This is a genomic window from Pseudomonas sp. PsB (assembly GCF_043658375.1).
Taxonomy (GTDB): domain Bacteria; phylum Pseudomonadota; class Gammaproteobacteria; order Pseudomonadales; family Pseudomonadaceae; genus Aquipseudomonas; species Aquipseudomonas putida_Z.
Genome location: NZ_JBIGLU010000001.1, coordinates 846,433 through 901,943 on the forward strand (window position 1 = coordinate 846,433; position 55,511 = coordinate 901,943).

A 55,511-nucleotide genomic window follows, 5' to 3' on the forward strand; every position below is an offset into this window, starting at 1 on the left:
AGCAGTTCGCTCACGCTACCACGCACCCGCTCCAGCAACCCTTCGATAGCCCCCTCGAACAGCGCTCGTGACAGGTCCACGCCCAGCTCGCGCTCGATGCGGCCGAGGTCGACGTGGCGGCTCTGCTGCTCGGTCAGCTCGATCTTGCTGGCCTCCACTTCCATCGCCAACCAGTGGCCGGCACGCTCTTCGATCAGCTTGAACAGGCGGTCGATGCCCAACGTGTCCTCGATGTCATAGCGCATGCTGCCCAGCGCCAGCTGCGACTTCTGCGAGTACAGAGCGTTGATGGTGTGCCAGGTGGCGAGGTTGAGGTGATAGCTGGTCGGCATCAGCGCGCCGCTCTTCATGCGGCTGCCGTAGCCGAACAGCGGCATCACGCCCTGCAGGCTCAGCTGCTTGTCGAAGTCGGTACCGCCAATGTGCACACCGCCGGTGGCGAGGATGTCGCTCTGGCGCTCGGCCACCAGGTGGCGCTCGGGCGACAGGCGGATCAGGGTGAAGTCCGAGGTACCACCGCCAATGTCGACGATCAGCACCAGCTCTTCGCGGCTGATGCTCGACTCGTAGTCGAAGGCCGCGGCAATCGGCTCGTACTGGAACGACACATCCTTGAAGCCGATCTTGCGCGCCACTTCGGCCAGGGTGTCCTCGGCCTCCTGGTCGGCGGCCGGGTCTTCGTCGACGAAGAACACGGGGCGGCCCAGCACCACCTGCTCGAACTCGCGCCCGGCAGCGGCCTCGGCGCGTTTTTTCAGCTCGCCGATGAACATGCCCAGCAGGTCCTTGAACGGCAGGGCGCTGCCCAGCACGCTGGTGTCGTGCTTGATCAGCTTGGAGCCCAGCAGGCTTTTCAGCGAACGCATCAGGCGGCCTTCGTAGCCTTCCAGGTACTCGTGCAGTGCCAGGCGGCCATATACCGGGCGACGCTCCTCGATGTTGAAGAACACCACCGAGGGCAAGGTGATCTTGCCGTCTTCCAGGGCAATCAGCGACTCGACGCCGGGGCGGTGCCAGCCGACCGTGGAGTTGGAGGTGCCAAAGTCGATGCCCAGGGCGCGGGCCGGGGATACGTCAGACATGGGGAATGAGCTTCCGGAGGCAAAACGGCCGCGCAGTGTATGCCAGTTGGCTACAGAATCAAGACCGGTCGTCTGCCATGGAGCAAACCCAAGGCGGTCTTGAAAGGCTATGCTTGACCCCTATCTTCTTTTGCAACAAGCACATTCACATTGGTGATCCATAGATGGACTTCAAAGACTATTACAAGATACTCGGCGTAGAGCCCACGGCGGACGACAAGGCGATCAAGGCCGCGTACCGCAAGCTGGCACGCAAGTATCACCCCGATGTCAGCAAGGAGCGCGACGCCGAGGAAAAATTCAAGGAGGCCAACGAGGCCTACGAAGTGCTGGGCGACGCGCAGAAACGTGCCGAATTCGACGAAATCCGCAAGTACGGCGGCCAGCATGGCCGGCCGTTCCAGGCACCACCGGGCTGGGAAAGCCGCGGCGGTGGCGGTGGTTTCGAAGGCGGTGATTTTTCCGACTTTTTCAGCTCGATCTTTGGTGGCCGGGGCGGCAACCCGTTCGGTGGTGCCCGGCAGCAGCAACGCAGCGCCGGCAGGCGGGGGCAGGACGTGGAGCTAGAACTGGCGGTATTCCTTGAAGAGACCCTGAGCAAGGAGTCCAAGCAGATCAGCTTCCAGGTGCCGCAGACCAATGCCATGGGCCAGCGCACCGGCTTCACTACCAAGACCCTGAACGTGAAGATCCCGGCAGGGGTGACCGACGGCGAGCGCATCCGCCTCAAGGGCCAGGGCGCGCCGGGCAGTGGTGGCGGGGCCAATGGCGACCTGTTCCTGACCATTCGCATGGCACCGCACCCGCTGTTCGATGTCGAAGGTCATGACCTGATCATCACCGTGCCGCTGGCACCGTGGGAGGCAGCACTGGGCGCCAAGGTGGCCGTGCCGACCCTGGACGGCAAGATCAACCTCACCATCCGCCCCGACAGCCAGAGCGGCCAGCGCCTGCGCGTACCGGGCAAGGGCCTGGCCAACAAGAGTGGCGAGCGCGGCAACCTTTACGCGCAACTGAAAGTGGTCATGCCGCCAGCATCCGACGAGTCTGCCCGCGAATTGTGGACCAAGCTTTCCGAGAAGGCTGCGTTCAACCCGAGGACACAATGGAGTAAGTGATCATGAGCAGCACCCTGATCGTTCAACTGGACATGCGTACCTTGTGTCAGGAGGCCGATATCACGGCTGACTGCGTGATCGAAATCGTCGAGCACGGCATTGTCGAACCTTCCGGGCGAACGCCGGAGGACTGGTTGTTCGACGATCAGGCGCCGTTGTTGGCCAAACGTGCGGCGAAGCTGCATCAGGAGCTGGAACTGGAGTGGGAAGGGGTGGCGCTGGCGCTGGAACTGCTGCAGGAAGTGCAGCAGTTGCGCAGCGAGAACAACATGCTGAGGCAGCGGTTGGGCAGGTTTACCCAGATGTAGGCCGTTGCGGCTAACCCCTGTAGGAGCGGCCTTGTGTCGCGATGGGCTGCGCAGCAGCCCCGGCAATCTTGAGATGAAGCAAAGCTCTGGGGCTGCTGCGCAGCCCATCGCGACACAAGGCCGCTCCTACAGGGATCGTGTGAGGCCTGGTTTCTCAGCTTGGTTCTGCCCCCGGGTTCAGCACCAGCTGCATGAAGGTCAAGTCCAGCCACCGGCCAAACTTCACCCCCACCTGCGGCATCTGCCCGGTCACCACGAAGCCCAGCCGCTCGTGCAGGCGCACCGACGCTGCATTGCCGCTCTCGATGGCCGCCACCATCACATGCTTGCCACACGCGCGCGCACGCTCGACCAGCGCCGCCATCAGTACCGGACCCAGCCCCTTGCCACGCTGGTCGCCGCGGATATACACCGAATGCTCAACGGTAAGGCGAAAGCCCTCGAACGGCCGCCAGTCGCCAAACGACGCATAGCCCAGCACCCCGCTCTCATCCACCGCCACCAGGATCGGGTAACCCTGCTGCGCACGTGCGGCAAACCAGGCCAGGCGGTTGGCCAGGTCCACCGGGGTTTCGTTCCAGATCGCCGTGGTGTTGCGCACCGCGTCGTTGTAGATGTCGAGGATGCCTGGCACGTCGGTAGGCAGGGCGTCGCGGATTTCATGACTCATGACAGCGTCTCGCAGGGTAGTTGCTTGCAGATTAAATGGTTACCAGCCCGCGCACACCTTCGGCCTGCATGTTTTCACCGCGCCCCCGCTGGATGATCTCGCCACGGGCCATCACCAGGTACTGGTCGGCCAGCTCCTCGGCGAAGTCGTAGAACTGCTCCACCAGCAGGATTGCCATGTCGCCACGCTCGGCGAGGCGGCGGATGACTGCGCCGATCTCCTTGATCACCGAAGGCTGGATACCCTCGGTGGGCTCGTCGAGGATCAGCAGGCGCGGACGGCTGGCCAGGGCGCGGCCGATCGCCAGCTGTTGCTGCTGGCCGCCGGACAGGTCACCGCCACGGCGTTGTTTCATCTGTTCCAGCACGGGGAACAGTTCGTAGATGAAGGGCGGTACCTCCCGAGCTTCACGGGCGGGGAAGCGCGAAAGGCCCATCAGCAGGTTTTCTTCGACAGTGAGGCGCGGGAAGATCTCGCGGCCTTGGGGCACGTAGGCGATGCCGGCGTGGACCCGTTGCTGGGGCTTGAGGCTGGTGATCGGCCTGCCTTCCCATTCGATGCTGCCGTCGCGCGCCGGAACCAGGCCCATCAGACAGCGCAGCAGGGTGGTCTTGCCCACGCCGTTGCGGCCCAGCAGGCAGGTGACTTCGCCGACCTTGGCTTCGAAGGACAGGCCCCGGAGGATATGGCTGCCGCCGTAGTACTGGTGCAGGGTGTCGATTTTCAGCATGTGTGGTTCCTGGGAAATCTGCTTTGCCTGTGCCGGCCCTTTCGCGGGTAAACCCGCTCCCACAAGGACCGCGCAGCTCTTCAGGCCTGTGCCGTACCTGTGGGAGCGGGTTTACCCGCGAAGAGGCCGGCACAGGTATCCATATCTAGCGGCCCAGATACACCTCGACCACCCGCTCATCCGCCTGCACCTGCTCCAGCGACCCTTCCGCCAGCACGCTGCCCTGGTGCAGCACGGTCACATGGTCGGCAATGCTGCCGACAAACCCCATGTCATGCTCCACCACCATCAGCGAATGCTTGCCAGCCAACCCCTTGAACAGCTCGGCGGTGAACTCGGTCTCGGCATCGGTCATGCCTGCCACCGGCTCGTCCAGCAACAGCAGTTGCGGCTCCTGCACCAGCAACATGCCGATCTCCAGAAACTGCTTCTGCCCATGCGACAGCAAGCCCGCCTGGCGCTGGGCCAGCGGCAGCAGGCGCAAGGTGCCCAGCACCTCCTCGATGCGCTGGCGCTGCTCACCACCCAAGCGCGCAGCCAGGCTGGCCCATACCGACTTGTCGGTCTTCAGCGCCAGTTCCAGGTTTTCGAACACCGTCAGCGCCTCGAACACCGTTGGCTTCTGGAACTTGCGGCCTATGCCGGCCTGGGCGATCTGGTATTCGCTCATGCGAGTCAGGTCGAGGGTGTCACCGAAATAGGCCGTACCGCTGTCGGGCCGGGTCTTGCCGGTGATCACATCCATCATCGTGGTCTTGCCGGCCCCGTTGGGGCCGATGATGCAGCGCAGCTCGCCCACGCCGATGTACAGGTTCAGCGCGTTCAGCGCCTTGAAGCCATCGAAGCTGACGCTGATGTCTTCCAGGCTCAGCACCGTGCCATGGCGGGTATCAAGGCCGGCCTTGCGGCTGTGGCCCAGGCCGATGGCGTCGCGGCCGGCGCCGAGGTTGTCGAACACCGGTTCGAGCATGAATTCCGGGTGGACCGGGGGCACGACTCTCATGGCTGGCTCCTTTTCTTCAACAGGCCGACCACGCCCTTAGGCAGGTACAGGGTGACGAGGATGAACAACGCGCCGAGGAAGAACAGCCAGAACTCCGGGAAGGCCACGGTGAACCAGCTTTTCATGCCATTGACCAGGCCGGCGCCGAGCAGCGGGCCGATCAAGGTGCCGCGCCCGCCCAGGGCCACCCACACGGCGGCTTCGATGGAGTTGGTCGGCGACATCTCGCTGGGGTTGATGATGCCCACCTGCGGTACGTACAGCGCACCGGCCAGGCCGCACAGTACGGCGCTTAACACCCACACCAGCAGCTTGAAACCGCGTGGGTCGTAGCCACAGAACATCAGGCGGTTTTCGGCGTCGCGCACGGCGGTGAGCAGGCGGCCGAACTTGCTGCGGGTGAGGCGCCAGCACAGGTACAGGCTGGCCAGCAGCAGGCCGACGGTGAGCAGGAACAGCACCGCGCGGGTGCCTTGGGCGGCGATGTCGAAGCCAAGGATGGTGCGGAAGCTGGTAAAGCCGTTGTTGCCGCCAAAGCCGGTTTCGTTGCGGAAGAACAGCAACATGCCGGCGAAGGTCAGCGCCTGGGTCATGATCGAGAAGTACACGCCCTTGATCCGCGAGCGGAAGGCGAACCAGCCGAACACCAGCGCCAGCAGCCCGGGCGCCAGCACCACCAGGCACAGGGCCCAGGCGAAATGCTGGGTACCGGCCCAGTACCAGGGCAGCTCGCTCCACGACAGGAAGGTCATGAACCCCGGCAGGCCGTCACCGGCGGCCTGGCGCATCAGGTACATGCCCATGGCGTAGCCACCGAGGGCGAAGAACAGCCCGTGGCCCAGCGACAGCAGCCCGGCGTAGCCCCAGACCAGGTCCAGGGCCAGGGCGACGATGGCGTAGCAGAGGATCTTGCCGACCAGGGTCAGGGTGTAGGCCGACACTTGCAGGGCATGGTCCGCCGGCAGCAGCGACAGCAGCGGCAGGGCCACCAGCAGCAGGACGACGACGGCGCCGATGGCCAGGGTCAGGCGTGGCCCGGCCTTTTGCGTAGCGGTGACAAGCAGTGGCTGGTTCATCAGTCGATTACCCGTCCCTTGAGGGCGAACAGGCCTTGCGGGCGCTTCTGGATGAACAGAATGATCAACGCAAGGATGAGGATCTTGCCGAGCACGGCGCCGATCTGCGGCTCCAGCAGCTTGTTGGCGATGCCAAGGCCGAAGGCTGCCCACAGGCTGCCGGCCAACTGGCCGACGCCGCCGAGCACCACCACCAGGAACGAGTCGATGATGTAGCTCTGGCCCAGGTCCGGGCCGACGTTGCCGACCTGGCTCAGGGCCACGCCGCCGAGCCCGGCGATGCCCGAGCCGAGGCCGAAGGCGAGCATGTCTACGCGCCCGGTGGACACGCCGCAGCAGGCGGCCATGTTGCGGTTCTGGGTGACCGCGCGCACGTTCAGGCCCAGCCGTGTGCGGTTGAGCAGCAGCCAGGTGAGCAGTACCACGGCCAGGGCGAAGCCGATGATCACCAGGCGGTTGTATGGCAGCACCAGGTTGGGCAGTAGCTGGATGCCCCCCGACAGCCAGGCCGGGTTGCTGACTTCGACGTTCTGCGCGCCGAACAGCAGGCGGATGGCCTGGATCAGGATCAGGCTGATGCCCCAGGTCGCCAGCAGGGTTTCCAGTGGGCGGCCATACAGGTGGCGGATTACCGTGCGCTCCAGCGCCATGCCGACCCCGGCACTGATGGCGAACGCCACCGGCAGGGCGATCAGCGGGTAGAACTCGATGGCGCCGGGGGCATAGCGCTGCAGCAGTACCTGGACCATGTAGGTGCTGTAGGCGCCGAGCATCAGCATTTCACCGTGGGCCATGTTGATCACCCCGAGCAGGCCGAAGGTGATGGCCAGGCCAAGGGCTGCCAGCAGCAGGATCGAGCCCAGCGACAGGCCGCTGAAGGCCTGGCCGAGCAGTTCGCCCACCAGCAGCTTGCGCTGCACCTGGGCCAGGCTGGTTTCGGCGGCGGTGCGCACGCCCGGGTCGGTTTCCGCGTTGGGTTGCAGCAAGGCTTCGAGGCGGGTGCGGGCCAGCGGGTCACCGGTTTCGCCGAGCAGGCGAACGGCGGCCAGGCGTACTGCCGGTTCGCTGGCGCCCAGTTGCAGGTTGGCCAGGGCCAGGCCGAGGGCGGCGTGCACGGCGGCATCTGGTTCGCTGGCGAAGCGCCGGTCGATGAAGGCCATTTGCGCCGGTTGCGCGCTTTTCTGTAGTTGTTGGGCAGCGGCCAGGCGGATGTCGCTGTTGTCGCTGAGCAACTGGTGGCTGGCCAGGGCATTGTCGATCAGGCCGCGCAGGCGGTTGTTCAGGCGCACCTTGCGCGTGTCGTCGGCGGCGATGCGGCCTTGGCGCAGGTTGTCCAACAGGGCCAGGCGTGCGGTATCGGGCTGTGCGGCCCAGCCTTCGAGCAGGCGGGCTTGCTCGGCGGGCTTGGCAGCGAGGAAGAATTCGCCCTCGCTGGCCTGGGTTACCAGGGGCAGCAGAAGCAGAAGGGTGAGCAGGAATCTGAGCATGCGAGTAATCCTGAAAATCGGCGTTGGATTCTTCGCGGGTGAACCCGCTCCCACAGGGATCGCAAAAGTCTCAGACCTTGCACCGTACCTGTGGGAGCGGGTTTACCCGCGAATGGGCCGCGCAGCGGCCCCATGCACTCAGTTACCTTTCACGGCGTAATCAGGGCGCTTGTCGTTGCCGGGAATGAACGGGCTCCATGGCTGCGCCCGTAGCGGTTGCTCGGTTTCCCACACCACGCTGAACTGCCCGTCATCCTGGATCTCGCCGATCATCACCGGCTTGTGCAGGTGGTGGTTGGTCTTGTCCATGGTCAGGGTGAAACCGGACGGCGCCTCGAAGCTTTGCCCGGCCAGTGCCTCGCGCACCTTGTCGACATCGGTGGACTTGGCTTTCTCCACCGCCTGCGCCCACATGTGGATGCCCACGTAGGTGGCCTCCATCGGGTCGTTGGTCACCGCCTTGTCGGCGCCTGGCAGGCCCTTGGCCTTGGCGTAGGCCTTCCAGTCGGCGACGAATTTCTGGTTGACCGGGTTATCCACCGACTCGAAGTAGTTCCATGCCGCCAGATGGCCCACCAGCGGCTTGGTGTCGATGCCGCGCAGTTCTTCTTCGCCCACCGAGAACGCCACCACCGGCACGTCGGTGGCCTTCAGGCCCTGGTTGGCCAGCTCCTTGTAGAACGGCACGTTGGAGTCGCCGTTGACCGTGGAGATGACCGCGGTCTTGCCACCGGCGGAGAACTTCTTGATGTTGGCGACGATGGTCTGGTAATCGCTGTGGCCGAACGGCGTGTACACCTCTTCGATGTCCTTGTCGGCCACGCCCTTGCTGTGCAGGAAGGCACGCAGGATCTTGTTGGTGGTGCGCGGGTAGACGTAGTCGGTGCCCAGCAGGAAGAAGCGCTTGGCGCTGCCGCCGTCTTCGCTCATCAGGTACTCCACGGCCGGGATGGCCTGCTGGTTGGGCGCGGCGCCGGTGTAGAACACGTTTGGCGACATCTCTTCACCTTCGTACTGCACCGGGTAGAACAGCAGGCCGTTGAGCTCTTCGAACACCGGCAGCACCGACTTGCGCGATACCGAGGTCCAGCAGCCGAACACCACTGCCACCTTGTCCTGTGTCAGCAGCTGTCGGCTCTTTTCGGCGAACAGCGGCCAGTTGGAGGCCGGGTCGACCACCACCGGTTCGAGCAGCTTGCCGTTCACGCCGCCCTTGGCGTTGATCTGCTCGATGGTCATCAGCGCCATGTCCTTGAGCGAAGTCTCGGAAATGGCCATGGTCCCCGACAGCGAATGCAGGATGCCGACCTTGATGGTTTCGGCGGCCTGGATGCTCCAGCTCAGGCCCATTGCGGCAATCGATGCGCTAAGGGTGAAGGCCTTGATCAGACTGCGTCGCTTCATGTGCTCTCTCCGCTGAGTTTTTATGTGTTGGGCAAGCGGGGAGGGTTGTTGCAAGGGGTGTGCCTAACGGCGGAAGGTGCGCAATAGAGGGGGTGTGCGAGGTGTTGGGGCGTTGGTTGGATCCAGGTTGGTGCCTGATGGATTTGTGTGCACAGGATTGGGGCTGCAAAGCAGCCCCCAAGGCCATCAGCCGTTACGCACTGCCGTGCGCGGATGGCGCTTGCTGCGCACACCTTGATAGGTCACCGCCAGCAGCACGAACCAGATCGGCGTCACCAGCAACGCCGCGCGGGTATCGTTTTCCAGGCTCAGCAACACCAGGATGAAGGCAAAGAACACCAGGCACACGTAGCACATGAAGCGCCCGCCCGGCATCTTGTACTTCGAGGCCTGGTGCAGCGCCGCGCGGTGCTTGCGATACTTCAGGTACGACAGCAGGATCAGTGTCCAGACGAACATGAACAGTACCGCCGAAACGGTGGTGACCAAGGTGAATGCCTCGACCACGTTCGGTACCAGGTAGATCAGCACTGCGCCCAGCAGCAGGCAGGTGCAGGAGAAGTACAGGCCGTTGGCTGGTACCGAGCGGCTCGACAGCTTCTCGAAGGCCTTGGGTGCGTCACCCTCCTGGCTCAGGCCGTAGAGCATGCGGCTGGTGGAGAACACGCCGCTGTTGGCCGACGAGGCCGCCGAGGTCAGCACCACGAAGTTGATGATGCTCGCCGCCGCCGGCAGGCCGGCCAGCACGAACAGCTCCACGAACGGGCTCTTGCCTGGCACCACGTCGCGCCATGGGGTCACGGCCATGATCGCGATCAGCGCCAGCACGTAGAACACGATGATCCGTACCGGGATCGAGTTGATCGCCCGTGGCAGGGTGCGCTCCGGGTTCTTCGCTTCGGCGGCGGTGGTGCCTACCAGCTCGATGCCGACGAAGGCGAACACGGCGATCTGGAAGCCGGCGAAGAAGCCCATCAGGCCATTGGGGAACATGCCACCGTCATTCCACAGGTTGGCCAGTTGCGCGGTGCGCCCGCTGGGCGAGGTGAAGCCGGTGATGACCATGTACAGGCCGGTGACGACCAGGCCGATGATGGCGACGATCTTGATCAGGGCGAACCAGAATTCCATTTCACCGAACATCTTCACCGTCACCAGGTTCAGCGACAGCAGCAGCCCTACGCAGGTCAGCGCCGGTATCCACTGCGGCAGTTCGGGAAACCAGAACTGCGTATAGGCCGCGATCGCGACCACGTCGGCGATGCCAGTGACTACCCAGCAGAACCAGTAGGTCCAGCCGGTGAAGTAGCCCGCCCAGGGGCCGAGCAGGTCGGCGGAGAAATCGATGAACGACTTGTAGTTGAGGTTCGACAGCAGCAGTTCGCCCATGGCGCGCATGACGAAGAACAGCATGAAGCCGATGATCATGTAGACGAAGATGATCGACGGCCCGGCCAGGCTGATGGTCTTGCCCGAGCCCATGAACAGGCCGGTACCGATCGCGCCACCGATGGCGATCAGCTGGATGTGGCGGTTGGTCAGGTTGCGCTGCAGATGCTGTTCATCTGGCGCTGTGGGTGAGGTTTGCGTCATAGGCTGCATTCCGTTGGACAGTCGGTCGTCTTGTCAGAGGTAGCCGGCTAGGCTAACACGCGCGTTCCAGTTCGGGGCGCGACAGATCGACTCGACTTTTGGGGAGCAGTGTTATGCCTGTGCTGGCCTCTTCGCGGGTTTACCCGCGAAAGGGCCGGCACAGACGAAGCAAGGCTCAGGCGCTGGCCAGCACCCGACCGCGCCTCACCACCAGGCTATCCACCAGCCACATCACCACCATCGACACCCCCACCAGCGGGAACATCAACCCCAGCACCAGCATCACCCCTACCGCTACCTTCCAGCGCGGCAGGTCATGGCGCAGCGGCGGCACACCCAGCCCGCCGGCCGGCCTGCGCTTCCACCACATCACCAGCCCGCTCACCGAGCCCAGCAAGATCATCAGGCACACCAGCAGTATGATGATCTGGTTGAACGCCCCGAACATCTTGCCTTCATGCAGCATCACACCCAGCTCGGTGGCACGGGCGACCGGGCTGTAGTCCTGCCAGCGCACATCGGCCAGCACCTTGCCGGTGTACTGGTCGACATGCAGGGTGGCGTCGTTGCGCGGGTCGTCGGCGAATACGGCGATGGTGAACACGCCATCGGCCGTGGTCGGCGCGGTGATGCTGTAACCCGGTTCGACCTGGCGCGCGGTAGCGATATCTTCGACCTGCTGCAGGCTAATCTGTGGCGCTGCCGGCGCGCTCGACATCATGTGATGCCCGGCATGTTCGGCGTGTGCACCGGACTGCGGCATCGGCGTGTTTTCCATCGCCCAGGGCACGGTCTGGCGGTGCGCGCTGTTGAGTTCACCCGCCTGCTGGTCCGACTTGGGCACGTCATTCCACATGGCCGCCGGAAAGCGGTTCCACAAGTCGGCGTACTGCTTGCCCCACAGGCCGGTCCAGGTCATGCCGCTGACCAGCATCAGCAGCAACAAGGCCGAGCCCCAGAAGCCGGTCACCGCATGCAGGTCGCGCCAGATCAGTCGGCCGCGTGCCGACAGCCGTGGCCACAGCACGCCAGCACCATTGCGCCCGCGTGGCCACCACAAGTACAGGCCCGATACCACCAGCACGATGCCCCAGCCCGCGGCCAGTTCTACCAGGCGGTCACCGACCGTGCCGACCATCAGTTCGCCATGCAGGGCGCGGGCGATGGCCTGCAGGTTCTGCTTGCCATCCTGTTCGCCTAGGACTTTGCCGCTATAGGGGTCGACGAACACGTTCAGTTCGCGCCCGGCGTCATGTACCACGAATTGCGCGCTGCGTTCGGCGTCCAGCGGCGGCAGGTATTGGCCAACGTGGCCCTTGGGGTAGGCCTTGCGCACTTCGGCCAGCATTGTGTCCGCGCCCTGTCGTTGGTGGCCGGCTTCGACCACCATCAGCTCGCGGTACAGCAGCGGGTCGAGCTGCGGCTTGAACAGGTAGATGATCCCGGTGATTGCCAGCAGGATCATGAACGGGGCCACGAACAGCCCCGCATAGAAGTGCCAACGCCAGGCCAGGTTGTAGAAGTTGATGCGTGTTCCTCTCATGGGAACCTCCTGTTTGACCAGCAGATGGGCGCGACCTGCGCCGCGCCCGTTGTTGTTGTCAGAAGCTGAAGTCGACCTTGGTCCAGAAGGTCCTGCCTGGCTCGTTGACCGGCTGTGGATCGGTAGCCGGGTAGCCGAACCCGGCGTTCCCGGCCAGGTTCAAGTGCTCGGCGTAGGTCTTGTCGAACAGGTTGTCGACCCCCGCGCTGAGCTTGAGGTGGTTGCTTACCTTGTAGGCGCCATTGAGCGAGAACACGCCGAAGCCGGCGCTCTTGTCGTAGTCCTTGCCGACCACGTTGCCCTGGTTCTCGGCGATGCGGTTCTGCGCCGCCACCAGCCGCCACAGTGCGCCGACGCTCCACACATCGCGGCTGTAGGTCAGGCCCAGGCGGCTTTCCAGGGGCGGCATTTGCGGTAGTGCTGTTCCGTCACTGCTGTTCTTGCCCCAGGCGTAGGCCAGCGTTGCGTCGGCCTTCCAGTTTTCCGTCAGCTGGTAGGCCGCGCCCAGTTCGCCGCCCATGATGCGGGCGTCGATATTGCGCGCCCGGGAGCTCATCCCCTGGTAGTCGAACAGGATGTAGTCGCGGATCTGCCCCACGTAGCCGGAAGCCCAGGCTTCCATGCGCTCGTCGCGGTACTGGACACCGAAGTCGAGCTGGGTGGTTTTCTCCGGCTTGATGCTGTCGAAGGCATTGACCGAGCCGGTGGGGCCGCCCGCCGAGAACAGCTCCCAGTAGTCGGGGAAGCGTTGCGCATGGCCGAGGCCGATGTAGGTGGTGGCTGGCAGCGCCGCCAGGTCGTGCTCGTAGCGTACGAAGCCGCTGGGCAGGGTGTCGGCGCGGGTGTTGCCGTTGGTGGCGCTGGTCGCGCGGAAGTCGCGGGCCGAGGCACGGTCCAGGCGGGCACCGCTGATCAACCGGTCCTCGCCGCTGACGTACCAGGTCAGCTCGCCGAAGGCACCGTAGTTGTGGAAGTCGGCGTCCTTGGTCCAGGCCTTGCCCTTGTGCGCGTCCACACCCATGCCACCGCGCTTGCGATGTTCGTTGGTCTGCGCGTCGATGCCGCCGATCAGTTGAACATCAGCCCAGCGCCAGGTGGCCTTGATGCGTGCGCCCATGGTGCGGCGGTCGACGTTGCTGACCATCGGCATGCCCATCATGCCGCTGCCCGAAGGCGTGCGCAGGCTGTAGTTGTCCATCACGTGGTCGGCGTAGTTGTAGTAGACCTGCGCCTCGACCTTGTCGAGCACCTCGCTGAGGTTGGACTTTTCGAAACGCAGGCCCAGGCTTTCGCGCTTGAACTGCGAGCCGTCCATGCCACGCCCGGCATAGCGGGCCTCGCCATCGCCCTTGCCGGCGGTGAGTTCCAGCAGGGTGTCCTGGTCGGGGGTCCAGCCGAGAGCGACATCGCCGTTCCACTTGTCCCAGCGTGACGGCACGGTGTTGTCACCGCCGTCGTGGTAGTCGTCCGAGCGCGACTGGTTGCCGACGAAGCGGACGTAGGCCTGGTCGTTGCCGGCGGCAGTGTCCAGCACCTTGTCGAAGCGGCCGTTGGAGCCGGCCAGCAGGCTGGCATTGACCCGGCTGCCGAGGGTGCTGAACTTCTCCGGCTCGCGCTCGAAGAGGATGGTGCCCGCCGAGCCGCCCGGGCCCCAGATCACGCTTTGCGGGCCCTTGATGACGGTTAGGCGGTCGTAGGTTTCCGGCGAAATGTACGATGTGGGGGCGTCCATGCGGTTGGGGCAGGCGCCCAGCATCAGGCCGCCATTGGTGAGGATGTTCAGGCGCGAGCCGAACATGCCGCGCAGTACCGGGTCGCCGTTGGTGCCGCCGGCGCGGATGGCCGAGAAGCCGGGGATGGTCTTCAGGTAGTCGGCGCCATCGCTGGCCGGCACCGGCTGGCGCGGGTCTTTCGGGTTGGTGACCACGGTCAGCGGCGAGCTCGGGGCCACGGCGGTGATCACCGTCGGGCTCAGCTCGGGGGCGTCGTGTGCATGGCCTTCATGGCCTGGGTCGGCGGCCAGGGCCACGGGTGCGAGCAGCGAGCCGCACACGGCGGCGATGGTCCCACGCAGGGACAAGGCAAAAACAGGGGTGCAGCCGGACATAATGATTCCAGTCGATCAGTCATGAGTCAGCGCGAAGCCTCCTGGCTCCGTGCGCAAAAAATGTGGGTTCAGACGTTGACCGAGGAAGGAGGGGCGCGGCTGCGCGCGCCGGGGAATACAGCCTGCCGGGCATGGCCCTGGCGCGTGGGTGCGAACAGGTGGGTGGTGGGTACGACGCTGCCGGCACTGAGCGGGCTGAGGGCCTGGGGCAGGGCCGGGCAGTTGAACAACAGGCTGCAGTAACCGCACTTTTCCCACATCACATGCAGCTGGCCATCGCCAGCCTGGCCGTGATGGGTGTCGCCGCCATGCTGATGGGCGGTGGCCATCGGCATGTCCATCGGCATGCTCATGCCGGCGTGGTGGTCCATCGGCATCGACTGGGAAATCAGCGGGCCGATGAAGATCATCCACATGGCGAACAGGCTCAGCCATCCGCCACCGGCGCGCCTGCGGTCAGGGCGGGTGGTACGGCTGATGCTGTTGCGCGGCAGGCTCATGACGAGTGCCTTTCAGTGGGTGATCAGTGCGTGTGTTCGTGGGCTTGCGGCTGGTCCGTCGGCGCCTGCTTCTGCACGGCCACATCGACGGTGATATCGCCGGCCTTTTCGAAGTGCAGGGTCAACGGGAAGCGCTTGCCGTCGCTGAGCAGGCTGCGGTCCTTGGGCTGCATCAGCATCACATGGTAGGCGCTGGGGGCGAAGGTCAGGTCCTTGCCTGCGGGCACCACCACGCTGGGCACCTGCTGCATCTTCATTGCACCGCTGGCGCTCATGGCATGCTCGTGCAGTTGTGCGTCATCGCTGATGGGGCTGTCGACGCTGAGCAGGCGGTCGTCGGCCTGGCCGTTGTTGTGCACCACGAAATACGCCGCGACGTTGGGGGCGTTGGGGGGCAGCTGCAGTGACCAGGGGTGGGCGATGTGCAGGTCACCCACGCTGTATTCGTGGGCATTGGCAAAGGCGCCGGGCAGCAGCAGGGCGGCCATGACGAGGGCGTGCTTGAGCATGGTGAATCTCCGTTTCTGTTCAGGTTCAGGCAGACAGCGTGAAGAACTCAGGCCAGCGGAGAGGCACGGGGATTGAGCGCCGGCCAGAGTTGGCGCGGCGTGGCGTGGTAGACGGCGGGTGGCGGCAGCAGGCCGGCGAGCAGTATCGGCGGGTTGTGCAGCTGCGGCGGGTAGCCGGGCAGGGCCAGCAGTGGCGCGGCACCGGAGCAGCACCAGCAATTCATCATGCTGGCGCTGTCGTCGCTTTGCGGGCCGAGGTCGATCTTGGCCAGGGCCTGGACGTCGACCTTGGCCTTGTTGGCCATGCTGGAACAGAAGGCCCCCCACAGCAGCTGCTCGGCCGGGCCATTGGGCGCGGCGGAAGACAGCGGCATGGCCAGCAGGTTGAACAGCACTGCAAGGCAGGCTATCCAGGCGATGTGCCGACGTGGGGGCATGGAGAGATCCGGTCAGGAATCGTGGTGGGTATTGTAAGGCGGAGTATAGGTAAAAATGGCGGGGTGCGGTGAAGTGACGCAGGCATGCTGTTGAAGCGGTGTCGCCTGCTTCGCGGGCACGCCCGCTCCCACAGGATTATCACCGGCCCAGGGGCAGCGGGTAACCTGTAGGAGCGGCCTTGTGTCGCGATGGGGCGCAAAGCGCCCCCAGCATTATCAAGCCTTGTTGCGGCCCATCAGCCCACGCACGGTCTCCTGCAGGTCCGCCGGCAGCACCACCACCTTGGCATTGCTGCTGCCCGCCAGGTTCTCCATCGCCCCCACATAGCGCTCGCCCAGCAGGTACATCGCCGGCACGGTCTCGTTGCCGACCGCGTCCTTGACCAGCGTAATCGCCCGCGCCGAGGCCTCGGCCAGGCTGATCTGCGCTTCGGCATCCAGCCTGGCAGCCTGCAAGCGTGCTTCTGCTTCCAGGATCGCTGCCTGCTTGGCCCCTTCGGCACGGGTCACGTCGGCCTTGCGCTCACGCTCTGCTGCCGCCTGGCGCTCCATGGCCAGTTGCATGTTCTCCGAGGGCTTGATGTCCTGGATTTCCACCGAGCGTACAGTCACGCCCCAGTCTTCGGTCTGCTCGGACATCGCCTCGCGCAGGCGCGCCTTGATCTGCTCGCGGCTGGACAGCGCCTCGTCCAGGTCCATGGCGCCGACGATGGCGCGCAGGGAGGTCATGGTCAGGCTGGTGACGGCGAACGAGAAGTCCTGCACGCCATAAGAGGCCTTCTGCGGGTCGACCACCTTGGCGAAGCACAGGGCGTTGGCGACGATCACCGCGTTGTCCCGGGTGATGATTTCCTGCTGCTGCACATCGAGGATGATGTCCTTGGTCGGCAGGCGGTAGGCGACCACGTCCATGTACGGGATGACGATGTTCAGGCCGGGCTTGAGGGTGCTTTGGTAGCGGCCCAGGCGCTCGACGACCCATTCCTCGCCCTGGGGCACGATGCGCACCCCCTTGAACACGGTGATCAGGACGAACAGGGCAATGGCGACGACGACGATGAGGCTGGTCATGATGCGAAATTCCTTTTAGTGCGGATTCAGGCCCGGATGACCCGGGCGGTGTTCCCTTCGATGGCGGTCAGGCGTACCCGCTCGCCGGCCGCGATCTCGCTGTTGGCGACGCAGGTCCATTCCTCGTTGCCGAGGATAGGCTTCTGGAAGCGCACACGGCCTTTCTGGAACTCCGATACACCAGCAGTCAGCAGCCCCACTTCACCGATCACGCTTTCGGCGGTCCAGCGCACGTCTGGTTGCTTGCGCCGGAACAGCTTGAACCACAGTGCCGTGGTGACTGACGACATCAGCACCCACAGCAGCACCTGCATGTCCAGTTGCAGGCTGGGGGCGGCCAGCGAAATGAGCGACACCAGCACGGCGCCGATGCCGAACCAGAGGATGAAGAACGTCGGCAGGACCAGTTCGAGCAGGATCAGCGCGATGCCGAAGACCAGCCAGATCCACCATTGCATTTCCATATGGGTAGCGCCTTCCGGGAGGGAGTGCCGAGTTTAAGGTAGCAGTGCGGCACATGGCCACTTCATGGTTTGCAAGAAAAGTCCGAAATGGCTGTAGGAGCAACTGTCTTGTGCAAATACATGAAAGTTGCCGCGTCCCCTGTGGGAGCGGGTTCACCCGCGAACACCGGCGAAGCCGGTGCCATGCACCGCGTTGATTTCTTCGCGGGTAAACCCGCTCCCGTAGGGATCTGCGGTGCGCTTACGGTATTTGTTATCCGCGCAGGTCGAGCGCCGCAGCCAGGTCGGCTGGCGAATCGAATGCCCGGTTCACATCCGGCAAAGCCGGTCGCTTCAGGATCAGCACAGGTATCCCCAGCTCCCGCGCCACCTCCAGCTTCGGTTCGGTCGCTACGCTGCCACTGTTCTTGCTGATCAGCACATCGATCTTGCGGCGCTGGAACAACGCCCGCTCCTCCTCGATATGGAACGGCCCGCGCGCGCCAATCACTTCGCAGCGATCGTTGCCAGGGCACGTTTCCAACGCACGCAAGGTCCAGAACTGCTCCAGCGGTATCTCGTCCAGATGTTGCAGCGGCTCACGCCCCAGCGTGAACAATGGCCTGCGAAACGGCTTGAGTGCCTCGATCAACCCCGCCCAGTCCTCGACCTCGCGCCAGTCGTCCCCCGCTTGTGTCTGCCAGGCCGGGCGGCGCAAGGCCCAGCACGGAATACCGGCCAAGCGTGCGGCGTTGGCCGCGTTGCGGCTGATCTGCGCGGCATAGGGATGGGTAGCATCGATCAGCAACGTGATGCCTGCATCGTGCAGGTAGTTCGCCAGCCCTTCGGCACCGCCAAAGCCGCCGACCCGAACCTGGCATTGCAGGTCCTGCGGCACCCGGCCGATGCCCGCCAGGCTGTAGACATGCTGCGGGCCCAGGCGGCGAGCGATGGCCAGGGCTTCGGTGACGCCGCCCAGCAGCAGGATGCGCCCGTTCATTGCACACCCGCCCGGCCGACGATGCCACCCTGGCGATCGATGGCGAACACCTCCACCTGCACCTGCGCCGGCACCACGCTGCGGGCGAAGGCCAGGGCGTGGGCGCACACCGCGTCACCCAAGGGAATGCCGGCTGCATGGGCCAGTGCCAGGGCCTGTTGGCTGGTGTTGGCAGTAATGATCGATGCCTGCAGCGCAGCGTCGGCGCCGATGTCCGCCGCCCAGCCGGCCAGTTGCGGCAGGTCGATGCTGGAATGACGGCTGTGCAGGTCCATGTGCCCGGCAGCCAGCTTGCTGATCTTGCCGAAACCGCCGCACAGGGTCAGGCGTGGCACCGGTACTTTGCGCAGGTGCTTGAGCACCGCACCGACGAAGTCGCCCATTTCGATCAGGGCTATTTCTGGCAGGCCATAGACGCGGCGCATGGTGTCTTCGCTGGCGTTGCCAGTGCATGCAGCGATATGCGTGTAGCCGTTGGTGTGGGCGACGTCGATGCCCTGGTGGATCGAGGCAATGTAGGCCGCGCAGGAAAACGGCCGCACGATGCCGCTGGTGCCGAGGATCGACAGACCGCCGAGGATGCCCAGCCGCGGGTTCATGGTCTTCAGGGCCAGTTGCTCGCCACCCTGCACATTGACCGTTACCTCGAAGCCACCGGGATAGCTGCATTCGTCCGCCAGGCGTTGCAGGTGTTCGCTGATCATGCGCCGTGGCACCGGGTTGATGGCCGGCTCACCCACCGCCAGCACCAGCCCCGGGCGGGTCACGGTGCCGACGCCGGTGCCGGCGACAAAACGGATGCCAGGTTCGGCCAGCAGGCGAACCTGGCTATAGAGCAGGGCGCCGTGGGTCACGTCCGGGTCGTCGCCGGCGTCCTTGAGCGTGCCCGCTTCGGCACCTTGGCTGGTGAGGCGGCAGAACTCCAGGCGCATCTGCACCACCTTGCCCTTGGGCAGGGTGATGCTGACGGCGTCGTTGCTCTCGCCACCGAGCAGCAAGCGTGCTGCCGCCAGGCTGGTGGCGGTGGCGCAGCTGCCGGTGGTCAGGCCGCTGCGCAGGGGGGCGGGCTGTTCGCGGGTTTCTTCACGCATTGGCGGGTTTCACCACGTCCAGCAAGGTGATCGGCAGCGCCTGGCGCCAAGTGTCGAACGCGCCCAATGGCTGGGCATGGGCGACATGGACGCGGGTCAGCTCGCCGCCGTGGCGTTCACGGAAATGCGCCAGGGCCAGTTCGCTTTGCAAGGTCACCGCATTGGCTACCAGCCGGCCGCCGGGGCGCAGGTTTGCCCAGCACAGGTCGAGCACACCTTCGCGGGTGACGCCGCCACCGATGAAGATCGCATCCGGTTGCTCCAGGCCCTCCAGCGCCGCCGGTGCCTTGCCGCGGACCAGGTGCAGACCGGGTACACCCAACGCATCGCGGTTGTGTTCGATGAAGCCCTGGCGGCCTTCGTCGGCCTCGATGGCCAAGGCGCGGCAGGCCGGGTGGGCGCGCATCCATTCGATGCCGATCGAGCCGCAGCCGGCGCCCACGTCCCACAGCAGTTCGCCGGGCTGTGGTGCCAGGCGGGCCAGGGTAATGGCGCGGACGTCGCGCTTGGTCAGCTGGCCGTCATGCCGGAAGGCGCTGTCCGGCAGCCCGGCCAGCCGGTGCAGGCGCGGCGCCTCGGGCGTGGCCAGGCACTCGATGGCTACCAGGTTGAGCGCGGCGACGTCGCTGTGCGGCCAGCCCTGGGCGGTGCCGGCCAACTCACGTTCGTCCACGCCACCCAAGTGTTCGAAGACTCGCAGGCGGCTTGGCCCGAAGCCCCGCTCGCGCAGCTGCGTGGCAATTGCTGCCGGGCTGTCGCCGTCGTTGCTCAGCACCAGCAGGCGCACACCGCTGTGCAGATGGGCATTGAGCGCTGCCAGGGGCCGAGCGACCAGCGATACCACCTGCACGTCCTGCAGTGGCCAGCCCAGGCGGGCGGCGGCCAGGGCGCAGGAGGAGGGCATCGACAGCACGCGTATTTCAGCGGCGGGCAGTTGGCGCGCCAGGCTGGCACCGACGCCGTAGAACATCGGGTCGCCGCTGGCCAGCACGCATACTGGCTCACCGCGCAGAGCCAGGACCGGGGCCAGCGAGAACGGGCTTGGCCAGCCCAGCCGTTCGCCGACCACGCAGCGTGGCAGCAAGGCCAGCTGGCGCGGGCTGCCGAAGATCCGCGCAGCGCCCAGCAGCGCGCGCCGGGCCTGCTTGCCCAGGCCGCTGAAGCCGTCTTCGCCGATACCTACAACTGTCAGCCAGGGTGCCATGGATACCTCTTCAAGATCCTGGGGCTGCTGTGCAGCCCATCGCGACACAAGGCCGCTCCCACAGGGAGTGGTGATCCCTGTAGGAGCGGCCTTGTGTCGCGATGGGGTGCGCAGCGCCCCCAAAATTTCTGCTCAAACTCGAATGATGCTCGACCACCGGCTTTTCATGCCGCCGGACAAAGCAGGCATAATACCGCGCCTTCTACACTCAAGCGCATTTTCACAGATTGCCGGACGCCCCTTTGACCCAGGCCCATGCCTCCCATGTATCGCCCCGTCCCTCGGCCTGCCCGGGGTTGTGGCGCATCGTCAGTGCCCGTGATGGCGGCATCTGCCGCATCAAGCTGCCGGGCGGCCTGCTGCTGGCCGACCAGGCCGACGCAGTGGCGGCGGCTGCCGAGCGTTTCGCCGGTGGCGTGATCGAGGCCACCAACCGCGGCAACCTGCAGATTCGCGGCATCGGCAGCGAGCATCGCGGCCTGGTCGAGACACTGCTCGCTGCCGGCCTGGGCCCACGTGATGCCGCCGGTGACGATGTGCGCAACCTGATGCTCAGCCCGCTGGCCGGGCATGACCCGGCGATGCTGCTGGACGCTCGGCCGCTGGCCGGGCAGATCCTCGACCTGCTGGAAGGCACTCCGCGTTTTCACCAGTTGTCGGCCAAGTTCGCCGTGCAGCTGGATGCCGGCGAAAACCTGGCCATGCTCGAACACCCCCATGACCTGTGGCTGTCGGCCCTGCGCCTGGGGCAGCAGACCTGGCTGGCGTTTGGCCTGGCGGGTTGCCCGGCAGACGGCCAGGTGCTCGGTGCGGTCCCGGCGGACCAAGGCCTGGCACTGGTGCGTGCGGTGCTGGAGCGCTTCCTCGACCTGGCCACCCCGGCACAGTCGCGCATGCGCCAGTTGCTCGAGGTGTGTTCGGCAACCGATTTCATCGACGGACTCGGCCTGGCCATCCGCCGCGACGCCGCCGTGCTCGCATGGCGGCGTGAACCGCGCAGCGTCTCGTGGCTGGGCGTCCTGCCCCAGGCGCAGAGCGTCGCCTTGGGCGTTGCCCCGCCGCAGGGGCGCCTGACCCCGGCCATGCTGCGTGGCGCTGCGCGCGTTGCCCGTGAACATGGCGATGGCAGCCTGCGCCTGAGCCCCTGGCAAAGCCTGGTGCTGACCAACCTGCAAGCGCAACACATTGACCACGCCCAGGCCGGGTTGTCCGCACTGGGCCTGCTATGCCATGACCATGAGCCACTGGCCCGCATAAGCGCCTGTACCGGCGCCAGTGGCTGTGCCAAGGCCCTGGGCGAGACCAAGGCCGACGCCGTCACCCTGGCTGCACTGCTCGGCCCTGGCGTGCCCGGCAGCGTGCACTTGTCCGGTTGCCCCCGATCCTGTGCCGTGGCCCATGTTGCCCCGGCCACCCTGCTGGCCCGTGCGCCGGGCCGTTACGACCTGTACCTGCGTGATGCGCGCTTGCCGGGCTTCGGCGCCCTGCGCGCCACCGACCTTACCTTGAATGAAGCAGGCGCCATGCTCGACCTGCCGACGGAGCACCTTGATGATTGACTACATCCGCGATGGTCAGGAGATCTATCGCAATTCCTTCCGGATCATCCGCGAGGAAGCCCGACTCGAGCGGATCCCCGCAGACCTCGAAAAGCTCGCCGTGCGCGTGATCCACGCCTGTGGCATGGTCGACGCCATCGATGGCCTGCAGTTCTCCGAAGGTGCCGGCCGGGCCGGGCGCGAGGCGTTGCTGAACGGCGCGCCGATCCTGTGTGATGCGCACATGGTCGCCGAAGGTATTACCCGCGCCCGGCTGCCCGCCGACAACAAGGTCATCTGCACCCTGCGCGACCCGAGCGTACCGGGCCTGGCGAAAGACGCCGGCAACACCCGTTCCGCCGTGGCCCTGGAACTGTGGCGACCGCACCTGGAAGGCAGTGTGGTGGTGATCGGCAACGCGCCTACCGCACTGTTCTACCTGCTGGAAATGCTCGACGCCGGCGCCCCGAAACCAGCACTGATCCTCGGTTTCCCGGTCGGCTTCGTCGGTGCCGCCGAGTCCAAGGCGATGCTCGCCGCCGACAGCCGTGGCGTGCCGTTCGTGATCATGCAGGGCCGCCTGGGCGGCAGCGCGATGGCCGCCGCCGCGGTCAACGCCCTCGCCACGGAGGTGGAATGATGGTGCCGCGTGGACGTCTGCTGGGCCTGGGCGTGGGCCCTGGCGACCCTGAACTGATTACCCTCAAGGCCTTGCGCCTGCTGCGTGAAGCGCCCGTGGTCGGCTACTTCGTGGCCAAGGGCAAGCGCGGCAACGCCTTCGGCATCATCGAGGCGCACCTGCAGCCCGAGCAGACCTTGCTGCCGCTGGTCTACCCGGTAACCACCGAAGCGCTGCCAGCGCCGCTGTCCTATGAACAGGTGATCAGCGACTTCTACGACGAGGCCAGCGTGCAGGTAGCCGAGCACCTGGATGCCGGCCGCGACGTGGCGGTGATCTGTGAAGGCGACCCGTTCTTCTATGGTTCCTACATGTACCTGCACGACCGCCTGGCGCAGCGCTACGAGGCCGAAGTGATCCCCGGCGTCTGCTCGATGCTTGGTGGCGCCTCGGTACTGGGCGCGCCGCTGGTGTACCGCAACCAGAGCCTGTCGGTGCTGTCTGGCGTGTTGCCGGCCGAAGAGCTCAAGCGTCGCCTGGCCGACGCCGACGCAGCGGTGATCATGAAGCTTGGCCGCAACTTCCCCAAGGTGCGCGAAGTGCTGGCCGAACTGGGCCTGGACGGGCGCGCGCTGTATGTGGAGCGGGCGACCATGGCCAACCAGAAGATCGTGCCGCTGGACCAGGTCGACCCACAGTCGTCGCCGTACTTCTCGCTGATCATCGTGCCGGGTGAAAAATGGCAGGGCTGAACATGCACCAGGCACCGGCGATCGTCATCCTTGGCCAGGGCAGCCTGGCCACGGCGCAGCGTATCCAGCAGTGTTATCCACAAGCATCGATCCATGGCCTGGAAGGCCGAGTCGAGGGTGCCGACCTTTGCTACACCGCGTTCGGCGATACCCTGCGTGGGCTGTACCAGCAGAACACACCGATCATCGCCCTGTGCGCGGCGGGTATCGTCATCCGCAGCCTGGCCAGCCTGCTCAGCGAGAAAGGTGTCGAACCAGCGGTACTGGCCGTGGCCGAAGACGGCAGTGCCGTAGTGCCGTTGCTCGGGGGCCTTGGCGGGGTGAACGTGATGGCGCGCGAAATCGCTGAAGCACTGGGCGTTGCTGCGGCCATCACCACCAGCGGCGAGCTGCGTTTCGGCACCTGTCTGCTGAACCCGCCACAGGGCTATGCGCTGGCGGATATCGAGCAAGGCAAGCGCTTTGTCTCCGACCTGCTGGCTGGCGAGGCGGTGCGCATCGAAGGTGACGCGCCGTGGCTGCAACAGGCGCAGTTGCCTGCCAGCGAGGCGGCTCGGCGTACCATCCATGTGGGGCACCAGGCGCGCCCGGCCAGCCGCGACGAGCTGCTGATCCACCCGCGTTCGGTGGTAGTGGGTGTTGCTGGCGGCAGCCTGGCCAGTATCCGTGCGGCATTGCAGCAGGCCGGCATCGCCGAGCCTGCAGTGGCCTGCCTGCTGGCCGACGAGCAAGCCATGGCCGACAGCGCCCTGCACGAGGCCGCACAGGCCCTGGGGGTTGCCTTGCGCTTTGCTGCCAGGACGCATGATCTGGCCGGGATGGTTGCTGCGGCATTGCCTGCTGCGCAGCTGATCGAGGTGGCAGACGTGGTCATCGCGGTGGCGCCTGCCCCGGTCGAGGTGGCGCAGATCGGTCGTCGTCGGGGTCGCCTGGCGGTCATCGGCCTGGGGCCAGGTGCAGCCGAGCTGATGGTGCCGGCGGTCAAGGCCGAGCTGGAGCGGGCCGAGGATGTGCTCGGTTACGAAACCTACGTGCGCATGGCCGGCCCGTTCCGTGACGACCAGGTGCTGCACTGCACCGACAACCGTGAAGAGATGCAGCGTGCCCGGCATGCCTTCGAACTGGCAGCCCAGGGCCGTTCGGTGGTGGTGGTGTCGTCGGGTGACCCGGGTGTGTTCGCCATGGCAGCTGCGGTACTTGAAGCGCTGCACGAGTCTACGGACCCGGCCTGGCACCGGGTGGATCTCGAGATCCTGCCGGGGGTGTCGGCCTCGCTCGCGACCGCCGCCCAGGCGGGTGCGCCGCTGGGGCATGACTTCTGCGTGATGTCGCTGTCGGACAACCTCAAGCCGTGGTCGATCATTGAAAAGCGCCTGGACCTGGCGGCGCAGGCCGACCTGGTGCTGGCGTTCTACAACCCGATTTCCAAGGCAAGGCCGCACCAGCTCGGGGTAGCGCTGGAGGTCGTGCGTCGGCATCGCGAGGGGAACACGCCTGTAGTCCTTGGCCGTGACATCGGTAGGCCGGGGCAGACGCTGAAGGTCGTCACATTGGCCGAGCTGCTGCCGGAAATGGTCGACATGCGCACCATGGTGCTGGTGGGATCATCTACAACCTGCGTGTTTCCTCGCCTCTCGGGTGGGGTGTGGGCCTACACGCCGCGTTGGTACCCGTCGGCCAACTAGTTGCACCGGAAACCCTTCAGCGCGCTGCATCGTGGGCGCGCTGGCTAAGGTGGTTGCCCCTGACTCAAGGGGCAACCATCTAGGAGTTTCCACATGTCCGAAGAAACACAAGTCACTACCACTGACGCGGCCATTCTGGTCGAAGGCAACCTGCTGGCCTGCGGCGCAGGCATGTCTTCGCAAAGCCGTCATGACGTAAAGAATGCCTTCCACTTTGCCACCTTGGTGGCTGACAAATCCTTCGATGCCGAAAAGCAGAGCAGGGAGTGGTACGAGCGGTTCATCGATGTCATGCGTGATCTTGGCTTTACCATCCCCAAGCGTAGTTTCGAACTGGAAACCTCGGCGGAACTGTCTGTCACCGTAGGCGCTGTAGCTGTACGGGCGATCGGTGTGGTGGGGAATGCAATGCTGGGGGGTACCAAGTTGGGTGAGCTGGCCAAGATGGCCTTCGACAAACTGACTACCGTCGAAAATGACGCCAAGGTGCTCGACCACAAACGCAAGAACAAGGCCAGGGGCATGGTCGGCATGGCGGCCTGCATCGAAACCGATAACAACGATGTGGTCATGGTGGTGAGTTGCATCCAGGCGTCTGCCCCGCAGCTGGATGATGACATCCTGGGTATCCAGTGGAAGCTGGACAAGACCCACTACTACGCCGGCACGGCTGTGCTTACTCTCAACACCTTCGTCTACGACAAAATCCGCGAAACCGTGGAAAACAAACTCGGCGTGCGCAGTGTCGAGAACATTCTCCAGTACGACATCTGATCGCAGGGCGGCGTTGCAACGCCGCCTTGTTCGGGTCTTTGTGACGAGGCAACACAATGGATAGAGCAGCTGAACAACTCATGTTGATTGGCGGAACGGCATTACTGTATCGCGCAGACACTGGCCAGATTCAGCGTCAGGCTGCCTTCGACTCCATCCTTTACGCCCAGTTGGTGGCCAACAGGAATGCGGGGTCACGCTTTGACAACTATGAAGCCTGGTATGACGCCTATCGCGAGGCATATCGGCAACTGGGCTGGATCAAGCTGGCCAGTACGCATGACCTGAAACAGTTGGGGCAACCCGCGCGCAGCGCGCAGATACAGCCGCTCGAGGCGTGGCTGAAGATGCGCTCGATCCGTCATGAGGCCGTGCTGGCTGCAGTAAGAAGCGGCCTGGGCCGATCGATCGAAGGTTTTCGCCACCAGCTGAAGTTCAGCACGCAGGGTTCGCAGCTGGTGATCGAGCTTGGCCTGCTCAAGCCGGGGCCGGCGCTTGACCTTTGCAGTATCACCCTGCAATTCGACAAGCCGATCGCCGGCATCTCTCAGGACATGCTGCTGGTCGAAAAGGCGCTGGAGGGCGAAGCCAGGTTCAATGGCGTTTCCTTGCTGCTGGATAACGGGCGTTTCCAACGTCAGCGAGATGAACTGCAGGCATTGATGAAAACCAAGGATGCACTGGGGGAGTATCGGTTCGACCCTCATGCACCAGTAACAGGAGCACAACATGAGTGAAGCCATATCTGCTGTGATCGGCGCAGGGATTGTTTCGTTTCTGCCGGGTATTCCCACTGCGCAGAAAAACAAAGTGCGGCTTGCCCTGGCGATGGCTGAGCGGGCCACCGAAACGGCTTACAAGGAAGGGCTGATCCAGGACTGGTTGGCCTACTACCGCAACCAGCTGAAATTCATGGGCTGGGACGCAGTTACTGCCGAGCAGGTGCACTGGCCTGAGGAGGGCCGGGTCAGGCAAACCGACAAGGTGCTTGAAACCATTGCCGCAACCGCCGGCGATCATTTTGCCTCGGCAAGTGGTCAGTCCATGCGCAAGCTGTTGACCAAGCCGCCGGTTCTGCAATCGCTTGAGCGCTGTGCCTATGAGCGGCAGCATTTTCAATTGCTGCCCTGCGCGCCTGCAGGGGCGAATCGTGTCGACATGGTGCTGTATCACGAAACGGATAATCGTTCGGCGTTCCGGGCAGGCTTCATCAGCCACAAGCGCAGCCTCAAGAATGTGCGAGCGGAGTTGATACGCTTCAACATCCTGGCTTTCGAGCAGAGTTTCTTGCCCAAGGTGCAGGACCGCGTCGTGCAGGTTTCCTTGAAGCGCATACTGGATTTCGACATCTAGGGCGCGAGGTAGCCTTTGATGCCTGTGAAGATGATTTGTGCAGCCAGGGCGCAGACGAACAGCCCCATCAGGCGGCTGACGATCTGCAGGCCCTGGTCGCCGAGGATGCGCTCGATACGGTGCGACAGGTACAGCACCAGGCCCACGGTGAAGCAGGCCAGGGCGATGCTGATGATGGCCAGCAGCTTGTCGTCCCAGTGCGGGTGGCCGACGCCCATTACCAGCAGTGCACCGATGGTGCCGGGGCCGACGGTCAGCGGGATGGTCAGCGGCACGATGGTGACATCCTGCTGCACGTTGTCGGCCTGTACCGCGGACTTGCCTTGGGCCATGCCCAGGGCCGAGATGAACAGCACGCTGCCGGCGCCGATGCGGAAGGCGTCGGCGGTGATGCCGAAAATGCCGAAGATCGCCCGCCCGAACAGGTACAGCAGGACACTGGAGATCAGCGCGGCGATGGCCACCTTCCATGCCAGCTGCTTGCGCTCCTTGCTGGAGTGGCCGCGGGTCAGGCTGATGAAGCACGACAGCACGAAGAACGGGCTGTAGAGCACGAGCATTTTCAGGTAGACGCTGAACAACTCATGGAGCATGGGGGCTAGTCCAGGCAGTTATGGCTGGGCAGAGTTTATCAGCAGATTCTATTGATAGCCTGTGCCGGCCTCTTCGCGGGTGAACCCGCTCCCACAGGGATAGCATTGCCTTCAGGCCTTATGCAGTACCTGTGGGAGCGGGTTCACCCGCGAAGAGGCCGGCACAGGCGCCTCAGATCAGGAACTATGCACCGGATCCACCTTGGCTTCCCGGTGATTGGCCCAGTACTGGATCAGCTCTCGCAACTGCGACAGTTCCACCGGTTTGGCCATGTGCCCGTCCATGCCCGCCAGGCGGGCGCGTTCCTTGTGTTCGGCAAGTATGTGCGCGGTCAGTGCCACCACCGGGGTGCGCTGGCGCTGGTTGGCGGCTTCCCAGGCGCGCAGCTGCTGGGTGGCCGAGAAGCCGTCCAGTATCGGCATCTCGCAGTCCATCAGCACCAGGTCATAGCGCTGCGCCTTCATCGCCTGCAAGGCCTCTTCGCCATTGCTGGCGGTGTCGGGCTCGAGGTTGAGCTTGCCGAGCATGCCGCGGATCACCTTGGTCGAAATGCTGTTGTCCTCGGCGACCAGCACGCGGAAATCGCCGGGCAGGTCCAGTGCCTGGGGGATGCCGGGCAAACTGGCTGGTATGGCTTGCTCGCGGCCGCGCTGGGCCAGTTCTTCGGCCAGGGTGGTTTTCAGCGTATAGCCCGCCACCGGCTTGGCGAGGATCCGCTTGACTCCGGCGTTACGCGCAATGACCTTGCTCGGCGCGTTGCTGATGCCGGTGAGCATCACCACCAGGATGTCGTGGTTCAGGCTCGGGTCTTCCTTGATCTTGGCGGCCAGCTGCATGCCGGTCATGCCTGGCATGTTCTGGTCCAGCAGCACGGCATCGAAGTAGTCGCGCAGGTGGGCCTTGGTGCGCAGCAGGGCCAGGGCTTCCTTGCCCGACGGGACCGCGCTGACGTTCATGCCCCAGGCACTGCACTGCTGTACCAGCACCTTGCGGCAGGTGTCGTTGTCGTCCACCACCAGTACGCGAGCATCGCGCAGCGGGCTGTCCAGGTCGGCTGGTGGCTGTTCCAGGCGCGAAGGGTCCAGCGGCAGGGTCAGCCACAGGGTGTTGCCCATGCCGGTGCTGCTCTTGATGCCGAACTCGCCCTGCATCAGGCCGATCAGCTGCTTGGCGATGACCAGCCCCAGGTGGCCGCCCAGCTTGTTGCTGGACAGGAAGTGGTGGCTATGCAACTCGGCCTGCAGCAGGGCTTCGCGGTCAGCGGCGGGCAACGGTTCGCCGCTGTCCTGCACGGCGATGCGCAGGCGCGGTACCTCGCCGCGCTGGTCCAGCGCCACTACCAGCAGGATCTCGCCCTGGTCGGTGTTTTTCAGGGCATTCTCCAGCAGGCTCGACAAGGCCTGGCGCAGGCGCGTCGGGTCGCCGCTGATCACCCGTGGTACCTGCGGCTGGGTGAAGCTGATCAGTTCGATGTTCTGCTGTTCGGCCTTGGCGCGGAAGATGTTCAGGCAATCTTCGATCAGCGCGTTGAGGTCGAACTGCACGTCATCGAGTTCGATCTGCCGGGATTCCAGCTTGGAAATGTCGAGAATCTCGTTGATCAGCGTGAGCAGTTCGTTGCCGGCGCTGTGAATGGTCTGCACGTAGTCGCGCTGCTTGACCGACAGCGGCGTGCCCAGCAGTAGCTCAGTCATGCCCAGCACGCCGTTCATGGGGGTGCGGATTTCGTGGCTGATCTTGGCCAGGAACTCGGCCTTGGCGTTGATTTCGGCATCGCTGGCGGCCAGGGCGCGGCTGGCGCTGAAGCGCTCTTCGCTCATGCGCCGCAGGCGTTCGCTGACTGCCAGGTTGAGCAGCAGGCCGCTGGCCACGGTCAGCCCCAGCAGGATGCACAGCAGCCAGGGCGTCGAGGTACGGGTCAGGCCCAGCAGCGCTGGCAGCAGCACCAGCCCACCGAGGTTGAACACCACCATGGCCAGGCTGAACAGGCGTGCGGGGGCATAGCCCTTGTACCAGTGGTAGCTGCTGACCAGCAGCATGCTCACGCTGCCCAGGGCCATCAGGGCGTAGGTCATCAGGTTGAGGGGCAGGGTGTCGACGAACAGCAGCACCAACCCGCTCAACCCGACCACCAGCATCTCGCCCTGCAGCAGGCGGTTGAGCCGTGGCGAGTTGCATGGCGAGAAGAAATGCTGGGTGAAACACAGCCCGGCCAGGCCGGCCAGGACCAGCGTCAGGTATGCGGCGGGCGTCTGCGCGCTGTGCCACACGTGCCACCAGGGGCCGCTGAGGTTCAGCAGGATCAGACCGCTGAGCAGCATCAGGCCGTGGTACAGCGCCAGGATCAGGGTGGTGCTGGAGCGGCTGTAGAGGAAGCGGATCAGGTTGTGCATGATCAGCATCACCAGGCCGCCGAACAGCATGCCGAACAGCAGCGGCTGGCGCTGGTCGGAGGCTGCCACGGCCGCAGGCTCCAGGCTGATGGCCGGGCGCAGCTGGTGCTCGGAAACCAGGCGCAGGTAGATATCCAGGGGTTGCTTGCTGTTGGGCAGGGGCAGTACATGGTCGCTGCCACGCAGGGTCGGGCTGGCATTGCCGGCCTGGCGCCCGTGGTGCAGCTGACGCAGAAGCTGGTCGCCCTCGAGGGCGTAGAGGTCCAGGCCAGAAAGGTCTGGGGCGAAAACCCGCAGCAGTTGTTCCTGCTCGCCGGGCTCCAGGCGGTAGTGCAGCCACAGGGCCTGTTCCGCAGGGGCGGCATCCAGGTCGGCGAGTACCAGCGGGCTGAACTGGTTGCGGTAACGCTCGGAGCGCACGTCGCTCAGTTGCAGGTTGGCCTGTTCGTCGAGCAGAACGGCCCAGCCTCCGTCATGTTCGGCCGCAGCCGGGAACATGCAGAGCAAGGTCAGCAAGCTGACGATCAGAGCTGAGGCAATCCGAAGCCGACGCACTACGAAATCCCTTCTTAGCCAAGGTGCCGGGTATTAACTATGCGCGGCGCGCCAAGTCGAAGGCAAGGCCCCTCGGGGCCCTGTCGACGAGCCGGATGCCGCAGGCGCAAGGTGCTGGCGCGCGCTGCGGCAACCCGGTACAACTTACTGCTGGTGCTCACCGCGCTCGCGGGCGATGGCCCGGTAGCCGATGTCGGTGCGGTAGAAGCTGCCGTTCCAGCTTACTTCCTTGGCCAGGCGGTAAGCCTGCTGCTGCGCGTCGGCAACGGTGCTGCCCATGGCGGTGGCACACAGCACGCGCCCGCCGTTGGTGGTCACCTTGCCATCCTTCAGTGCGGTACCGGCGTGGAACACCTTGCCTTCGATCTTCGCGGCAGCGTCCAGGCCGTTGATCACGTCACCCTTGGCGTAGTCGCCCGGGTAGCCGCCGGCAGCCAGTACCACGCCCAGGCTCGGGCGCGGGTCCCACTGTGCTTCGACCTTGTCCAGCGCCTTGGCGAATGCGGCCTCGACCAGCAGCACCAGGCTCGACTCCAGGCGCAGCATGACTGGCTGGGTTTCAGGGTCGCCGAAGCGGCAGTTGAACTCGATGACCTTGGGGTTGCCCGCCTTGTCGATCATCAGGCCGGCGTAGAGGAAGCCGGTGTAGACGTTGCCTTCCTCGGCCATGCCGCGCACGGTCGGCCAGATCACCTGGTCCATCACGCGCTGGTGCACTTCGGCGGTGACCACCGGGGCAGGGGAGTAGGCACCCATGCCGCCGGTGTTCGGGCCGGTGTCCTGGTCGCCGACGCGCTTGTGGTCCTGGCTGGTGGCCATGGGCAGCACGTTCTGGCCGTCGACCATGACGATGAAGCTGGCTTCCTCGCCGTCGAGGAACTCCTCGATGACCACGCGGGAGCCCGCATCGCCGAAGGCGTTGCCGGCCAGCATGTCACGCACGGCGGCTTCGGCTTCTTCCAGGGTCATGGCGACGATCACGCCCTTGCCCGCGGCCAGGCCGTCGGCCTTGATCACGATCGGCGCGCCTTTTTCCTGCAGGTAGGCCAGCGCCGGCTCGATTTCGGTGAAGTTCTGGTAGTCGGCGGTCGGGATCTTGTGACGCGCCAGGAAGTCCTTGGTGAAGGCCTTGGAGCCTTCCAGCTGGGCCGCGCCCTTGGTCGGACCGAAGCAGTCCAGGCCGCGGCTGCGGAACAGGTCGACCACGCCGATGACCAGCGGCGCCTCTGGGCCGACGATGGTCAGGTCGACGTTCTTCTCGGCGAAGTCAGCCAGTTGCTCCAGGGCGCAGACGTCGATGGCGACGTTCTCGCACTTGGCTTCAATGGCGGTGCCAGCGTTGCCCGGGGCAACGAAGACTTTTTCCACGCGTGGGTCCTGGGCGACTTTCCAGGCCAGGGCGTGCTCACGGCCGCCGCTGCCGATGATCAAAACTTTCATGTCAAAACCTCGAATTCTGTCTGGCCGATCCCGCTTCCTGTAGGAGCGGCCTTGTGTCGCGAAAGGGGCGCGTAGCGGCCCCAGGTTTTCAGCTTCGCAGCAGAAATTGCCGGGGCCGCCTTGCGGCCCTATCGCGACACAAGGCCGCTCCTACAAGGGCCGGCGATCGGCCCTGCATCTGTTTAGTGGCGGAAGTGGCGCATACCGGTGAACACCATGGCGATACCGGCTTCGTCAGCAGCAGCAATCACCTCGGCATCACGCATCGAACCACCCGGCTGGATCACGGCGCTGATACCCACTTTAGCCGCATTGTCGATGCCATCACGGAACGGGAAGAACGCGTCCGATGCCATGACTGCGCCCTGCACCTGCAGGCCGGCATGCTCGGCCTTGATTGCAGCAATGCGCGCGGAGTTGACGCGGCTCATCTGGCCGGCGCCGACGCCGATGGTCTGGCGCTGCTTGGCGTAGACAATGGCGTTGGACTTGACGAACTTGGCCACTTTCCAGGCGAACACCAGGTCGTGGATCTCTTGCTCGGTCGGCGCGCGCTTGGTGACGATCTTCAGGTCATCGGCGGTGATCATGCCGATATCGCGGCTCTGCACCAGCAGGCCACCGTTGACACGCTTGAAGTCCCAGCCGGCAGCGCGCTCGGCTGGCCACTCGCCGCATTCCAGCAGGCGTACGTTCTGCTTGGCGGCAACCACGTCGCGGGCAGCCTGGGAGATTTTCGGGGCGATGATCACTTCGACGAACTGGCGGTCGACGATGGCCTTGGCGGTTTCGCCGTCCAGCTCGCGGTTGAAGGCGATGATGCCGCCGAACGCCGACTCGGTGTCGGTGGCATAGGCCAGGTCGTAGGCCTTGCGGATGCCGCCTTCGTCTTCAGGTACCACGGCCACGCCGCATGGGTTGGCGTGCTTGACGATGACGCAGGCCGGCTTGACGAAGCTCTTCACGCACTCCAGTGCGGCGTCGGTGTCGGCCACGTTGTTGAACGACAGCTCCTTGCCCTGCAGCTGGATGGCGGTGGAAACGCTGGCTTCGCCTTTTTTCGCTTCCACGTAGAACGCCGCGCTCTGGTGCGGGTTCTCGCCGTAGCGCATTTCCTGGGCCTTGACGAACTGGCTGTTGAAGGTGCGCGGGAATTCGCTGCGGTCTTCAGTGCTCAGGGTCTCTTTGGCCTGATCGATGGTGCCCATGTAGTTGGCGATCATGCCGTCGTAGGCGGCGGTGTGCTCGAACGCCTTGAGCATCAGGTCGAAGCGCTGGGCGTAGGTCAGGCCACCGGCCTTGAGGCCTTCGACGATGCCGGCGTAGTCGCTGGCGTTGACCACGATGGCCACGTCCTTGTGGTTCTTGGCAGCCGAACGGACCATGGTCGGGCCGCCGATGTCGATGTTCTCGATGGCGGTCGGCAGATCACAGCCAGGCTTGGAAATGGTGGCTTCGAACGGGTACAGGTTGACTGCTACCAGGTCGATCGGCTTGATGCCGTGCTCGTTCATGATGGCGTCGTCGGTGCCGCGACGGCCCAGGATGCCACCGTGGATTTTCGGGTGCAGGGTCTTGACCCGGCCATCCATCATTTCGGCGAAGCCGGTGTAGTCGGCCACTTCCACCGCGTTGACGCCGTTGTCCTTGAGCAGCTTGTAGGTGCCGCCGGTGGACAGGATCTCGACACCGAGCTGCTGCAGCTCACGGGCGAATTCGAGGATACCGGTCTTGTCGGAGACGCTGATCAGGGCGCGGCGGACTGGCAGGCGGGTAGTCTGGTCGGTCATTTCGGGTTCCAATAACGCGGTGGAGTCAGCAAAAAAGGCGCCTCTGTTCAGGGAGCCGCCTTTTCTGGTTGGGATTCTGGCTTACAACAAGTCGTACTGCTTGAGCTTCTTGCGCAGGGTGCCTCGGTTCAGCCCGAGCATCTCGCTGGCCTTGGTCTGGTTGCCCTTCACGTAGTTCATCACGCTTTCGAGCAGGGGCGCCTCGACTTCGGAGAGCACCAGGTTGTACACGTCCGTCACGGTCGCGCCTTCCAGGTGGGCGAAGTAGTTGTGCAGCGCCTTCTCGACGCTGTCGCGAAGGGTCTGGCCCTCTTCGCTCGGCGTGTTGAGGTGCTGTTTCAGGTTGGCGTTGTCGCTCACGGGCGTTGTTCCACTCACAAATGTCTCGGTCATCATCGTCATGCGGCCACCCCTTGTCCGTCCTCTGTCTCAAGGCTCTGTCGACGTTCGCTGAAAAACGCGCGAACGTTGGCGCACTGCGCTTGTGTGTCTTCCAAAGCGTTGAACCGGGAGCGAAACTCCTTGCCGCCGGGTCGTGTTGCCAGGTACCAGCCAACGTGCTTGCGGGCGATACGTACGCCCATCACATCGCCATAGAAGGCATGCAGCGCGGCCAGGTGCTCCAGCAGGATGCGTTCCACTTCGTCCAGCTGCGGCGCTGGCAGGTGTTCGCCAGTGCGCAGGTAATGCTCGATCTCGCGAAAGATCCATGGCCGCCCCTGGGCGGCCCGGCCGATCAACAGGCCGTCTACCCCGGTGGCGTCCAGCACCGCCCGGGCTTTTTCTGGCGAGGTGATATCGCCGTTGGCAAAAACCGGGATCGACACCGCCTGCTTGATGGCAGCGATGGTGTCGTATTCGGCTTCGCCGGTGTACAGGTCGGCGCGTGTGCGGCCATGCACCGCCAGCGCCTGGATGCCGGCCTGCTCGGCGATCCTCGCCACGTTCAGGCCGTTCTTGTTCGCCCGGTCCCAGCCGGTGCGGATCTTCAGGGTCACCGGGACGTCCACGGCGCCGACCACGGCGTGGAGAATCTCGCTGACCAAGGCTTCATCTCTCAATAAAGCAGAGCCTGCGGCTTTGTTGCAGACTTTTTTTGCCGGGCAGCCCATGTTGATATCAATGATCTGGGCGCCGGCTTCGACGTTGGCCTGTGCCGCCGCTGCCATCATCTGCGCATCACCACCGGCGATCTGTACCGAGCGTGGCTCGGGATCACCTTCATGGATGCGGCGCAGGCTCGACTTGCGGCTGTTCCACAGGCTCATGTCGCTGGAGACCATTTCCGACACCACCATGCCGGCGCCCAGGCGCTGGCAAAGTGTACGGAAAGGCTGGTCCGTGACCCCGGCCATGGGCGCGAGGATCAGGTTGTTACGTAGTGTGTATGAGCCGATGCGTACCGCCGACATAGGTGATCCCTGTTGTGGGGCCGAATCTTGGAGTTCGAAAAAGGGTTGGCATGATACCCGCTCTCGGTGACCGGATAAAGATGGATTTGGATAAAATCTGAACAGTTGTCGGCTTATGACATTTGGTTTAGGGGGAGGATCCAGGACCTTGCGCGGCCCCTGTGGGAGCGGGCGTGCCCGCGAAGCAGGCGGCGCAATGGCTGGCACGGGCTTCGCCCGTGTTCGCGGGCACGCCCGCTCCCACAGGGTTGGTGGTTATTCCGGCGAGCGGAAGCTCAGGCTGTAGTTAACGGCCTTCGGCCCCGGATCGAGGATGTCCAGGGCGATGTGGATCGGGGTCTGGCTGGGCATTTCACCGCGCCCGGCCAGTTCGCCGGACAGGTACTCGCTGGGCTTGAAGCGCCGGCTGGCGATCAGCTGGCCATTGAGGTCGGCGAAGCGCAGTTCCAGCAGCGGGAACGGCTGGGCGAACGGCGCGCGGTTGTAGATGATCGCATCGACGATCAGTGCGCCCTTGAAGTCCGGGTGGCTGCGTACTACCAGGTTGCTGCTCTTGATTCGGGCGATATCGACGCGGGTCGGCACTTCGCAGCCGACCAACGGGCAGACTTGCTGGAAGAGCGGCCGGTACTGGTCCTGGCGGGCCATTTCATCGAAGTGGAACCACACGTACTGGAACGCCAGCAAGCCAGCGGCCAGCAGGGTCAGGAAGCCCCACAGCAGGCGCTTGCCCCAGTTGGGTGCGGGCTTTTCCCAGCCCAGTTGCAGCGGGTCGTCGACCACGTCGACCAGCGGCTCCTTGCGCGCCGGGCGCTCGGCTTTGCCGGCAAGGCCTGGTTCCAGGCGTTCGCCGGGCAGCGGCTCGACAGGCTCGTCATCGCGCGCCGACAGGTGCAGCTCCAGCGGCTCGTCGTCGCGGGCACTCAGGCCCTGTACCGGGGCTTCATCATCGCTGGCACGCAGCGGTTCGTTGAATTCGGGGTGGTCATCGATTTCGACGGCACGGTGTACCGGTGGCTCGTCGTCGATGTCCAGGTCCAGATTGCCACCTAACGTCGGCTCGGTACGCTCGCCCGGGACGGGCTCCAGGTCCAGCTCCAAGGGCTCCGGCTCCCGCAGCACGGGCGCGGTTTCTATCGCCGGTTGCGGTTCGAACGGTTCATCGGTAGCCGTACCGAACAGGTCGTCGGCATGTTCGTCCGGGTGCAGTTCGTCACGCCGCGCCTGCAGGCCGTCATCCTGGCTGGCCGGGCGAGCCGTGGCCGGTTGGCCGCGGCGCTCCAGGCGCTCCAGTTCCATGTCGAGGTCGAGCGCGTCCAGCGCCTGGTTGGTGAGCGCCCAGTCCTCGTCCGGAGTGGTGCCGGGTTCGCTGGCGAGAGGCTCGGGTGCGATCACCGGTTCGGCCAGCGGCTCGGCAGGGGCGGCAGGCATCGGTGCCGGCACCACAGGTGCGCTGGCTCCGCCGGTGCGGTTCTGCTCCAGCAGCTGCTTGGCGGCGTTGAACACCTGCAGGCAGTGGCCGCAGCGCACTACACCGCGGGCCACGCTCAACTGGTGGTGGGTGACGCGAAAGCTGGTCTGGCAATGCGGGCACTGGGTGACGAAACTGTCGGTCATGCGGCAATCCGGGAGCTGTGCAGAAAAGTATTCTAGGCCCGCTTAACGGCGGCGACCACTGATGCGCACCCAGCCGTCGCGCACGACGATCGGGTCCAGCTCGAAGTCGGCGGCATAGGCCGCGGCCACTTCCTCACCCTGCTCGGCGAGGATGCCCGACAGCGCCAGCAGGCCACCTGGGCGGACCAGGCCGGACAGTTGCGGTGCCAGCGACACCAGCGGGCCGGCGAGGATGTTGGCGACCAGCACGTCGGCCTGCATGGCCGGCATGTGCTCGGGCAGGTACAGCGCCAGCTTCTCATCGGCGATGCCGTTGCGCTGGGCGTTGTCGCGCGAAGCCTCGATGGCCTGCACGTCGATGTCGGTACCGACCGCTTCACGGGCGCCCAGCAGCAGCGCGGCGATGGCCAGAATGCCCGAGCCGCAGCCGAAGTCCAGCACCTGGGTGCCTTCGAGTTGCTGGCCGTCGAGCCATTCCAGGCACAGGGCGGTGGTCGGGTGGGTGCCGGTGCCGAACGCCAGGCCCGGGTCGAGCAGCAGGTTCACCGCGTCCTGTTCCGGGGCCTCGTGCCAGCTGGGCACGATCCACAGGCGGCGGCCGAAGCGCATCGGCTGGAAGTTGTCCATCCAGCTGCGTTCCCAGTCCTGGTCCTCGATCACCTCGGCCTGGTGCTCGGGCAGCTCGGCACCGGTCAGCAGGCGCAGGTGGGCGAACACCTGCTCAGGATCGGCATCGGCCTCGAACAGGGCCAGCAGGTGGGTGTGCGACCACAGCGGGGTGGTGTTGAGGTCTGGCTCGAAGATCGGTTGATCCTCGGCGTCCATGAACGTGACCGAGACGGCACCCACTTCGAGTAGGGCATCTTCGTAGGTTTCGGCTTGTTCCGGGCTGATGGCCAGGCGTACTTGCAGCCAGGGCATGGCGGGCACCTTTGGTAAATCGACAGGGGCAGCCCTAGGCTGCGCGAAGGCTGGCAGTTTACGCGAGTGCGGGGGATTTGTGGATCTGAGCTGCTGTACAGCCCATTCGCAGCACAAGGCTGCTCCTACAAGAGAACGCATACCCCTGTAGGAGCAGCCTTGTGCTGCGAATAGGGCGCGAAGCGCCCCAGAATGCATCAGACAAAACAGAGAGAAAGCGACTCAGCTATATAAGCAGGTTTCTCGTCTCCCTCGATTTCCAGCGTGGCAATCGCCTTGAGCAACCATTGCCCCGGCCTTTTCTCCGTCACCTCGGCCAAATCCACCTTCAGCCGCACCTGGCTGTCGACCTTGACCGGCTGGATGAATCGCACGCTGTCCAGTCCGTAGTTCACCACCATCTTCAGTCCTTCCGGCAGGACGAGGATGTCCTCGATCAGCTTGGGAATCAGCGACAACGTCAGGAAACCGTGGGCGATCGTGCTGCCAAACGGGGTTTTCACCGCCTTTTCCGGGTCGACATGGATGAACTGGAAATCGCCCGTGGCTTCGGCGAACAGGTTGATGCGCTGCTGGTCGATCTTCAGCCAGGCCGAGCGGCCCAGTTCCTTACCAACGTACTGCGAAAGCTCTGTAACCGGTACATGGGGCATCGCGGACTCTCCAGGTTGTCAGTTGGTACGAAAGTGCAAGATCAGCACGGCGAACCGTTTCAGTCAAGTTGCGCGCTTTTCGACGAATATCGGTATATGGCGGCACGTGCTTATAATGGCGACCATGCCCGAGGGAGATGCTTATGCTGTTGCGTGGTTTGACCTGGCTGGTGCTGTTCCAGCTGCTGGGGACGGCAATCAACCACCTGTTGGTGCCGTTTTTGCCGGGGCCGATCATCGGCCTGTTGCTGCTGTTGTTCTTCCTCATGGCCCGTGGTGAGGTGGGCAAGCCGCTGAACGAGGCCGCCAGCAGCCTGCTGCGCTACCTGCCGCTGTTGCTGGTGCCGCCAGCAGTGGGGGTGATGGTGTATGCCAGGGATATCGCCGCCGACTTCTGGGCCATTGCCGGTGCCTTGCTGATCTCCTGCCTGGTGACCCTGGTGTTCGTCGGCATGTTGATGCAAAAGCTCATCCACCGCCAGGGCCGGCGCGAGGAGCAGCCATGATGCTCGACTGGCAAGGCGCACTGGATGCGGTCGTTCATCATCCCTTGTTCGGTATCGGCATCACGCTTGGGGCCTACCAGGTGGTGCTGGCGGCCTACGAGAAGACCCGCTGGATCTTCCTGCAGCCGGTACTGGTGTCGATGCTGCTGGTGATCGGCGTGTTGCTGGTGTGTGGCATCGACTACAGCGAATACCGCAAGAGCACCGAAATCATGAACATCCTGCTGGGGCCTGCCACCGTGGCCCTGGCGGTGCCGCTCTACCTCAACCTGCGGCGTATCCGGCAGCTGTTCTGGCCCACATTTACTACGCTGGTAGTCGGAGGCCTGTTCGCCACGCTGTGCTGCCTGTTGCTGGGCTGGTGGTTCGGTGCCGAGCACATGATCCTGATGACCATGGCGCCGAAATCGGTGACCTCGCCGATCGCCATGCTGGTGGCCGAGCAGATTGGCGGCGTGGCGGCCCTGGCGGCAGTGTTCGTGCTGATTACCGGGGTGATCGGGGCAATCTTCGGCCCGGCGCTGCTGAGCCGTTTTGGCGTGCATAGCCCCGAGGCGCGCGGCATGTCTCTGGGCGTGACCGCGCACGCGGTGGGCACTTCGGTGGCCCTGCAGGAAAGTGACGAATGCGGCGCCTTTGCCGCGCTGGCGATGAGCCTGATGGGGGTGGCCACGGCGGTGTTCCTGCCGCTGGCGGTCAGCCTGGTGGCTTGAGGACTTGTGATGACGCTACCGCTGTTTCCCCTCAATACCGTGCTGTTTCCTGGTTGTTTCCTCGATTTGCAGATTTTCGAGGCACGCTACCTGGACATGATCGGGCGCTGCATGAAACGGGGCGAAGGTTTTGGTGTGGTGTGCATCCTGGAAGGCGAGCAGGTCGGCAAGGCGCCGCCGGTGGTTGCCTCGATCGGCTGCGAGGCGGTGATCCGTGACTTCGTGCAGCAGGATAACGGCTTGCTGGGTATCCGCGTCGAAGGTGTGCGGCGCTTCAACCTGGACAGTACCGAGGTGCAGAAGGACCAGTTACTGGTGGGGCAGGTGCAATGGCTGCCGGAGCAGGCGGACAGCCCGTTGCTCGAGGCGGACGAAGACCTGCTGGCACTGCTGGTGGCGCTGGGTGAACACCCGATGGTCGAAGCCTTGGACATGCCGCGCCCGGTTGACGGGCGCCAGGCGTTGGCCAACCAGCTGGCGTACCTGCTGCCGTTCATGGAAGAGGACAAGCTGGATTTGCTGACCCTCGACTCGCCACAGGAGCGGTTGGGGGAAATCCAGAAGCTGCTGGAGCGGATTCAGGGTGAATTGTTTGCCTGATAGTGATGTATTGCCAGTGCCGGCCTTTTCGCGGGTAAACCCGCTCCCACAGAGATAGCGCCGTTCTCAGGCTTGATGCAGTACCTGTGGGAGCGGGTTTACCCGCGAAGAGGCCGGTACTGGCGACATCAATATTGATACCGCAGCAAAGCCTGCGGCAGCGCATGCATGGCAAAGAACGCCAGCAACGCGACACACGCCGGCAACACCAGCCACCACACCCGCAGCGGCAAGGCTGGCAGGGTCTGGTGACGCTGCACCAGTGCCAGACTGAGCGCGCACACACAGCACGCCAGCAAGGCCCCGGCGAGGATGTCGGTCGGCCAGTGCGCCCCCAGATACACCCGAGACAGGGCAATCGCCAGCGCTGGAATACAGCCCAGCATCACCCAGGTCAGGCGCATCCGCGGCGGCTGACCGCGCCCGGCCAGCACCGCCATCACCAGAAAGAACGCAAACGACGCCGAACTGTGCCCGCTGGGCATGCTGTAGCTGGTCAGCGGGTCACTCAGCACTTCCGGGCGGGCCCGGGCGAACAGCCACTTCAGCGTGCCGTTGGCAAGCGCAGTACCCATCAGCGCGCCCGCAGCGAACATGGCATGCCGCCACTGCCGGGCAAGCAGCAGCAGGCCCGTCAGCAGGCCGCCGAGGAACAACTGGGTGCGGAAATCGCCCAGCCGGGTCACCAGCACCACGGCGCCATCGATGGCCTGGCTGCGGTGCTCCTGCACCAGTGTCATCACGCCCTGGTCGAATTCGTGCAGGTAGGGCCAGCCGAGGAAGACCCCGGCCAATGCCAGGAAACTCATGCCGGCGATCAGCCGGGTGCCGTGGCGTTGATCGCGAATGCTGGTGTTCAGGCTCAGCCCGATGATCACTGCCAGGGTGCCGGCGATGATCCCGGCATCCAGCCAGAAGCCTTCCGGCAGGGGCAGGCGCATGGCCGCGCCGGTAGCCCAGCCGGGCAGCAGGTAGGCCACCGCCCAGCCGGCACCGGCCACCAGGCTGACGGCGATGAAGCGCGGCAGTGGCATGTCGAACATGCCGGCGACCATCGGCAGCATCGGCCGCAGCGGCCCGATGAAGCGCCCTACCAGCAGGCTGGCGATGCCGTAGCGCTGGAAGTAGGCTTCGGCACTGCCGATCCATTCCGGATGGTGGCGCAGTAGGGGCAGGCGGCGGATGTTCTGGTGGAAGTACTTGCCCACCGTGTACGACAAGGCATCGCCCACCAGGCCGCCAAGAAAGCCCAGCAGCAGCGTTTCGCCCAGGCTGAAGGCGCCGCTGCCGGCCAGTACCGCGACCGCGAACAGCAGCACGGTGCCAGGCACGATGATGCCGGCAATGGCCAGGCACTCGATGCAGGCCACCAGGAAAATTGCCAGGCCAAGCCACTGCGGGTTGGCGCTGAGCCAGCCGGTCAGGCTGTCGAGCCATTGGCCCATGGTTCAGCTTCCTTGTTCGAGAATGAAGAAGTCGCGGCCTTCGACTTGGCCACGACGTAACGGGTTCCGCGTGCAGAAACGGGCGTATTCGGCATCGACGAAACGGTAGGGCAGGTGCTCGTCGCGGCCATGCGGGATGCCCAGGCGGGCGGCCTGGATCACCCGTGGCACGGCGTTGCCGCAATCCTCCACGTACAGGCGCTCGGCGTCGAAACGCTGGGCGTCCCAGTGCGGCACCTTCAGGCCCAGGGCCCGGCACAGCAAGGTCTGGCCGGCGCACAGGCGCTCGGCCGGGCGGAGGTTGCCGCTGGCATCGGGGTTGTTCAGTTGCATCTGCGCCAGGCTGTTCGGTCCCGAGCGGGCGTCCTGCCAAGGATAGGCCGACTTGATCAGCACCGCGTTGCCCGGCCCGTGGGCGCTGAAGTTCAGCGAGTCGCCGCCGCGCGCGTAGTACATATAGATGTGCCCGCCATCGAGGAACAACGCCTTGCGTTTTTCGGTATAGCCGAGCGAGGCGTGGCTGCCTTTGTCGGTGAGGTAGTAGGCCTCGGTCTCGATGATGCGCGCGGCAAGCCACAGGTCGCCGTGGCGATGGCGGATGACCTTGCCCAGCAGGGCCTTGGCCAGGGTCTGGGCGTCGCGGTCGAAAAAGCTGTCGGGCAAGGCTGGCATGCGGGCGGTTCGCGGTTGGGAAGGCGGGGATGATAGCAATGAATGGCTTAATCGAGGCTGAATCGAATGGGATGTTGGCAGTGCCGGCCCTTTCGCGGGCTCGCCCGCTCCTACAGGTACTGTAGGGGGCTCAGGCCTTGTGAAATCCCTGTGGGAGCGGGCGTGCCCGCGAAAAGGCCGCAACAGATGGTGGGTTTTTCGATAACCCCGGTTACATCTTTCCTACACAATGCCCCCAGCCATTTTCTACCATCAGCCACCCGCCGCTGGGCGTACACCTGCGCGGCAGTTATAATCAGCCGATTTCCCCTTCGCCAAGACACCGAACCCATGACTGAGTCCGTTCTTGACTATATGACCCGCCTGGGTCGCGCTGCCCGTGAGGCTTCCCGGGTGATCGGCCGTGCCAGCACCGCGCAGAAGAACCGCGCCCTGCAAGCTGCCGCCGATGCACTGGACGCCGCTCGTGCCGAGCTGACCGCTGCCAACGAGCTGGACCTGGCCGCCGGCCGTGCCAACGGCCTGGAACCGGCGCTGCTCGACCGCCTGGCGCTGACCCCGGCGCGTATCGACGGCATGATCACCGGCCTGCGCCAGGTGGCCAGCCTGCCGGACCCGGTCGGTGCCATCCGCGACATGAGCTACCGCCCATCCGGTATCCAGGTCGGCAAGATGCGCACGCCGCTGGGGGTGATCGGGATCATCTACGAGTCGCGCCCGAACGTGACCATCGATGCCGCCAGCCTGTGCCTGAAGTCGGGGAACGCGACCATCCTGCGTGGCGGCTCCGAAGCCATCCACTCCAACCGCGCCATCGCCACCTGCATTCAGCGTGGCCTGGCTGCCGCCGGCCTGCCGGCAGCCGTGGTGCAGGTGGTCGAGACTACCGACCGCGAAGCCGTGGGCGCGCTGATCAGCATGCCGGAATTCGTCGACGTCATCGTGCCGCGCGGTGGCCGTGGCCTGATCGAACGCATCAGCCGCGATGCCCGCGTGCCGGTGATCAAGCACCTGGACGGTATCTGCCACGTCTACGTCAGCCAGCACGCCGACCTGGACAAGGCCTGGCGCGTGGCGTTCAACGCCAAGACCTACCGCTACGGCATCTGTGGCGCCATGGAAACGCTGCTGGTCGACCAGCAGGTGGCCGAGCGCTTCCTGCCGGAAATGGCCCGCCGCTTCCAGGAGAAGGGCGTCGAGCTGCGTGGCTGCGAGCGCACCCGGGCGATCATTGACGCCAAGCCCGCCACCGAGGCCGACTGGCACACCGAATACCTGGACGCGATCCTGTCGATTCGCGTGGTCGACGGCCTGGACCAGGCCATCGAGCACATCAACCACTATGGCTCGCACCACACCGATTCGATCATCAGCGAACACCAGGGTGAAGCTCGCCAGTTCATGGCCGAGGTCGACTCGGCGTCGGTCATGCTCAATACCCCGACCTGCTTCGCCGACGGCTTCGAGTATGGCCTGGGTGCGGAAATCGGCATTTCCACCGACAAGCTGCATGCCCGGGGCCCGGTCGGCCTGGAAGGCCTGACCTGCGAGAAGTACGTAGTGATCGGCGACGGCCAGCTGCGCGGCCAGGAGTCCTGCTGAGTTGAGCAAGGCCCAGGCAGTCCGGCGCATCGGCATTCTTGGCGGCACCTTCGACCCCGTGCACATCGGCCACCTGCGCAGCGCGCTGGAAGTGGCTGAGTTCATGGGGCTGGACGAGCTGCGCCTGCTGCCCAACGCCCGGCCGCCGCACCGCGACACCCCGCAGGTGGCCGCGCAGGACCGCCTGGCCATGGTGCAAGGCGCCGTGCAGGGCGTGCCCTGCCTGAGCGTGGATGCCCGCGAACTGGCGCGCGACAAACCGTCGTACACCATCGACACGCTGGAGTCGATCCGCGCCGAACTAGGCGCCAACGACCAGCTGTTTCTGGTGCTAGGCTGGGATGCCTTCTGTGGCCTGCCCGGCTGGCACCGCTGGGAAGAATTGCTGCAACACTGTCACATCCTGGTGCTGCAACGCCCGGATGCCGACGTAGAACCCCCTGACGAGCTGCGCAACCTTCTGGCTGCGCGCTCGGAGAGCGATCCCACCGCCATGTCCGGCCCGGCGGGAAACATTTCGTTCGTCTGGCAGACGCCGCTTGCGGTGTCGGCTACACAGATCCGACAGCTGCTGGCCAGCGGCAAATCGGTGAGGTTCCTGGTGCCGGACGCCGTACTGGCCTATATCGAGGCGCACGAACTGTATCGTGCACCTAACTGACGGTGCCTCTGGCGCCTCATCCAACGAGTTGAACGAGTTTTATATGACCAAGCAGAAAATCCACGGCGAAGAACTGGTCGCCCTGACCAAGGCAGCGCTGGAAGACGTCAAGGCCCAGGACATCCAGGTCATCGACGTGCGCGAAAAGCACAGCCTGACCGACTACATGATCATTGCCACCGGTACCTCCAACCGCCAGATCAACGCGATGCTGGAAAAGGTCCGCGAAGCGGTCAAGGCCAAGGGTGCCCAGCCACTGGGTGAAGAAGGCAAGGGCGACAGCGACTGGGTGCTGTTGGACCTGAACGACGTCATCGTGCACATGATGACCGCCGCTGCCCGCCAGTTCTACGACCTGGAGCGCCTGTGGCAGGGTGCCGAGCAAAGCCGTGCCGCCGATGGCAAGCACCACAGCCCGGACCATGCCCACGAGTACTCCGACAAGCTCAAGGACCGGGAATAAGGAAGCACTGTGCGTCTGCGCCTGATCGCGGTCGGCTCGCGCATGCCGAAGTGGGTCGAGGAAGGCTGGCATGAATATGCCAAGCGCCTGCCTGCCGAGCTGTCGCTGGAGCTGGTGGAAATCCCGCTGAACACCCGTGGCAAGAATGCCGACGTCGCCCGCCTGATCCGTCAGGAGGGCGAAGCCATGCTGAGCAAGGTTCAGCCCGGGGAACGCATCGTCACCCTCGAGGTCCATGGCAAGCCGTGGAGTACCGAGCAACTGGCGACCGAGCTGGACCGCTGGCGCCTGGATGCGCGCACGGTGAATTTGATGGTGGGCGGCCCGGAAGGCCTGGCGCCCGAGGTCTGTGCGCGCGCCGAGCAACGCTGGTCGCTGTCGCCGCTGACCTTGCCGCACCCATTGGTAAGGATACTCATCGGCGAGCAGATCTACCGCGCCTGGACCGTGTTGTCCGGGCATCCTTACCATAAATGAGCCTGTAAGCAGTCCGATGTCGCAGCCGATCCGTCTCAAGGACCACGAGAAAGACGCCCGCCTGGTGCGCAACCGCGTCGTGGTCGGCGCAGTGGCGATCATGCTGCTCATTTGCGTGCTGATCGCGCGGCTGTACTACCTGCAGGTCATCCAGCACGACTATCACTCGACGCTGTCGGAGAACAACCGGGTGCATGTGCAGCCGATACCGCCGACCCGCGGGCTGATCTTCGACCGCAACGGGGTGATCGTCGCCGACAACCGGCCCAGCTTCAGCCTGTCGATGACCCGCGAACGTGCGGGTAACTGGCAGGAAGTGCTGGATACCATCGTCGAAGTGCTGGAACTGACGCCCGACGACCGCGCCCTGTTCGAGAAGCGCATGCGCCAGGGCCGCCGGCCGTTCGAGCCGGTGCCGATCCTGTTCGAACTCAACGAAGAGCAGATCGCCCGCGTGGCGGTGAACCAGTTCCGCCTGCCGGGCGTGGAAGTGGTGGCCCAGTTGGTGCGCCATTACCCGCAGGGCGCGCACTTCGCCCATTCGGTGGGGTATGTGGGACGGATCAACGAGAAAGAGCTGAAAACCCTCGACCCGGTGAACTACAGCGGCACCCACCACATCGGCAAGACCGGCATCGAACGCTTCTACGAAGCCGACCTGCATGGCCAGGTGGGCTACGAGGAAGTCGAGACCAACGCCCGCGGCCGTGTGCTGCGGGTGCTCAAGCGTACTGACCCGAAACCGGGCAAGGACATCGTGCTGAGCCTGGACATCAAGCTGCAGGAGGCCGCCGAGGCCGCCCTGGGTGGCCGGCGTGGTGCGGTGGTGGCGCTCGACCCGCGTACCGGCGAGGTGCTGGCGATGGTCAGCCAGCCCAGTTTCGACCCCAACCTGTTCGTCACCGGCATCGGCTTCAAGGCCTATGCCGAACTGCGCGACTCGATCGACCGACCGCTGTTCAACCGCGTGCTGCGCGGCCTGTACCCGCCAGGTTCGACCATCAAGCCGGCGGTGGCCATCGCCGGCCTGGACAGCGGCGTGGTCAATGCCGGCAGCCGGGTGTTCGACCCGGGCTACTACCAGCTGCCCAACTACGACCACAAATACCGTAACTGGAACCGCTCGGGCGATGGCTGGGTCGATCTGGACACCGCGATCATGCGCTCCAACGACACCTACTTCTACGACCTTGCCCACAAGATGGGCATCGATCGGCTGTCCAGCTACATGAACAAGTTCGGCATCGGCCAGCGGGTTTCCCTCGACATGTTCGAGGAATCCGCCGGGCTGATGCCGTCGCGCGAATGGAAGCGCGCCACCCGCCGCCAGGCCTGGTTCCCCGGCGAAACCCTGATCCTCGGCATCGGCCAGGGCTACATGCAGACCACGCCGCTGCAACTGGCCCAAGCCACTGCGCTGATCGCCAACAAGGGCGTGTGGAACCGCCCGCACCTGGCCAAGACCATCGAAGGCCAGCCTCCGGTGGACGACAACCCCATGGAAAACATTGTGCTGCGTGACAAGTCCGACTGGGCCAAGGTCACCCATGGCATGGAGCAGGTGATGCACAACGCCCGCGGTACCGCACGCAAGGCGGCCATCGGCTCGCAGTACCGCATTGCCGGCAAGAGCGGTACCGCCCAGGTGGTGGCGATCAAGCAGGGTGAGAAGTACGACCGCAACAAGCTCCAGGAGCGCCACCGCGACCACGCCCTGTTCGTCGCCTTCGCCCCGGCCGAGGACCCGAAGATCGTGGTTTCGGTGATGGTCGAGAACGGCGAGTCCGGCTCGGGCGTCGCCGCCCCGGTGGTGCGCCAGGTGATGGACGCCTGGCTGCTTGACGAAAACGGCCGGCTCAAGCCCGAGTTCGCGCCTGCCACCGTTACCCAGGAATCAGCCCTGTGATGAACAATTTCGATCGCATGCTCTCCAGCGAGGATGTGATGCGTCGGCGCGCCAGCTTTCTGCAGCGCATCCACGTCGACGGCCCTTTGCTGATCATTCTGCTGACCCTCGCGGCCGGCAGCCTGTTTGTCCTGTACTCGGCCAGTGGCAAGAACTGGGACCTGCTGCTCAAGCAGGCCACCTCGTTCGGCATCGGCCTGGTGTCGATGTTCATCATCGCCCAGCTGGAGCCGCGCTTCATGGCCCGTTGGGTGCCGCTGGCCTACCTGGCCGGGGTGCTGTTGCTGGTGGTGGTGGACGTGATGGGCCACAACGCCATGGGCGCCACGCGCTGGATCAACATCCCCGGGGTGATCCGCTTCCAGCCCTCGGAGTTCATGAAGATCATCATGCCAGCGACCATCGCCTGGTACCTGTCCAAGCGCACGTTGCCGCCGCATCTGAAGCATGTGGCGATCAGCCTGGTGCTGATCGGTGTGCCGTTCATCCTGATCGTGCGCCAGCCCGACCTGGGCACGGCGCTGCTGATCCTCGCCTCCGGGGCTTTCGTGCTGTTCATGGGCGGCCTGCGCTGGCGCTGGATCCTCAGCGTGCTGGCGGCTGCGGTGCCAGTGGCGGTGGCGATGTGGTTCTTCGTCATGCACGACTACCAGAAGCAGCGGGTACTGACCTTCCTCGACCCGGAAAGCGACCCGTTGGGCACTGGCTGGAACATCATCCAGTCGAAGGCGGCAATTGGCTCGGGCGGTGTGTTCGGCAAGGGCTGGCTGCTCGGCACCCAGTCGCACCTGGACTTCCTGCCGGAAAGCCACACCGACTTCATCATCGCCGTGCTCGGCGAGGAATTCGGCCTGGTCGGCATCTGCCTGCTGCTGATCGTCTACCTGCTGCTGATCGGCCGTGGCCTGATGATCACCGCCCAGGCGCAGACCCTGTTCGGCAAGCTGCTGGCGGGCAGCCTGACCATGACCTTCTTTGTATACGTGTTCGTCAATATCGGTATGGTCAGCGGCCTTCTGCCCGTGGTGGGCGTGCCGCTGCCCTTCATCAGCTATGGCGGAACTTCGTTGGTGACGCTGCTGTCAGCGTTTGGCGTTCTGATGTCGATCCACACGCACCGCAAATGGATCGCTCAGGTTTGAATAAGGTGAAGAATTTCATGCAAGCAGTGCGTAACTGGGCTGCCCGTTGTGCGCCGTGGATCGGCGCGGTGGGCCTGTTCGGCGCTGTACAGCTGGCCCATGCCGGCGATTACCAAGGCTCGCCCCAGGTGGCTCAGTTCGTTGGCGAAATGAGCCGCGACCATGGCTTTGCCCCTGAGCAGCTGATGGGTGTGTTCAGTGAGGTGCAGCGCAAACAGTCGATCCTCGACGCCATTTCGCGCCCGGCCGAACGGGTAAAGCCGTGGAAGGACTACCGGCCGATGTTCATCACCGACGCGCGCATCGCCCGCGGTGTGGACTTCTGGCGCCAGCACGAGGCGGTGCTGGCCCGTGCCGAGCAGGAATACGGCGTACCGGCGCAGTACATCGTCGCCATCATCGGCGTGGAAACCTTCTTTGGCCGCAACACCGGCAACTACCGGGTGATCGATGCCTTGTCGACCCTGGGCTTCGACTACCCGCCACGGGCCGAATTCTTCCGCAAGGAGCTGCGCGAGTTCCTGCTGCTGGCCCGTGAGGAGCAGCTCGACCCGCTGACGCTCAAGGGCTCCTACGCCGGCGCCATGGGCCTGCCGCAGTTCATGCCGAGCAGCTTCCGCAACTTCGCGGTGGACTTCGACGGCGACGGCCACATCAATATCTGGAACAACCCGGACGATGCCATCGGTAGCGTGGCCAGCTACTTCAAGCGCCACGGCTGGGTGGCCGGCGAAGGTGTGGTCAGCCGCGCCTGGGTGGACGGTGGGCGCGCCGACGAAGGCCTGACTACCGGCATCGAGCCGGTAAAAACCGTTGGGGAGTTGCGCACGCTTGGCTGGTCGGTCCATGATTCGCTGCGCGATGATCTGCCGGTTACCGCCTTTCGTCTCGAGGGCGACAATGGCCCCGAGTACTGGATGGGCCTGAAGAACTTCTACGCGATCACTCGCTACAACCGCAGCGTGATGTATGCCATGGCGGTGCATCAGCTATCGGAACAGCTGGTTCAAGCACGGGGCGTCAAGTAATGCGCGCAATCTTCTCTGGCAACTCTTTCAAGCTGCTCACCTGCCTCGCCGTCGGCGTGGTGCTGGCCAGCTGTTCGTCCAACCGCCCGTCCCAGCAAAGCAGTGGCAACGTGGTACGCACCCAGCCGGGCCTGGACATCAACCGGGCGCACAAGGACGGCGCGCCGTGGTGGGACGTGGATGTGAACAAGATCCCCGACGCCACGCCAACCGTGCACACCGGCAACTACAAGGCCAACCCGTACACGGTGCTGGGCAAGACCTACTACCCGATGCAGGACTCGCGCAACTATCGCGCGGAGGGCACCGCGTCGTGGTACGGCACCAAGTTCCACGGTCAGAACACCGCCAACGGCGAGCTGTACGACCTGTACGGCATGAGCGCGGCGCACAAGACCCTGCCGCTGCCGGCCTACGTGCGGGTGACCAACCTGGCCAACGGCCGCAGCGTGATCCTGCGGGTGAACGACCGTGGGCCGTTCTATTCGGACCGCATCATCGACCTGTCCTATGCCGCGGCGAAAAAGCTCGGTTATGCCGAGATCGGTACCGCGCACGTGCGCGTCGAAGGCATCGACCCGCAGCAATGGTGGGCCCAGCGTGGCCAGACGCCACCGATGGTGCTGAAAGAGCCGCAGGTGGCCCAGACCCAGGCAATCCCGGCCAGTACCGGGCGCGTCGAGCAATGGACCCCGCCGCCCCAGCAGCATGCGGCGCCGGTGGTGCCGGTGCAGGTGGCTGGCAACAACGTGCCGGCCGGCAGTGGCGGCAGCTTCCTGCAGGTGGGTGCCTTCGCCAACCCGGACGCCGCCGAACTGCTGCGCTCCAAGCTCAGCAGCATGGTCAGCGCGCCAGTGTTCATCAGCTCGATCGTGCGCAACCAGCAGACCCTGCACCGCGTGCGCCTGGGGCCGATCAACAGCCAGGGCGAGATCCAGCAAGCGCAGGACAGCATCCGCCTGGCGAACCTTGGGCAGGCCAAGCTGGTCACAGCTGACTGACCGCGTTGCCTTCTTCGCGGGCAAGCCCGCTCCCACAGATGCATGCGAAACCCTGTGGGAGCGGGCGCGCCCGCGAAGAAGGCAACACCAAACTGTCGGTTTTGTCATGAATTGCCGGGCGCAGGCATGTACAATGTCGGCTTTTGCCCGCAGCGACATAAAGCCGCACTTTGCGAGCCTGGCCTACGGCCACAAAAACTAGACTGACTGGCGCTGGGCACATGATCTTGCCCAGGGAACATCAGACCATTAGCGATTTTCGAGAGACGGATGAACATCACCAACCTTGCCAAACGACTTTGCCTGCCCGTACTGCTGATGATCACGCCTGCCGCCTTCGCGGCTGAGCAGATGACGCCGGCGCCACCGCAACTGGCAGCCAAGTCCTACGTACTCATGGATGCGTCCAGCGGCAACGTGCTGGTCGAGAACAACGGTGACGAGCGCCTGCCGCCTGCCAGCCTGACCAAGCTGATGACGGCCTACATCGCCACCCTGGACATCCGTCGCGGCCAGATCGGTGAAAACGACCCGGTTACCGTCAGCGAAAACGCCTGGCGGACCGGCGGTTCGCGCATGTTCATCAAGGTGGGCAGCCAGGTGACCGTCAGCGACCTGCTGCACGGCATCATCATCCAGTCCGGCAACGACGCCTCGGTTGCCCTGGCCGAGCACATCGCCGGCAGCGAAGACGCCTTCGCCGACATGATGAACAAGACCGCTGCCGACCTGGGCATGGCCAACAGCCACTTCATGAACCCGACCGGCCTGCCGCACCCGGACCATTACTCGTCGGCCCACGACATGGCTACCCTGGCCCGTGCGATCATCAACGTCGACCCGGCCCACTACGCCATCTACTCGCAGAAAGAGTTCTTCTGGAACAACATCAAGCAGCCAAACCGCAACCTGCTGCTGTGGCGTGACAAGACTGTCGACGGCCTGAAGACCGGCCACACAGACGAAGCCGGCTACTGCATGGTGGCTTCGGCCGTTCGCGATGGCCAGCGCCTGATCGCCGTGGTCTTCGGCACCAACAGCGAGCAGTCGCGTGCTGCCGAGACCCAGAAGCTGCTGACCTATGGCTTCCGCTTCTTCGAAACCCAGACCTTCTACCAGAAGGGTACCGAGCTGACCAAGTCGCCGGTCTGGAAGGGCGCGACTGGCGAAGTGAAAGCTGGCCTGGCCAACGACCTGACCCTGACTATGCCTAAAGGCCAATTGAAGCGCCTGCAGGCTTCGATGACCATGAACCCGCAGCTCACCGCGCCAATCGCCAAAGGTGACGTGATCGGCAAAGTGGAAGTCAAACTGGACGAGAAAGTGGTTCACAGCGCCGACCTGATCGCCCTCGATGGCGTCGAGGAAGGTGGTTTCTTCCGCCGTATGTGGGATAGCATCCGTCTATTCTTCTACGGGTTGTTCAACTGATACGTGACCTGCATGCCCCCGCGTATCCTGCGGGGGCGTTGTTGTTGCCACGGCTTACGAGGCCGTTTCCGCCATGAGCGAACCAGACGTCAAGTCGCACAAGATCGAATTCCCCTGCGACGATTACCCGATCAAGGTCATCGGTGACACCGTTGTCGGCTTCAAGGACACGGTGATCGAGATCCTGAGCAAGCACGCCAAGGTCGACCTTTCCACCCTGGCCGAGCGCCAGAGCAAGGAAGGCAAGTACACCACCGTGCAATTGCACATCGTTGCCGAAAGCGAGAACCAGCTGCACGATATCAACAGCGCCCTGCGCGCTACCGGCATCGTGAAAATGGTGCTCTGATGTCCGCCTGCCTCGGTTTTCGCGAGCTTGGCCTGCAGCCCTACGAACCGGTGCTGGAGGCCATGCGTCGCTTCACCGAGCAGCGCAGCCCGGACAGCCAGGATGAAGTCTGGCTGGTCGAGCACCCCGCGGTCTTCACCCAGGGCCAGGCCGGCAAGGCCGAGCACCTGCTGGTGCCGGGCGACATCCCGGTGGTGCAGACCGATCGCGGTGGCCAGGTGACCTACCATGGCCCCGGTCAGCTGGTGGCCTACCTGCTGCTGGATGTGCGCCGGCTGGGCTTTGGCGTGCGTGAGCTGGTCAGCCGTATCGAGCAGACCCTCATCGACCTGCTCGCCAGTTACGATGTCCAGGCCGCGGCCAAGCCCGATGCCCCGGGCGTCTATGTCGACGGAGCGAAAATCGCCTCCCTCGGCCTGCGAATCCGCAACGGCCGTTCGTTCCACGGCCTTGCCCTGAACGTGGACATGGACCTCGCGCCATTCCGCCGAATCAACCCCTGCGGCTATGCGGGGCTGGCGATGACCCAGCTGCGCGACCTGGCAGGTCCGATCGAACTCGACGAGGTCAGGACAAGGCTGCGCGGACAGCTGGTCAAGCACCTCGACTACGCTGAGCAGACGACCCTCACGGGCGGAATCGACTGAATATGACAACTGTGCAAGAAGCCGTGCCGAACCTGATACCTACCCAGGATGCCACCCCGCGCCCAGCGCCGAAGAAGGTGGAAGCCGGGGTCAAGCTGCGTGGTGCCGAAAAGGTGGCGCGCATCCCGGTGAAGATCATCCCCACCGAAGAGCTGCCGAAGAAGCCCGACTGGATCCGCGTGCGTATCCCGGTGTCGCCCGAGGTAGACCGCATCAAGCAGCTGCTGCGCAAGCACAAGCTGCACAGCGTATGCGAAGAGGCATCCTGCCCGAACCTGGGCGAGTGCTTCTCCGGTGGTACCGCCACCTTCATGATAATGGGTGACATCTGCACCCGTCGTTGCCCGTTCTGCGACGTTGGCCACGGCCGGCCGAAACCGCTGGACCTGGACGAGCCGAAGAACCTGGCCATCGCCATCGCCGACCTGCGCCTGAAGTACGTGGTGATCACCTCGGTGGACCGCGACGACCTGCGTGACGGTGGTGCCCAGCACTTTGCCGACTGCATCCGCGAAATCCGTGCGCTGTCGCCGGGCGTACAGCTGGAAACCCTGGTGCCGGACTACCGTGGGCGCATGGATATTGCCCTGGAGATCACCGCGCAAGAGCCGCCGGATGTGTTCAACCACAACCTCGAGACCGTACCGCGCCTGTACAAGGCCGCGCGCCCGGGTTCGGACTACGACTGGTCGCTGGACCTGCTGCAGAAGTTCAAGCAGTTGGTGCCGCACGTACCGACCAAGTCGGGCCTGATGCTCGGCCTGGGCGAGACCGACGAGGAAGTGATCGAAGTGATGCACCGCATGCGCGAGCATGACATCGACATGCTCACCCTCGGCCAGTACCTGCAACCGTCGCGCAGCCACCTGCCGGTGCAGCGCTTCGTTCACCCGGACACCTTCGCCTGGTTCGCCGAGGAAGGTTACAAGATGGGCTTCAAGAACGTCGCTTCCGGCCCGTTGGTGCGTTCTTCGTACCACGCTGACCAGCAGGCTCACGAAGCCAAGATCAAGCTCTGAGCCAAGCACAGAGCCACGCATGCCGATGCGCGCCGAAGGGCCGCATCGGCATTTTTGTTTGTGCCACACGCGCTGCAAGGAGCCGCGATGAATTGCGCCGAAACCTTCCAACCCAGCCTGCCAGCCGCGCTGCCGCGTGATGCCTGTTTTGCCATTGTCGCCCCGGCGGGCGCGGCGCGGCTGGATACGCACAAGGTCAACCAGTGGTTCGTTGATAGAGGCTACAGCTGCCGCATCTATCCTGGAGCCCTTCAGGCCCAGGGCTATCTGGCGGGGCCGGACCGGCAGCGGTTACAGGACCTGCATGATGCCTTTGCCGACCCGGCCATCGACGCCATTCTGTGCATGCGTGGGGGGTACGGCAGCATGCGCCTGCTCGACCAGCTCGATTTCGAACTGATCCGGCGCAACCCCAAGCCGCTGATCGGTTACAGCGACATAACCGCGCTGCACACGGCGATCTACCGGCATACCGGGCTGCTCACTTTCCATGGCGGGATGCTCAATGCCGACCTGCTGGGGGCCAAGTTGCCGCCAACCGAGACTTCGTTGCTGGCGCAGCTGGGTGGGCATGTGCGGGCAGGGGAGCAGATCGTGCACCCTGCTGACTTCGCATTGAGCAGCGTGCTGCATGGGGTGGCCAGCGGGCCGCTGCTGGGCGGCAACCTGTCGATGTTGGGCGCGACCCTGGGGACGATTGCCGAGCTGGATACGCAGGGCTGCATCCTGTTCATCGAGGACGTCAACGAGCCGCTTTACCGGGTGGATCGCTTGCTGACCCAGATGCGCCTGGCAGGCAAGCTGGAGGGGGTGAAGGGTGTGCTGGTGGGGGACTTTGCTGGGATTACCACTACGGCGTTGACGCCCCTGCTGGAGGACATCTTCGCGCCGCTGGGTGTGCCGGTGCTGGCCGGGTGGCGCAGTGGGCATTGTGACCCGAATGTGTGCTTGCCGCTGGGGGCTCGGGTAATGCTGGACAGCTCTCGGCAGAGCTTGCTGCTGGAGCAGGATCTTTTCCAGGCTTGAGATTGCCGGGGCTGCTTTGCAGCCCATCGCGACACAAGGCCGCTCCTACAGGAGACCGCGTTACCCCGATGGTTCGCGATCGCTTGTAGGAGCGGCCTTGTGTCGCGATGGGCCGCGCAGCGGCCCCAAAATGCTCACTGCTGACGCAGGCTCTCGAGCAGCTTGTGCGTCGGATACCCATCCGCCGGCCACCCCAACCCCTGCTGGGCATTGCGGATCGCCTTGCGGGTATTGGCGCCAATGATGCCATCGGCATTGCCGGCTTCGTGCCCATTGCTGTTCAGCAGGTTCTGCAGCTCCATGCGCTCGCTGCGGCTGAGCGGCAGGTCTTCTTTCGGCCAGCTGCCGGCA

Annotated in this window: 55 protein-coding genes (2 of these 55 only partly in view); 25 read left to right on the plus strand and 30 right to left on the minus strand. The window is 64.6% G+C overall.

Going from position 1 to position 55,511, the window contains the following annotated elements:
• Window positions 1-1,082: the 5' portion of an Hsp70 family protein gene (locus tag ACGLHT_RS03890; protein WP_085587946.1), read on the minus strand. Its footprint begins 190 nt before the window's first position; the window shows 1,082 of its 1,272 coding nt (coding positions 1-1,082); it begins with the start codon at window positions 1,080-1,082; its stop codon lies beyond the left edge, outside the window.
• Window positions 1,083-1,246: 164 nt separating this feature from the next.
• On the opposite strand from ACGLHT_RS03890, the gene cbpA reads away from it, so the two are divergent.
• Together cbpA and ACGLHT_RS03900 are read left to right on the plus strand one after the other, a co-directional pair.
• Window positions 1,247-2,200, plus strand: coding sequence for a curved DNA-binding protein (gene cbpA / locus ACGLHT_RS03895; protein WP_025340804.1), 954 nt, complete (start codon window positions 1,247-1,249; stop codon window positions 2,198-2,200).
• A gap of 2 nt (window positions 2,201-2,202) precedes the next feature.
• A complete protein-coding gene (locus ACGLHT_RS03900) occupies window positions 2,203-2,508 on the plus strand; it encodes a chaperone modulator CbpM (RefSeq protein WP_025340803.1) in 306 nt (101 codons plus the stop codon).
• A gap of 154 nt (window positions 2,509-2,662) precedes the next feature.
• Here the strand turns inward: ACGLHT_RS03900 and ACGLHT_RS03905 are convergent, their stop codons facing one another.
• The 17 genes from ACGLHT_RS03905 to cbiE all read right to left on the minus strand — a co-directional run bounded on the left by ACGLHT_RS03905 (window position 2,663) and on the right by cbiE (window position 20,376).
• A complete protein-coding gene (locus ACGLHT_RS03905; RefSeq protein WP_274120273.1) occupies window positions 2,663-3,178 on the minus strand; it encodes a GNAT family N-acetyltransferase in 516 nt (171 codons plus the stop codon).
• A gap of 31 nt (window positions 3,179-3,209) precedes the next feature.
• Window positions 3,210-3,908, minus strand: coding sequence for an urea ABC transporter ATP-binding subunit UrtE (gene urtE / locus ACGLHT_RS03910; protein ID WP_274120274.1), 699 nt, complete (start codon window positions 3,906-3,908; stop codon window positions 3,210-3,212).
• A 145-nt stretch (window positions 3,909-4,053) separates the two neighbouring features.
• Window positions 4,054-4,911: an urea ABC transporter ATP-binding protein UrtD gene (gene urtD / locus ACGLHT_RS03915; protein ID WP_274120275.1), complete on the minus strand. Its 858-nt coding sequence runs from the start codon at window positions 4,909-4,911 to the stop codon at window positions 4,054-4,056.
• Window positions 4,908-5,987 (minus strand): urea ABC transporter permease subunit UrtC, encoded by a 1,080-nt coding sequence (urtC, locus tag ACGLHT_RS03920; protein ID WP_025340800.1) that lies wholly within the window; start codon window positions 5,985-5,987, stop codon window positions 4,908-4,910. The genes urtD and urtC overlap by 4 nt, the downstream gene beginning before the upstream one ends.
• Complete coding sequence (urtB, locus tag ACGLHT_RS03925) at window positions 5,987-7,474, minus strand: urea ABC transporter permease subunit UrtB (protein WP_274078585.1); 1,488 nt, start codon at window positions 7,472-7,474, stop codon at window positions 5,987-5,989. Before urtB ends, urtC begins: the two co-directional genes overlap by 1 nt.
• Window positions 7,475-7,612: 138 nt before the next feature.
• On the minus strand, window positions 7,613-8,878 hold the full coding sequence (gene urtA, locus ACGLHT_RS03930) for an urea ABC transporter substrate-binding protein (protein WP_013974390.1): 1,266 nt from the start codon (window positions 8,876-8,878) through the stop codon (window positions 7,613-7,615).
• 186 nt (window positions 8,879-9,064) lie between these two features.
• A complete protein-coding gene (gene cycA / locus ACGLHT_RS03935; RefSeq protein ID WP_137162496.1) occupies window positions 9,065-10,471 on the minus strand; it encodes a D-serine/D-alanine/glycine transporter in 1,407 nt (468 codons plus the stop codon).
• 175 nt (window positions 10,472-10,646) lie between these two features.
• A complete protein-coding gene (locus tag ACGLHT_RS03940; protein WP_274120276.1) occupies window positions 10,647-12,014 on the minus strand; it encodes a PepSY domain-containing protein in 1,368 nt (455 codons plus the stop codon).
• Between the two features lie 58 nt (window positions 12,015-12,072).
• Window positions 12,073-14,121, minus strand: a complete 2,049-nt coding sequence (locus ACGLHT_RS03945) for a TonB-dependent copper receptor (protein ID WP_274120277.1) — start codon at window positions 14,119-14,121, stop codon at window positions 12,073-12,075.
• 68 nt (window positions 14,122-14,189) lie between these two features.
• The gene (locus ACGLHT_RS03950; protein ID WP_075046501.1) at window positions 14,190-14,621 is read right to left on the minus strand and encodes a DUF2946 domain-containing protein; all 432 of its coding nucleotides are present in this window, start codon (window positions 14,619-14,621) and stop codon (window positions 14,190-14,192) included.
• 23 nt (window positions 14,622-14,644) lie between these two features.
• The gene (locus ACGLHT_RS03955; protein ID WP_274120278.1) at window positions 14,645-15,130 is read right to left on the minus strand and encodes a copper chaperone PCu(A)C; all 486 of its coding nucleotides are present in this window, start codon (window positions 15,128-15,130) and stop codon (window positions 14,645-14,647) included.
• A 47-nt stretch (window positions 15,131-15,177) separates the two neighbouring features.
• Window positions 15,178-15,567, minus strand: a complete 390-nt coding sequence (locus ACGLHT_RS03960; RefSeq protein WP_274120279.1) for a DUF2946 domain-containing protein — start codon at window positions 15,565-15,567, stop codon at window positions 15,178-15,180.
• A 216-nt stretch (window positions 15,568-15,783) separates the two neighbouring features.
• On the minus strand, window positions 15,784-16,638 hold the full coding sequence (locus ACGLHT_RS03965; RefSeq protein WP_061550630.1) for an SPFH domain-containing protein: 855 nt from the start codon (window positions 16,636-16,638) through the stop codon (window positions 15,784-15,786).
• Window positions 16,639-16,664: 26 nt separating this feature from the next.
• Window positions 16,665-17,102, minus strand: coding sequence for an NfeD family protein (locus ACGLHT_RS03970; RefSeq protein ID WP_025340792.1), 438 nt, complete (start codon window positions 17,100-17,102; stop codon window positions 16,665-16,667).
• A gap of 253 nt (window positions 17,103-17,355) precedes the next feature.
• The gene (locus ACGLHT_RS03975) at window positions 17,356-18,081 is read right to left on the minus strand and encodes a cobalt-precorrin-6A reductase (RefSeq protein ID WP_013974383.1); all 726 of its coding nucleotides are present in this window, start codon (window positions 18,079-18,081) and stop codon (window positions 17,356-17,358) included.
• Entirely contained in the window at window positions 18,078-19,172 is a 1,095-nt protein-coding gene (locus ACGLHT_RS03980) for a cobalt-precorrin-5B (C(1))-methyltransferase (protein WP_013974382.1), read from the minus strand. The genes ACGLHT_RS03975 and ACGLHT_RS03980 overlap by 4 nt, the downstream gene beginning before the upstream one ends.
• Complete coding sequence (gene cbiE, locus ACGLHT_RS03985) at window positions 19,165-20,376, minus strand: precorrin-6y C5,15-methyltransferase (decarboxylating) subunit CbiE (protein ID WP_274120280.1); 1,212 nt, start codon at window positions 20,374-20,376, stop codon at window positions 19,165-19,167. Before cbiE ends, ACGLHT_RS03980 begins: the two co-directional genes overlap by 8 nt.
• A gap of 227 nt (window positions 20,377-20,603) precedes the next feature.
• Here cbiE and cobG point away from each other — a divergent pair, with 227 nt between their 5' ends.
• The 7 genes from cobG to ACGLHT_RS04020 all read left to right on the plus strand — a co-directional run bounded on the left by cobG (window position 20,604) and on the right by ACGLHT_RS04020 (window position 27,097).
• Window positions 20,604-21,935, plus strand: a complete 1,332-nt coding sequence (gene cobG / locus ACGLHT_RS03990; protein ID WP_024087797.1) for a precorrin-3B synthase — start codon at window positions 20,604-20,606, stop codon at window positions 21,933-21,935.
• The gene (locus ACGLHT_RS03995) at window positions 21,928-22,554 is read left to right on the plus strand and encodes a precorrin-8X methylmutase (protein ID WP_003257545.1); all 627 of its coding nucleotides are present in this window, start codon (window positions 21,928-21,930) and stop codon (window positions 22,552-22,554) included. Before cobG ends, ACGLHT_RS03995 begins: the two co-directional genes overlap by 8 nt.
• A complete protein-coding gene (locus ACGLHT_RS04000) occupies window positions 22,551-23,285 on the plus strand; it encodes a precorrin-2 C(20)-methyltransferase (protein ID WP_013974378.1) in 735 nt (244 codons plus the stop codon). Before ACGLHT_RS03995 ends, ACGLHT_RS04000 begins: the two co-directional genes overlap by 4 nt.
• The gene (gene cobJ, locus ACGLHT_RS04005) at window positions 23,273-24,970 is read left to right on the plus strand and encodes a precorrin-3B C(17)-methyltransferase (RefSeq protein ID WP_274120281.1); all 1,698 of its coding nucleotides are present in this window, start codon (window positions 23,273-23,275) and stop codon (window positions 24,968-24,970) included. The genes ACGLHT_RS04000 and cobJ overlap by 13 nt, the downstream gene beginning before the upstream one ends.
• 93 nt (window positions 24,971-25,063) lie before the next feature.
• The gene (locus ACGLHT_RS04010; protein ID WP_025340786.1) at window positions 25,064-25,744 is read left to right on the plus strand and encodes a hypothetical protein; all 681 of its coding nucleotides are present in this window, start codon (window positions 25,064-25,066) and stop codon (window positions 25,742-25,744) included.
• Window positions 25,745-25,800: 56 nt separating this feature from the next.
• On the plus strand, window positions 25,801-26,481 hold the full coding sequence (locus ACGLHT_RS04015) for a hypothetical protein (RefSeq protein WP_274078592.1): 681 nt from the start codon (window positions 25,801-25,803) through the stop codon (window positions 26,479-26,481).
• Window positions 26,474-27,097, plus strand: a complete 624-nt coding sequence (locus ACGLHT_RS04020; RefSeq protein WP_274120282.1) for a hypothetical protein — start codon at window positions 26,474-26,476, stop codon at window positions 27,095-27,097. Before ACGLHT_RS04015 ends, ACGLHT_RS04020 begins: the two co-directional genes overlap by 8 nt.
• Here ACGLHT_RS04020 and ACGLHT_RS04025 read toward each other — a convergent pair.
• The 9 genes from ACGLHT_RS04025 to ACGLHT_RS04065 form a co-directional block, all read right to left on the minus strand.
• Entirely contained in the window at window positions 27,094-27,690 is a 597-nt protein-coding gene (locus ACGLHT_RS04025; RefSeq protein ID WP_025340783.1) for a MarC family protein, read from the minus strand. The two genes, ACGLHT_RS04020 and ACGLHT_RS04025, sit on opposite strands and share 4 nt — an antisense overlap.
• Before the next feature lie 177 nt (window positions 27,691-27,867).
• Window positions 27,868-30,639: a hybrid sensor histidine kinase/response regulator gene (locus ACGLHT_RS04030; RefSeq protein ID WP_025340782.1), complete on the minus strand. Its 2,772-nt coding sequence runs from the start codon at window positions 30,637-30,639 to the stop codon at window positions 27,868-27,870.
• A 144-nt stretch (window positions 30,640-30,783) separates the two neighbouring features.
• On the minus strand, window positions 30,784-32,079 hold the full coding sequence (gene purD / locus ACGLHT_RS04035; protein WP_075046492.1) for a phosphoribosylamine--glycine ligase: 1,296 nt from the start codon (window positions 32,077-32,079) through the stop codon (window positions 30,784-30,786).
• Between the two features lie 182 nt (window positions 32,080-32,261).
• Window positions 32,262-33,869 (minus strand): bifunctional phosphoribosylaminoimidazolecarboxamide formyltransferase/IMP cyclohydrolase, encoded by a 1,608-nt coding sequence (gene purH, locus ACGLHT_RS04040; protein ID WP_075046491.1) that lies wholly within the window; start codon window positions 33,867-33,869, stop codon window positions 32,262-32,264.
• An 81-nt stretch (window positions 33,870-33,950) separates the two neighbouring features.
• On the minus strand, window positions 33,951-34,271 hold the full coding sequence (gene fis, locus ACGLHT_RS04045; protein ID WP_012274390.1) for a DNA-binding transcriptional regulator Fis: 321 nt from the start codon (window positions 34,269-34,271) through the stop codon (window positions 33,951-33,953).
• Window positions 34,268-35,281, minus strand: coding sequence for a tRNA dihydrouridine synthase DusB (gene dusB, locus ACGLHT_RS04050; RefSeq protein ID WP_274120283.1), 1,014 nt, complete (start codon window positions 35,279-35,281; stop codon window positions 34,268-34,270). The genes fis and dusB overlap by 4 nt, the downstream gene beginning before the upstream one ends.
• A gap of 255 nt (window positions 35,282-35,536) precedes the next feature.
• Window positions 35,537-36,898 (minus strand): DUF3426 domain-containing protein, encoded by a 1,362-nt coding sequence (locus ACGLHT_RS04055; protein ID WP_274120284.1) that lies wholly within the window; start codon window positions 36,896-36,898, stop codon window positions 35,537-35,539.
• Between the two features lie 42 nt (window positions 36,899-36,940).
• Window positions 36,941-37,819: a 50S ribosomal protein L11 methyltransferase gene (prmA, locus tag ACGLHT_RS04060; RefSeq protein WP_025340777.1), complete on the minus strand. Its 879-nt coding sequence runs from the start codon at window positions 37,817-37,819 to the stop codon at window positions 36,941-36,943.
• A 197-nt stretch (window positions 37,820-38,016) separates the two neighbouring features.
• Window positions 38,017-38,472, minus strand: a complete 456-nt coding sequence (locus ACGLHT_RS04065; protein WP_274120285.1) for a MaoC family dehydratase — start codon at window positions 38,470-38,472, stop codon at window positions 38,017-38,019.
• Window positions 38,473-38,615: 143 nt separating this feature from the next.
• Here ACGLHT_RS04065 and ACGLHT_RS04070 point away from each other — a divergent pair, with 143 nt between their 5' ends.
• The 3 genes from ACGLHT_RS04070 to ACGLHT_RS04080 are packed head-to-tail and all read left to right on the plus strand — an operon-like array spanning window position 38,616 to window position 40,291.
• Complete coding sequence (locus tag ACGLHT_RS04070; protein ID WP_137162482.1) at window positions 38,616-38,978, plus strand: CidA/LrgA family protein; 363 nt, start codon at window positions 38,616-38,618, stop codon at window positions 38,976-38,978.
• Window positions 38,975-39,691 carry an LrgB family protein gene (locus ACGLHT_RS04075; RefSeq protein WP_013974365.1) on the plus strand — a complete coding sequence of 239 codons (717 nt, stop codon included), beginning with the start codon at window positions 38,975-38,977 and terminating at the stop codon, window positions 39,689-39,691. The genes ACGLHT_RS04070 and ACGLHT_RS04075 overlap by 4 nt, the downstream gene beginning before the upstream one ends.
• 9 nt (window positions 39,692-39,700) lie before the next feature.
• The gene (locus ACGLHT_RS04080) at window positions 39,701-40,291 is read left to right on the plus strand and encodes an LON peptidase substrate-binding domain-containing protein (RefSeq protein WP_075046485.1); all 591 of its coding nucleotides are present in this window, start codon (window positions 39,701-39,703) and stop codon (window positions 40,289-40,291) included.
• A gap of 128 nt (window positions 40,292-40,419) precedes the next feature.
• Here the strand turns inward: ACGLHT_RS04080 and ACGLHT_RS04085 are convergent, their stop codons facing one another.
• The gene (locus tag ACGLHT_RS04085; protein WP_025340772.1) at window positions 40,420-41,736 is read right to left on the minus strand and encodes a bifunctional DedA family/phosphatase PAP2 family protein; all 1,317 of its coding nucleotides are present in this window, start codon (window positions 41,734-41,736) and stop codon (window positions 40,420-40,422) included.
• Window positions 41,737-41,739: 3 nt separating this feature from the next.
• A complete protein-coding gene (locus ACGLHT_RS04090; RefSeq protein WP_137162481.1) occupies window positions 41,740-42,408 on the minus strand; it encodes a DNA-3-methyladenine glycosylase in 669 nt (222 codons plus the stop codon).
• A gap of 330 nt (window positions 42,409-42,738) precedes the next feature.
• On the opposite strand from ACGLHT_RS04090, the gene ACGLHT_RS04095 reads away from it, so the two are divergent.
• The 13 genes from ACGLHT_RS04095 (at window position 42,739) to ACGLHT_RS04155 (ending at window position 55,160) form a co-directional block, all read left to right on the plus strand.
• Window positions 42,739-44,010, plus strand: coding sequence for a glutamate-5-semialdehyde dehydrogenase (locus tag ACGLHT_RS04095; protein WP_025340770.1), 1,272 nt, complete (start codon window positions 42,739-42,741; stop codon window positions 44,008-44,010).
• 1 nt (window position 44,011) lies between these two features.
• A complete protein-coding gene (gene nadD, locus ACGLHT_RS04100) occupies window positions 44,012-44,671 on the plus strand; it encodes a nicotinate-nucleotide adenylyltransferase (RefSeq protein WP_075046481.1) in 660 nt (219 codons plus the stop codon).
• A gap of 43 nt (window positions 44,672-44,714) precedes the next feature.
• The gene (gene rsfS / locus ACGLHT_RS04105) at window positions 44,715-45,134 is read left to right on the plus strand and encodes a ribosome silencing factor (protein ID WP_013974359.1); all 420 of its coding nucleotides are present in this window, start codon (window positions 44,715-44,717) and stop codon (window positions 45,132-45,134) included.
• Between the two features lie 9 nt (window positions 45,135-45,143).
• Window positions 45,144-45,611 (plus strand): 23S rRNA (pseudouridine(1915)-N(3))-methyltransferase RlmH, encoded by a 468-nt coding sequence (rlmH, locus tag ACGLHT_RS04110; RefSeq protein ID WP_003249722.1) that lies wholly within the window; start codon window positions 45,144-45,146, stop codon window positions 45,609-45,611.
• 16 nt (window positions 45,612-45,627) lie between these two features.
• Window positions 45,628-47,517 (plus strand): penicillin-binding protein 2, encoded by a 1,890-nt coding sequence (mrdA, locus tag ACGLHT_RS04115; protein ID WP_025340768.1) that lies wholly within the window; start codon window positions 45,628-45,630, stop codon window positions 47,515-47,517.
• Window positions 47,518-47,555: 38 nt separating this feature from the next.
• Window positions 47,556-48,659 carry a rod shape-determining protein RodA gene (rodA, locus tag ACGLHT_RS04120; protein WP_015271941.1) on the plus strand — a complete coding sequence of 368 codons (1,104 nt, stop codon included), beginning with the start codon at window positions 47,556-47,558 and terminating at the stop codon, window positions 48,657-48,659.
• A gap of 17 nt (window positions 48,660-48,676) precedes the next feature.
• Window positions 48,677-49,687 (plus strand): lytic murein transglycosylase B, encoded by a 1,011-nt coding sequence (mltB, locus tag ACGLHT_RS04125; protein WP_025340767.1) that lies wholly within the window; start codon window positions 48,677-48,679, stop codon window positions 49,685-49,687.
• Entirely contained in the window at window positions 49,687-50,688 is a 1,002-nt protein-coding gene (locus ACGLHT_RS04130) for a septal ring lytic transglycosylase RlpA family protein (protein ID WP_046613225.1), read from the plus strand. Before mltB ends, ACGLHT_RS04130 begins: the two co-directional genes overlap by 1 nt.
• A gap of 270 nt (window positions 50,689-50,958) precedes the next feature.
• Window positions 50,959-52,119 (plus strand): D-alanyl-D-alanine carboxypeptidase family protein, encoded by a 1,161-nt coding sequence (locus tag ACGLHT_RS04135; RefSeq protein ID WP_013974353.1) that lies wholly within the window; start codon window positions 50,959-50,961, stop codon window positions 52,117-52,119.
• Between the two features lie 73 nt (window positions 52,120-52,192).
• On the plus strand, window positions 52,193-52,468 hold the full coding sequence (locus tag ACGLHT_RS04140) for a DUF493 domain-containing protein (RefSeq protein ID WP_003249736.1): 276 nt from the start codon (window positions 52,193-52,195) through the stop codon (window positions 52,466-52,468).
• Entirely contained in the window at window positions 52,468-53,115 is a 648-nt protein-coding gene (gene lipB / locus ACGLHT_RS04145; RefSeq protein WP_013974352.1) for a lipoyl(octanoyl) transferase LipB, read from the plus strand. The genes ACGLHT_RS04140 and lipB overlap by 1 nt, the downstream gene beginning before the upstream one ends.
• A 2-nt stretch (window positions 53,116-53,117) precedes the next feature.
• Window positions 53,118-54,134 carry a lipoyl synthase gene (gene lipA, locus ACGLHT_RS04150; protein ID WP_003257574.1) on the plus strand — a complete coding sequence of 339 codons (1,017 nt, stop codon included), beginning with the start codon at window positions 53,118-53,120 and terminating at the stop codon, window positions 54,132-54,134.
• Window positions 54,135-54,221: 87 nt separating this feature from the next.
• Window positions 54,222-55,160: an LD-carboxypeptidase gene (locus ACGLHT_RS04155; protein ID WP_274120286.1), complete on the plus strand. Its 939-nt coding sequence runs from the start codon at window positions 54,222-54,224 to the stop codon at window positions 55,158-55,160.
• 134 nt (window positions 55,161-55,294) lie between these two features.
• Here the strand turns inward: ACGLHT_RS04155 and ACGLHT_RS04160 are convergent, their stop codons facing one another.
• Window positions 55,295-55,511, minus strand: partial view of a lytic murein transglycosylase gene (locus tag ACGLHT_RS04160; protein WP_274120287.1) — the 3' end only. The gene runs 1,100 nt beyond the window's last position; 217 of the gene's 1,317 nt are visible here — the last part of the coding sequence; the start codon falls outside the window, past its right edge; the stop codon is at window positions 55,295-55,297.

Excerpts from the sequence above, each read along its gene's own strand:
- ACGLHT_RS03975 (WP_013974383.1), bottom strand. The coding sequence starts at position 18,081 with ATGAACGGGCGCATCCTGCTGCTGGGCGGCGTCACCGAAGCCCTGGCC.
- ACGLHT_RS04090 (WP_137162481.1), bottom strand. The coding sequence starts at position 42,408 with ATGCCAGCCTTGCCCGACAGCTTTTTCGACCGCGACGCCCAGACCCTG.
- ACGLHT_RS03950 (WP_075046501.1), bottom strand. The coding sequence starts at position 14,621 with ATGAGCCTGCCGCGCAACAGCATCAGCCGTACCACCCGCCCTGACCGC.
- mltB (WP_025340767.1), top strand. The coding sequence starts at position 48,677 with ATGCAAGCAGTGCGTAACTGGGCTGCCCGTTGTGCGCCGTGGATCGGC.
- prmA (WP_025340777.1), bottom strand. The coding sequence starts at position 37,819 with ATGCCCTGGCTGCAAGTACGCCTGGCCATCAGCCCGGAACAAGCCGAA.
- rsfS (WP_013974359.1), top strand. The coding sequence starts at position 44,715 with ATGACCAAGCAGAAAATCCACGGCGAAGAACTGGTCGCCCTGACCAAG.
- ACGLHT_RS04130 (WP_046613225.1), top strand. The coding sequence starts at position 49,687 with ATGCGCGCAATCTTCTCTGGCAACTCTTTCAAGCTGCTCACCTGCCTC.
- rodA (WP_015271941.1), top strand. The coding sequence starts at position 47,556 with ATGCGTCGGCGCGCCAGCTTTCTGCAGCGCATCCACGTCGACGGCCCT.
- ACGLHT_RS04155 (WP_274120286.1), top strand. The coding sequence starts at position 54,222 with ATGAATTGCGCCGAAACCTTCCAACCCAGCCTGCCAGCCGCGCTGCCG.
- cbpA (WP_025340804.1), top strand. The coding sequence starts at position 1,247 with ATGGACTTCAAAGACTATTACAAGATACTCGGCGTAGAGCCCACGGCG.
- cobJ (WP_274120281.1), top strand. The coding sequence starts at position 23,273 with ATGGCAGGGCTGAACATGCACCAGGCACCGGCGATCGTCATCCTTGGC.
- ACGLHT_RS04015 (WP_274078592.1), top strand. The coding sequence starts at position 25,801 with ATGGATAGAGCAGCTGAACAACTCATGTTGATTGGCGGAACGGCATTA.
- ACGLHT_RS04075 (WP_013974365.1), top strand. The coding sequence starts at position 38,975 with ATGATGCTCGACTGGCAAGGCGCACTGGATGCGGTCGTTCATCATCCC.
- ACGLHT_RS03970 (WP_025340792.1), bottom strand. The coding sequence starts at position 17,102 with ATGGAAATGCAATGGTGGATCTGGCTGGTCTTCGGCATCGCGCTGATC.
- ACGLHT_RS03900 (WP_025340803.1), top strand. The coding sequence starts at position 2,203 with ATGAGCAGCACCCTGATCGTTCAACTGGACATGCGTACCTTGTGTCAG.
- ACGLHT_RS04095 (WP_025340770.1), top strand. The coding sequence starts at position 42,739 with ATGACTGAGTCCGTTCTTGACTATATGACCCGCCTGGGTCGCGCTGCC.
- purH (WP_075046491.1), bottom strand. The coding sequence starts at position 33,869 with ATGACCGACCAGACTACCCGCCTGCCAGTCCGCCGCGCCCTGATCAGC.
- ACGLHT_RS04020 (WP_274120282.1), top strand. The coding sequence starts at position 26,474 with ATGAGTGAAGCCATATCTGCTGTGATCGGCGCAGGGATTGTTTCGTTT.
- urtA (WP_013974390.1), bottom strand. The coding sequence starts at position 8,878 with ATGAAGCGACGCAGTCTGATCAAGGCCTTCACCCTTAGCGCATCGATT.
- ACGLHT_RS04055 (WP_274120284.1), bottom strand. The coding sequence starts at position 36,898 with ATGACCGACAGTTTCGTCACCCAGTGCCCGCATTGCCAGACCAGCTTT.
- ACGLHT_RS03980 (WP_013974382.1), bottom strand. The coding sequence starts at position 19,172 with ATGCGTGAAGAAACCCGCGAACAGCCCGCCCCCCTGCGCAGCGGCCTG.
- ACGLHT_RS03960 (WP_274120279.1), bottom strand. The coding sequence starts at position 15,567 with ATGCCCCCACGTCGGCACATCGCCTGGATAGCCTGCCTTGCAGTGCTG.
- ACGLHT_RS04080 (WP_075046485.1), top strand. The coding sequence starts at position 39,701 with ATGACGCTACCGCTGTTTCCCCTCAATACCGTGCTGTTTCCTGGTTGT.
- ACGLHT_RS04010 (WP_025340786.1), top strand. The coding sequence starts at position 25,064 with ATGTCCGAAGAAACACAAGTCACTACCACTGACGCGGCCATTCTGGTC.
- urtD (WP_274120275.1), bottom strand. The coding sequence starts at position 4,911 with ATGAGAGTCGTGCCCCCGGTCCACCCGGAATTCATGCTCGAACCGGTG.
- purD (WP_075046492.1), bottom strand. The coding sequence starts at position 32,079 with ATGAAAGTTTTGATCATCGGCAGCGGCGGCCGTGAGCACGCCCTGGCC.
- urtE (WP_274120274.1), bottom strand. The coding sequence starts at position 3,908 with ATGCTGAAAATCGACACCCTGCACCAGTACTACGGCGGCAGCCATATC.
- cbiE (WP_274120280.1), bottom strand. The coding sequence starts at position 20,376 with ATGGCACCCTGGCTGACAGTTGTAGGTATCGGCGAAGACGGCTTCAGC.
- ACGLHT_RS03905 (WP_274120273.1), bottom strand. The coding sequence starts at position 3,178 with ATGAGTCATGAAATCCGCGACGCCCTGCCTACCGACGTGCCAGGCATC.
- ACGLHT_RS03955 (WP_274120278.1), bottom strand. The coding sequence starts at position 15,130 with ATGCTCAAGCACGCCCTCGTCATGGCCGCCCTGCTGCTGCCCGGCGCC.
- ACGLHT_RS04065 (WP_274120285.1), bottom strand. The coding sequence starts at position 38,472 with ATGCCCCATGTACCGGTTACAGAGCTTTCGCAGTACGTTGGTAAGGAA.
- dusB (WP_274120283.1), bottom strand. The coding sequence starts at position 35,281 with ATGTCGGCGGTACGCATCGGCTCATACACACTACGTAACAACCTGATC.
- lipB (WP_013974352.1), top strand. The coding sequence starts at position 52,468 with ATGTCCGCCTGCCTCGGTTTTCGCGAGCTTGGCCTGCAGCCCTACGAA.
- fis (WP_012274390.1), bottom strand. The coding sequence starts at position 34,271 with ATGACGATGATGACCGAGACATTTGTGAGTGGAACAACGCCCGTGAGC.
- ACGLHT_RS04085 (WP_025340772.1), bottom strand. The coding sequence starts at position 41,736 with ATGGGCCAATGGCTCGACAGCCTGACCGGCTGGCTCAGCGCCAACCCG.
- ACGLHT_RS04140 (WP_003249736.1), top strand. The coding sequence starts at position 52,193 with ATGAGCGAACCAGACGTCAAGTCGCACAAGATCGAATTCCCCTGCGAC.
- ACGLHT_RS03940 (WP_274120276.1), bottom strand. The coding sequence starts at position 12,014 with ATGAGAGGAACACGCATCAACTTCTACAACCTGGCCTGGCGTTGGCAC.
- ACGLHT_RS03945 (WP_274120277.1), bottom strand. The coding sequence starts at position 14,121 with ATGTCCGGCTGCACCCCTGTTTTTGCCTTGTCCCTGCGTGGGACCATC.
- ACGLHT_RS04070 (WP_137162482.1), top strand. The coding sequence starts at position 38,616 with ATGCTGTTGCGTGGTTTGACCTGGCTGGTGCTGTTCCAGCTGCTGGGG.
- ACGLHT_RS04000 (WP_013974378.1), top strand. The coding sequence starts at position 22,551 with ATGATGGTGCCGCGTGGACGTCTGCTGGGCCTGGGCGTGGGCCCTGGC.
- ACGLHT_RS04025 (WP_025340783.1), bottom strand. The coding sequence starts at position 27,690 with ATGCTCCATGAGTTGTTCAGCGTCTACCTGAAAATGCTCGTGCTCTAC.
- ACGLHT_RS04135 (WP_013974353.1), top strand. The coding sequence starts at position 50,959 with ATGAACATCACCAACCTTGCCAAACGACTTTGCCTGCCCGTACTGCTG.
- lipA (WP_003257574.1), top strand. The coding sequence starts at position 53,118 with ATGACAACTGTGCAAGAAGCCGTGCCGAACCTGATACCTACCCAGGAT.
- ACGLHT_RS03965 (WP_061550630.1), bottom strand. The coding sequence starts at position 16,638 with ATGACCAGCCTCATCGTCGTCGTCGCCATTGCCCTGTTCGTCCTGATC.
- urtC (WP_025340800.1), bottom strand. The coding sequence starts at position 5,987 with ATGAACCAGCCACTGCTTGTCACCGCTACGCAAAAGGCCGGGCCACGC.
- mrdA (WP_025340768.1), top strand. The coding sequence starts at position 45,628 with ATGTCGCAGCCGATCCGTCTCAAGGACCACGAGAAAGACGCCCGCCTG.
- cycA (WP_137162496.1), bottom strand. The coding sequence starts at position 10,471 with ATGACGCAAACCTCACCCACAGCGCCAGATGAACAGCATCTGCAGCGC.
- urtB (WP_274078585.1), bottom strand. The coding sequence starts at position 7,474 with ATGCTCAGATTCCTGCTCACCCTTCTGCTTCTGCTGCCCCTGGTAACC.
- ACGLHT_RS03995 (WP_003257545.1), top strand. The coding sequence starts at position 21,928 with ATGATTGACTACATCCGCGATGGTCAGGAGATCTATCGCAATTCCTTC.